The 55,242-nt window shown below is 70.2% G+C and carries 56 protein-coding genes, 4 pseudogenes and 1 riboswitch (1 of these 61 only partly in view); of the genes and pseudogenes, 39 read left to right on the forward strand and 21 right to left on the reverse strand.

The genetic code is table 11. From position 1 onward, the window contains the following. The first annotated feature begins 208 nt into the window (after positions 1-208). The 10 genes from ACH5AF_RS22910 to ACH5AF_RS22955 all read left to right on the forward strand — a co-directional run bounded on the left by ACH5AF_RS22910 (position 209) and on the right by ACH5AF_RS22955 (position 10,276). The gene (locus ACH5AF_RS22910; RefSeq protein WP_398903698.1) at positions 209-817 is read left to right on the forward strand and encodes a CDP-alcohol phosphatidyltransferase family protein; all 609 of its coding nucleotides are present in this window, start codon (positions 209-211) and stop codon (positions 815-817) included. Positions 818-929: 112 nt separating this feature from the next. Next, entirely contained in the window at positions 930-3,425 is a 2,496-nt protein-coding gene (locus ACH5AF_RS22915) for a sugar phosphate nucleotidyltransferase (RefSeq protein WP_398903700.1), read from the forward strand. A 98-nt stretch (positions 3,426-3,523) separates the two neighbouring features. Further along, a complete protein-coding gene (locus tag ACH5AF_RS22920) occupies positions 3,524-4,444 on the forward strand; it encodes a DUF881 domain-containing protein (RefSeq protein WP_398903702.1) in 921 nt (306 codons plus the stop codon). Then, on the forward strand, positions 4,441-4,773 hold the full coding sequence (locus tag ACH5AF_RS22925; protein WP_064068997.1) for a small basic family protein: 333 nt from the start codon (positions 4,441-4,443) through the stop codon (positions 4,771-4,773). The genes ACH5AF_RS22920 and ACH5AF_RS22925 overlap by 4 nt, the downstream gene beginning before the upstream one ends. Positions 4,774-4,778: 5 nt before the next feature. Then, on the forward strand, positions 4,779-5,618 hold the full coding sequence (locus ACH5AF_RS22930; RefSeq protein ID WP_398903704.1) for a DUF881 domain-containing protein: 840 nt from the start codon (positions 4,779-4,781) through the stop codon (positions 5,616-5,618). Between the two features lie 61 nt (positions 5,619-5,679). Next, positions 5,680-6,642: an FHA domain-containing protein gene (locus ACH5AF_RS22935; protein WP_398904112.1), complete on the forward strand. Its 963-nt coding sequence runs from the start codon at positions 5,680-5,682 to the stop codon at positions 6,640-6,642. A 46-nt stretch (positions 6,643-6,688) separates the two neighbouring features. Further along, complete coding sequence (locus ACH5AF_RS22940; protein WP_398903705.1) at positions 6,689-7,432, forward strand: MerR family transcriptional regulator; 744 nt, start codon at positions 6,689-6,691, stop codon at positions 7,430-7,432. 53 nt (positions 7,433-7,485) lie between these two features. Then, on the forward strand, positions 7,486-7,959 hold the full coding sequence (locus ACH5AF_RS22945) for a bifunctional nuclease family protein (RefSeq protein ID WP_215186202.1): 474 nt from the start codon (positions 7,486-7,488) through the stop codon (positions 7,957-7,959). 174 nt (positions 7,960-8,133) lie between these two features. Continuing rightward, positions 8,134-8,730, forward strand: a complete 597-nt coding sequence (locus ACH5AF_RS22950; protein ID WP_398903708.1) for a MerR family transcriptional regulator — start codon at positions 8,134-8,136, stop codon at positions 8,728-8,730. Positions 8,731-8,833: 103 nt separating this feature from the next. After that, on the forward strand, positions 8,834-10,276 hold the full coding sequence (locus ACH5AF_RS22955; protein ID WP_398903710.1) for a DNA polymerase IV: 1,443 nt from the start codon (positions 8,834-8,836) through the stop codon (positions 10,274-10,276). A 243-nt stretch (positions 10,277-10,519) separates the two neighbouring features. Here the strand turns inward: ACH5AF_RS22955 and ACH5AF_RS22960 are convergent, their stop codons facing one another. After that, a complete protein-coding gene (locus ACH5AF_RS22960) occupies positions 10,520-10,900 on the reverse strand; it encodes a PRC-barrel domain-containing protein (protein WP_398903712.1) in 381 nt (126 codons plus the stop codon). 114 nt (positions 10,901-11,014) lie between these two features. Next, a riboswitch (glycine riboswitch) is annotated at positions 11,015-11,112 on the forward strand. A gap of 182 nt (positions 11,113-11,294) precedes the next feature. Between ACH5AF_RS22960 and gcvP the strand changes: the two genes are divergently transcribed. Further along, positions 11,295-14,180 (forward strand): aminomethyl-transferring glycine dehydrogenase, encoded by a 2,886-nt coding sequence (gene gcvP, locus ACH5AF_RS22965; RefSeq protein WP_398903714.1) that lies wholly within the window; start codon positions 11,295-11,297, stop codon positions 14,178-14,180. A gap of 80 nt (positions 14,181-14,260) precedes the next feature. Here the strand turns inward: gcvP and ACH5AF_RS22970 are convergent, their stop codons facing one another. After that, the gene (locus ACH5AF_RS22970) at positions 14,261-14,467 is read right to left on the reverse strand and encodes a DUF5999 family protein (RefSeq protein WP_398903715.1); all 207 of its coding nucleotides are present in this window, start codon (positions 14,465-14,467) and stop codon (positions 14,261-14,263) included. Between the two features lie 310 nt (positions 14,468-14,777). Beyond that, entirely contained in the window at positions 14,778-15,368 is a 591-nt protein-coding gene (locus ACH5AF_RS22975; protein WP_398903717.1) for a hypothetical protein, read from the reverse strand. Positions 15,369-15,856: 488 nt separating this feature from the next. Between ACH5AF_RS22975 and ACH5AF_RS22980 the strand changes: the two genes are divergently transcribed. Continuing rightward, entirely contained in the window at positions 15,857-17,365 is a 1,509-nt protein-coding gene (locus ACH5AF_RS22980) for a glutamate-cysteine ligase family protein (protein ID WP_398903719.1), read from the forward strand. A 129-nt stretch (positions 17,366-17,494) separates the two neighbouring features. Here ACH5AF_RS22980 and ACH5AF_RS22985 read toward each other — a convergent pair whose 3' ends face one another. Next, on the reverse strand, positions 17,495-19,294 hold the full coding sequence (locus tag ACH5AF_RS22985) for a substrate-binding domain-containing protein (protein WP_398903721.1): 1,800 nt from the start codon (positions 19,292-19,294) through the stop codon (positions 17,495-17,497). A 183-nt stretch (positions 19,295-19,477) separates the two neighbouring features. On the opposite strand from ACH5AF_RS22985, the gene ACH5AF_RS22990 reads away from it, so the two are divergent. Beyond that, positions 19,478-20,275 (forward strand): CPBP family intramembrane glutamic endopeptidase, encoded by a 798-nt coding sequence (locus tag ACH5AF_RS22990; RefSeq protein WP_398903723.1) that lies wholly within the window; start codon positions 19,478-19,480, stop codon positions 20,273-20,275. A gap of 40 nt (positions 20,276-20,315) precedes the next feature. On the opposite strand, the gene ACH5AF_RS22995 is transcribed toward ACH5AF_RS22990, so the two are convergent. Next, the gene (locus ACH5AF_RS22995) at positions 20,316-21,137 is read right to left on the reverse strand and encodes a PhzF family phenazine biosynthesis protein (RefSeq protein ID WP_398903724.1); all 822 of its coding nucleotides are present in this window, start codon (positions 21,135-21,137) and stop codon (positions 20,316-20,318) included. 137 nt (positions 21,138-21,274) lie between these two features. On the opposite strand from ACH5AF_RS22995, the gene ACH5AF_RS23000 reads away from it, so the two are divergent. Beyond that, positions 21,275-21,877, forward strand: a complete 603-nt coding sequence (locus ACH5AF_RS23000) for a PadR family transcriptional regulator (protein ID WP_398904114.1) — start codon at positions 21,275-21,277, stop codon at positions 21,875-21,877. Positions 21,878-21,928: 51 nt separating this feature from the next. Here ACH5AF_RS23000 and ACH5AF_RS23005 read toward each other — a convergent pair whose 3' ends face one another. Further along, the gene (locus tag ACH5AF_RS23005) at positions 21,929-22,357 is read right to left on the reverse strand and encodes an SRPBCC family protein (RefSeq protein WP_398903726.1); all 429 of its coding nucleotides are present in this window, start codon (positions 22,355-22,357) and stop codon (positions 21,929-21,931) included. Between the two features lie 157 nt (positions 22,358-22,514). Here ACH5AF_RS23005 and ACH5AF_RS23010 point away from each other — a divergent pair, with 157 nt between their 5' ends. Both ACH5AF_RS23010 and ACH5AF_RS23015 read left to right on the forward strand, forming a co-directional pair. Next, positions 22,515-23,531: an EamA family transporter gene (locus ACH5AF_RS23010; RefSeq protein ID WP_398903728.1), complete on the forward strand. Its 1,017-nt coding sequence runs from the start codon at positions 22,515-22,517 to the stop codon at positions 23,529-23,531. A 164-nt stretch (positions 23,532-23,695) separates the two neighbouring features. After that, on the forward strand, positions 23,696-24,676 hold the full coding sequence (locus tag ACH5AF_RS23015; RefSeq protein ID WP_398903731.1) for a DMT family transporter: 981 nt from the start codon (positions 23,696-23,698) through the stop codon (positions 24,674-24,676). A 251-nt stretch (positions 24,677-24,927) separates the two neighbouring features. On the opposite strand, the gene ACH5AF_RS23020 is transcribed toward ACH5AF_RS23015, so the two are convergent. Next, positions 24,928-25,611, reverse strand: a complete 684-nt coding sequence (locus ACH5AF_RS23020) for a pyridoxamine 5'-phosphate oxidase family protein (protein WP_398903733.1) — start codon at positions 25,609-25,611, stop codon at positions 24,928-24,930. 35 nt (positions 25,612-25,646) lie between these two features. Between ACH5AF_RS23020 and ACH5AF_RS23025 the strand changes: the two genes are divergently transcribed. Next, positions 25,647-26,978 carry an aminotransferase class I/II-fold pyridoxal phosphate-dependent enzyme gene (locus tag ACH5AF_RS23025; RefSeq protein ID WP_398903736.1) on the forward strand — a complete coding sequence of 444 codons (1,332 nt, stop codon included), beginning with the start codon at positions 25,647-25,649 and terminating at the stop codon, positions 26,976-26,978. Here the strand turns inward: ACH5AF_RS23025 and ACH5AF_RS23030 are convergent. Then, the gene (locus ACH5AF_RS23030) at positions 26,969-28,063 is read right to left on the reverse strand and encodes a DMT family transporter (protein WP_398904116.1); all 1,095 of its coding nucleotides are present in this window, start codon (positions 28,061-28,063) and stop codon (positions 26,969-26,971) included. The two genes, ACH5AF_RS23025 and ACH5AF_RS23030, sit on opposite strands and share 10 nt — an antisense overlap. A 74-nt stretch (positions 28,064-28,137) precedes the next feature. Here ACH5AF_RS23030 and ACH5AF_RS23035 point away from each other — a divergent pair, with 74 nt between their 5' ends. Next, complete coding sequence (locus tag ACH5AF_RS23035) at positions 28,138-29,040, forward strand: LysR family transcriptional regulator (protein WP_398903737.1); 903 nt, start codon at positions 28,138-28,140, stop codon at positions 29,038-29,040. On the opposite strand, the gene ACH5AF_RS23040 is transcribed toward ACH5AF_RS23035, so the two are convergent. After that, positions 29,029-29,496, reverse strand: coding sequence for a pyridoxamine 5'-phosphate oxidase family protein (locus tag ACH5AF_RS23040; RefSeq protein WP_398903739.1), 468 nt, complete (start codon positions 29,494-29,496; stop codon positions 29,029-29,031). The genes ACH5AF_RS23035 and ACH5AF_RS23040 overlap by 12 nt on opposite strands. Positions 29,497-29,607: 111 nt before the next feature. On the opposite strand from ACH5AF_RS23040, the gene ACH5AF_RS23045 reads away from it, so the two are divergent. Then, the gene (locus tag ACH5AF_RS23045) at positions 29,608-30,288 is read left to right on the forward strand and encodes a cysteine hydrolase (RefSeq protein WP_398903741.1); all 681 of its coding nucleotides are present in this window, start codon (positions 29,608-29,610) and stop codon (positions 30,286-30,288) included. Positions 30,289-30,336: 48 nt separating this feature from the next. Here ACH5AF_RS23045 and ACH5AF_RS23050 read toward each other — a convergent pair whose 3' ends face one another. Both ACH5AF_RS23050 and ACH5AF_RS23055 read right to left on the reverse strand, forming a co-directional pair. Next, entirely contained in the window at positions 30,337-30,807 is a 471-nt protein-coding gene (locus ACH5AF_RS23050; RefSeq protein WP_398903743.1) for a Rieske (2Fe-2S) protein, read from the reverse strand. Positions 30,808-31,977: 1,170 nt separating this feature from the next. Then, positions 31,978-32,415: pseudogene (locus tag ACH5AF_RS23055) on the reverse strand (acetoacetate--CoA ligase); the annotation flags it as partial. A 196-nt stretch (positions 32,416-32,611) separates the two neighbouring features. On the opposite strand from ACH5AF_RS23055, the gene ACH5AF_RS23060 reads away from it, so the two are divergent. The 3 genes from ACH5AF_RS23060 to ACH5AF_RS23070 all read left to right on the forward strand — a co-directional run bounded on the left by ACH5AF_RS23060 (position 32,612) and on the right by ACH5AF_RS23070 (position 33,906). Continuing rightward, positions 32,612-33,013, forward strand: a complete 402-nt coding sequence (locus ACH5AF_RS23060) for an RNase A-like domain-containing protein (protein WP_398904117.1) — start codon at positions 32,612-32,614, stop codon at positions 33,011-33,013. A 34-nt stretch (positions 33,014-33,047) separates the two neighbouring features. Beyond that, the gene (locus ACH5AF_RS23065; RefSeq protein ID WP_398903745.1) at positions 33,048-33,608 is read left to right on the forward strand and encodes a hypothetical protein; all 561 of its coding nucleotides are present in this window, start codon (positions 33,048-33,050) and stop codon (positions 33,606-33,608) included. A 124-nt stretch (positions 33,609-33,732) separates the two neighbouring features. Beyond that, positions 33,733-33,906 carry a hypothetical protein gene (locus ACH5AF_RS23070; protein WP_398903747.1) on the forward strand — a complete coding sequence of 58 codons (174 nt, stop codon included), beginning with the start codon at positions 33,733-33,735 and terminating at the stop codon, positions 33,904-33,906. 237 nt (positions 33,907-34,143) lie between these two features. On the opposite strand, the gene ACH5AF_RS23075 is transcribed toward ACH5AF_RS23070, so the two are convergent. Beyond that, complete coding sequence (locus ACH5AF_RS23075; protein WP_398903749.1) at positions 34,144-34,311, reverse strand: hypothetical protein; 168 nt, start codon at positions 34,309-34,311, stop codon at positions 34,144-34,146. 211 nt (positions 34,312-34,522) lie between these two features. Here ACH5AF_RS23075 and ACH5AF_RS23080 point away from each other — a divergent pair, with 211 nt between their 5' ends. The 7 genes from ACH5AF_RS23080 to ACH5AF_RS23110 all read left to right on the forward strand — a co-directional run bounded on the left by ACH5AF_RS23080 (position 34,523) and on the right by ACH5AF_RS23110 (position 40,793). After that, entirely contained in the window at positions 34,523-35,374 is an 852-nt protein-coding gene (locus tag ACH5AF_RS23080; RefSeq protein WP_398903751.1) for a HipA family kinase, read from the forward strand. After that, positions 35,371-35,754: a DUF3037 domain-containing protein gene (locus ACH5AF_RS23085; RefSeq protein ID WP_398903753.1), complete on the forward strand. Its 384-nt coding sequence runs from the start codon at positions 35,371-35,373 to the stop codon at positions 35,752-35,754. The genes ACH5AF_RS23080 and ACH5AF_RS23085 overlap by 4 nt, the downstream gene beginning before the upstream one ends. 179 nt (positions 35,755-35,933) lie before the next feature. Then, on the forward strand, positions 35,934-36,695 hold the full coding sequence (gene fabG / locus ACH5AF_RS23090) for a 3-oxoacyl-ACP reductase FabG (protein ID WP_398903755.1): 762 nt from the start codon (positions 35,934-35,936) through the stop codon (positions 36,693-36,695). Positions 36,696-36,745: 50 nt separating this feature from the next. Next, positions 36,746-37,495, forward strand: a complete 750-nt coding sequence (locus ACH5AF_RS23095) for an SDR family oxidoreductase (RefSeq protein ID WP_398903756.1) — start codon at positions 36,746-36,748, stop codon at positions 37,493-37,495. A gap of 126 nt (positions 37,496-37,621) precedes the next feature. After that, complete coding sequence (locus ACH5AF_RS23100; RefSeq protein ID WP_398903758.1) at positions 37,622-39,202, forward strand: ABC transporter substrate-binding protein; 1,581 nt, start codon at positions 37,622-37,624, stop codon at positions 39,200-39,202. 85 nt (positions 39,203-39,287) lie between these two features. Further along, entirely contained in the window at positions 39,288-39,971 is a 684-nt protein-coding gene (locus tag ACH5AF_RS23105) for a uracil-DNA glycosylase (RefSeq protein WP_398903760.1), read from the forward strand. A 78-nt stretch (positions 39,972-40,049) separates the two neighbouring features. Then, the gene (locus ACH5AF_RS23110) at positions 40,050-40,793 is read left to right on the forward strand and encodes a hypothetical protein (RefSeq protein WP_398903762.1); all 744 of its coding nucleotides are present in this window, start codon (positions 40,050-40,052) and stop codon (positions 40,791-40,793) included. A 3-nt stretch (positions 40,794-40,796) separates the two neighbouring features. On the opposite strand, the gene ACH5AF_RS23115 is transcribed toward ACH5AF_RS23110, so the two are convergent. The 3 genes from ACH5AF_RS23115 to ACH5AF_RS23125 all read right to left on the reverse strand — a co-directional run bounded on the left by ACH5AF_RS23115 (position 40,797) and on the right by ACH5AF_RS23125 (position 42,568). Beyond that, on the reverse strand, positions 40,797-41,243 hold the full coding sequence (locus tag ACH5AF_RS23115) for a hypothetical protein (RefSeq protein WP_398903763.1): 447 nt from the start codon (positions 41,241-41,243) through the stop codon (positions 40,797-40,799). Between the two features lie 100 nt (positions 41,244-41,343). Further along, complete coding sequence (locus tag ACH5AF_RS23120) at positions 41,344-41,856, reverse strand: DinB family protein (protein WP_398903765.1); 513 nt, start codon at positions 41,854-41,856, stop codon at positions 41,344-41,346. Between the two features lie 40 nt (positions 41,857-41,896). Continuing rightward, positions 41,897-42,568, reverse strand: a complete 672-nt coding sequence (locus ACH5AF_RS23125; RefSeq protein ID WP_398903766.1) for a TetR/AcrR family transcriptional regulator — start codon at positions 42,566-42,568, stop codon at positions 41,897-41,899. Positions 42,569-42,649: 81 nt separating this feature from the next. Between ACH5AF_RS23125 and ACH5AF_RS23130 the strand changes: the two genes are divergently transcribed. Both ACH5AF_RS23130 and ACH5AF_RS23135 read left to right on the forward strand, forming a co-directional pair. Beyond that, positions 42,650-43,879 (forward strand): FAD-dependent monooxygenase, encoded by a 1,230-nt coding sequence (locus ACH5AF_RS23130; RefSeq protein ID WP_398903767.1) that lies wholly within the window; start codon positions 42,650-42,652, stop codon positions 43,877-43,879. A 29-nt stretch (positions 43,880-43,908) separates the two neighbouring features. Further along, the gene (locus ACH5AF_RS23135; protein WP_398903769.1) at positions 43,909-44,817 is read left to right on the forward strand and encodes a Gfo/Idh/MocA family protein; all 909 of its coding nucleotides are present in this window, start codon (positions 43,909-43,911) and stop codon (positions 44,815-44,817) included. On the opposite strand, the gene lnt is transcribed toward ACH5AF_RS23135, so the two are convergent. Then, positions 44,738-46,384: an apolipoprotein N-acyltransferase gene (gene lnt, locus ACH5AF_RS23140; RefSeq protein WP_398903772.1), complete on the reverse strand. Its 1,647-nt coding sequence runs from the start codon at positions 46,382-46,384 to the stop codon at positions 44,738-44,740. The genes ACH5AF_RS23135 and lnt overlap by 80 nt on opposite strands. An 875-nt stretch (positions 46,385-47,259) precedes the next feature. Next, positions 47,260-47,718: a nuclear transport factor 2 family protein gene (locus tag ACH5AF_RS23145; protein WP_398903773.1), complete on the reverse strand. Its 459-nt coding sequence runs from the start codon at positions 47,716-47,718 to the stop codon at positions 47,260-47,262. A gap of 83 nt (positions 47,719-47,801) precedes the next feature. On the opposite strand from ACH5AF_RS23145, the gene ACH5AF_RS23150 reads away from it, so the two are divergent. After that, positions 47,802-48,398 (forward strand): flavin reductase family protein, encoded by a 597-nt coding sequence (locus ACH5AF_RS23150; protein ID WP_398903775.1) that lies wholly within the window; start codon positions 47,802-47,804, stop codon positions 48,396-48,398. Here the strand turns inward: ACH5AF_RS23150 and ACH5AF_RS23155 are convergent. From ACH5AF_RS23155 to ACH5AF_RS23170, 4 genes and pseudogenes are all read right to left on the reverse strand, one after another. Then, complete coding sequence (locus ACH5AF_RS23155) at positions 48,395-49,558, reverse strand: methyltransferase (RefSeq protein ID WP_398903777.1); 1,164 nt, start codon at positions 49,556-49,558, stop codon at positions 48,395-48,397. The genes ACH5AF_RS23150 and ACH5AF_RS23155 overlap by 4 nt on opposite strands. 64 nt (positions 49,559-49,622) lie before the next feature. Beyond that, positions 49,623-49,838: a hypothetical protein gene (locus ACH5AF_RS23160; RefSeq protein WP_398903779.1), complete on the reverse strand. Its 216-nt coding sequence runs from the start codon at positions 49,836-49,838 to the stop codon at positions 49,623-49,625. Between the two features lie 127 nt (positions 49,839-49,965). Beyond that, entirely contained in the window at positions 49,966-50,106 is a 141-nt protein-coding gene (locus ACH5AF_RS23165; RefSeq protein WP_398903781.1) for a hypothetical protein, read from the reverse strand. Between the two features lie 86 nt (positions 50,107-50,192). Then, positions 50,193-50,324, reverse strand: a pseudogene (locus tag ACH5AF_RS23170) (undecaprenyl-diphosphatase); the annotation flags it as partial. A gap of 327 nt (positions 50,325-50,651) precedes the next feature. On the opposite strand from ACH5AF_RS23170, the pseudogene ACH5AF_RS23175 reads away from it, so the two are divergent. The 7 genes and pseudogenes from ACH5AF_RS23175 to ACH5AF_RS23205 form a co-directional block, all read left to right on the forward strand. Further along, positions 50,652-51,432: pseudogene (locus ACH5AF_RS23175) on the forward strand (ISAzo13 family transposase); the annotation flags it as partial. A gap of 69 nt (positions 51,433-51,501) precedes the next feature. Beyond that, positions 51,502-51,999, forward strand: coding sequence for an integrase (locus ACH5AF_RS23180; RefSeq protein WP_398903782.1), 498 nt, complete (start codon positions 51,502-51,504; stop codon positions 51,997-51,999). Between the two features lie 15 nt (positions 52,000-52,014). Then, complete coding sequence (locus ACH5AF_RS23185) at positions 52,015-52,935, forward strand: hypothetical protein (RefSeq protein WP_398903784.1); 921 nt, start codon at positions 52,015-52,017, stop codon at positions 52,933-52,935. Positions 52,936-52,937: 2 nt separating this feature from the next. Beyond that, the gene (locus ACH5AF_RS23190) at positions 52,938-53,288 is read left to right on the forward strand and encodes a hypothetical protein (protein WP_076094230.1); all 351 of its coding nucleotides are present in this window, start codon (positions 52,938-52,940) and stop codon (positions 53,286-53,288) included. A gap of 386 nt (positions 53,289-53,674) precedes the next feature. Beyond that, complete coding sequence (locus ACH5AF_RS23195; RefSeq protein WP_398903786.1) at positions 53,675-53,863, forward strand: helix-turn-helix domain-containing protein; 189 nt, start codon at positions 53,675-53,677, stop codon at positions 53,861-53,863. 72 nt (positions 53,864-53,935) lie between these two features. Further along, on the forward strand, positions 53,936-54,631 hold the full coding sequence (locus ACH5AF_RS23200; protein ID WP_398903788.1) for a transposase: 696 nt from the start codon (positions 53,936-53,938) through the stop codon (positions 54,629-54,631). Positions 54,632-54,899: 268 nt separating this feature from the next. Then, a pseudogene (locus ACH5AF_RS23205) lies at positions 54,900-55,242 on the forward strand (IS256 family transposase); its annotated part runs 839 nt beyond the window's last position; the annotation flags it as partial.

Here is a 55,242-nt window from a genome sequence, read left to right on the forward strand (position 1 = left end):
GCAGGGGGGACCCTGTGGGAGAGTAGGACGCCGCCGAACAATCATTGTGGGAAAGCCCCGGAACCTCGTTCCGGGGCTTTCCTGCGTTTCCGGGCCGGATGCACCGGTGGCCCGGCATCGACTTCCGGCCCACCCTGTGCTCAGTGCGGGAGCGGCTGCGGGTAAGGTCGGGGAGCATCATCGGCACGTTCCCACAGGAGGCCCCCGGGTGGAGGTCCAGGAGACCCGCGTCCAGACGGACCGGGTACTCACCATCCCCAACATCCTCAGCATGGCGCGTCTGGTGGGTGTGCCGCTCTTCCTGTGGCTGATTCTTCGACCCGAGTTCGGCGGGCCCAAGAGCGATGGCTGGGCATTGCTCGTTCTGATGCTGAGCGGGGTCAGCGACTATCTCGACGGGAAGCTCGCCCGCCGATGGAACCAGATCAGCAGCCTGGGCCGTATCCTCGACCCAGCCGCCGACCGGCTCTACATCCTCTCCACTCTGGTGGGACTGACCTGGCGCGAGATTCTGCCTCTCTGGTTGACCGCTGCACTTCTCGCTCGGGAACTGATGCTCCTCGTGATGGTGTACATCCTGCGCAGGCACGGTTATCCGCCACCTCAGGTGAACTTCCTGGGCAAGGCGGCGACCTTCAACCTCATGTATGCCTTCCCCTTGCTGCTCCTGAGTGACGGAACGGGATGGCTGGCGTCACTTGCTGCGATTTTCGGATGGGCGTTCGCCGGATGGGGTACAACTCTCTATTGGTGGGCAGGGATCCTCTATGTGGTTCAGGTCCGCCGACTCGTCAAGGCGGACGCAGCGGCCGATTGACCCCGTTGACGCGGTGACCGGCAGTGTCGCCGGCCGTGGATGCCACCCGAGGGTCTGTTCGCGCGGGTGAAGTCGGCTGGACCGTCATCTCTTCAAGGAGGACGCTTCCGACATGAAGGCCGTCGTGATGGCCGGTGGCGAAGGAACTCGACTTCGCCCCATGACCTCGAGCATGCCCAAGCCGCTCCTGCCGGTGGCCAACCGGCCGATCATGGAGCATGTGCTGCGGCTGCTCAAGCGGCACGGGCTCACCGAGACCGTCGTCACCGTGCAGTTTCTCGCCTCACTCGTCAGGAACTACTTCGGTGACGGCGAAGAGCTCGGAATGGAGCTCACCTATGCCAACGAGGAGAAGCCACTCGGCACCGCGGGGAGTGTGAAAAATGCAGAGGAGGCGTTGAAGGACGACACCTTCCTCGTCATTTCCGGTGACGCCCTCACCGACTTCGACCTCACGGACCTGATCTCCTTCCACAAGGAGAAGGGCGCCCTTGTCACCGTGTGTCTGACGCGGGTGCCGAATCCTCTGGAATTCGGAATCACGATCGTCGACGAGGAAGGGAAGGTCGAGCGCTTCCTCGAGAAACCGACCTGGGGACAGGTCTTTTCGGACACCGTCAACACAGGCATTTATGTGATGGAGCCCGAGGTCTTCGACTACGTCCAGCCCGACGTCTCCGTCGACTGGTCGGGAGATGTCTTCCCGCAGCTCATGAAGGAAGGCAAGCCGATCTACGGCTATATCGCCGAGGGCTACTGGGAAGACGTCGGCACACACGAGAGCTATGTGAAGGCGCAGGCCGACGTGCTGGAGCGGAAGGTCGACGTCGAGCTCGACGGCTTCGAGATCTCCCCCGGCGTGTGGGTCGCCGAGGGTGCCGAGGTGCATCCCGACGCGGTCCTCCGCGGGCCCCTGTACGTCGGTGACTACGCCAAGGTCGAAGCCGGCGTCGAGCTGCGCGAGCACACGGTGGTCGGCTCCAACGTCGTCGTCAAGACCGGGGCGTTCCTCCACAAGGCGGTCGTGCACGACAACGTCTACATCGGTCAGCAGGCCAACCTGCGGGGCTGCGTCATCGGCAAGAACACCGACATCATGCGCGCAGCGCGCATCGAGGACGGTGCGGTGATCGGTGACGAATGCCTGGTGGGCGAAGAATCGATTGTCCAGGGCAATGTGCGGGTCTATCCGTTCAAGACCATCGAGGCCGGCGCGTTCGTCAACACCTCGGTCATCTGGGAGTCCCGGGGTCAGGCCCATCTGTTCGGTGCCCGAGGCGTGTCCGGCATCCTGAACGTCGAGATCACGCCCGAGCTCGCGGTACGCCTGGCAGGTGCGTACGCCACGACCCTCAAGAAGGGCGCCACCGTCACCACGGCCCGTGACCACTCCCGCGGCGCCCGGGCACTGAAGCGGGCCGTCATTTCCGCGCTGCAGGCCAGCGCCATCGACGTACGGGACCTGGAGAACGTGCCGCTGCCCGTGGCGCGACAGCAGACGGCCAGAGGCAGCGCGGGCGGCATCATGATCCGTACGTCTCCCGGTGTGCCCGACTCCGTCGACATCATGTTCTTCGACGAACGGGGCGCGGACCTGTCCCAGGGCGGCCAGCGGAAGCTGGACCGTGTGTACGCGCGCCAGGAGTATCGGCGGGCGTTCCCCGGGGAGATCGGCGACCTGCACTTCCCGTCCAGTGTGTTCGACTCGTACACGGGCTCTCTGCTGCGCAATGTCGACACCTCGGGGATCGCCGAGTCCGGGCTCAAGGTGGTCATCGACGCGTCCAACGGCAGCGCCGGCCTTGTCCTGCCGAGCCTCCTCGGCCGCCTCGGTGTGGACGCGCTGACGATCAACCCCGGTCTGGACGAGTCCCGGCCGACCGAGTCCGCGGACGCGCGCAGGTCGGGGCTTGTGCGGCTCGGTGAGATCGTCGCCTCCGCGCGGGCCGCCTTCGGTGTCCGCTTCGACCCAGTCGGGGAGCGGCTGTCCCTCGTCGACGAGCGCGGGCGCATCGTCGAGGACGACCGGGCCCTGCTGGTCCTGCTGGATCTGGTGGCCGCCGAGCGGCGCAGCGGCCGTGTCGCCCTGCCCGTGACGACCACGCGGATCGCCGAGCAGGTCGCCGCGTACCACGGCACCCAGGTGGAGTGGACGACGACGTCGCCGGACGACCTGACCCGTGTGGGCAGGGAGGACACCACCATCTTCGGCGGCGACGGCCGCGGCGGCTTCATCGTGCCCGAGTTCAGCAGTGTCTTCGACGGCACCGCCGCTTTCGTTCGGCTTGTCGGCCTGGTGGCCCGTACCCAGCTCACGCTCAGCCAGATCGACGCCCGGATCCCGCGGGCGCATGTGCTCAAGCGGGATCTGGCGACGCCCTGGGCGGTCAAGGGCCTGGTGATGCGCCGGGTCGTCGAGGCCGCCGGTGATCGACATGTCGATACGACGGACGGTGTGCGCGTCGTGGAGGCCGACGGACGCTGGGTGATGGTCCTGCCCGACCCGGCCGAGGCGGTCACGCATCTGTGGGCGGAAGGCCCCGATGACGCCTCCGCGCAGGCCCTGCTCGACGAGTGGGCCTCGGTCGTGGACAGCGCCGGACGCTGAGAGGGACACCGGTGTGCCGGCCGCCGCTGCCCGGCGTCGCCCGGCACACCGGTGGGGCCATTCGGCGGTAGGGGCTGCGACATGCGACGATGTGCGGCATGTCGCAGCAGCCCCCCGTTCGGAGCACAGGATCTCCACTCGCGCGTCCCGACGCGTCGATGTCGCTGCTGACGAACGTGATGGAGCACAGCCTCGACGACGGGTACGCGGAGGCGGCCGCGCGCCGGGCCGAGGGACTGCCCCGTACGCTGCGCGCCAAGCTCGGCCTCGCCGCCGGTCTGGTGCTGGCCGCCGCCGTGGTCACGGTCGGTGCGGCGGAGGCGCGGATATCGGCACCGGTACTGGCCAAGGAGCGCGAGGACCTGATCGACCGTGTCGAGGCGCAGACCGCTGCCGTGGACGAGCTGGAGCAGAGCGTCGACACGCTCCGCGAGGACGTCCAGGAGCGTCAGCGCAGGGCTCTCAGAACGCAGGGCGGGGACCAGGGCGGGCTGGTCGGTCTGCTCGCCGGCGCCACCGAGGTGCAGGGGCCGGGCGTGAAACTCGTCGTCGACGACGCCAAAGGCACCGACCAGAGCGGTGACGGACCCCGGGAGAGCAGCGGTTTCGCGGATACGGGCCGCGTCCGCGACCGTGACATGCAGCGTGTCGTCAACGGGCTGTGGGAGTCCGGCGCCGAAGCCGTGGCCATCAACGGGCAGCGGCTGACGGCCCTGTCGGCCATCCGCGCGGCGGGCGACGCCATACTGGTCGACAACCGGCCGCTGGTGCCGCCGTACACGGTGCTCGCGGTGGGGAAGGCGAACAAGCTGAGCACCACGTTCCAGGACAGCGTCGACGGGCAGTATCTGCACGCGCTGCAGGAGAACTTCGGCATTCGCTTCAGCATTTCCGACGAGCGGACGGTGCGATTGCCCGCGGCTCCCAGCTTGATCGTACGTACAGCAGAGCCGATGACCCCCGGTGCCGAGCAGGGCAGCGGGCCGGGTACGGCTGACACAGGGAAGGGCACATCGTGATCGCCGTACTGGGCCTCGTCGTGGGAGTCGTGGTCGGACTGTTCATCCGGCCCGAGGTGCCGGCGGTGGTCGAGCCCTACCTTCCGATCGCGGTGGTCGCCGCCCTCGACGCCGTGTTCGGCGGACTGCGGGCCATGCTCGACGGGATCTTCGTCGACAAGGTCTTCGTCGTCTCCTTCCTGTCGAACGTGGTCGTGGCCGCACTGATCGTGTTCCTCGGCGACAAGCTCGGCGTCGGCGCCCAGTTGTCGACGGGCGTGGTCGTCGTCCTGGGCATCCGGATCTTCTCCAACGCCGCCGCGATCCGCCGGCATGTCTTCCGGGCGTGACGAACATGAACAGCGAAGAGAAGCCCAATGGTCGTTCGCCGGAGCAGAGGCGCGCGCCCCTGCCGCCGCTCGCCCCGCCCGCGCCGGCGCAGCAGTCCGCGCCCGAGGCGGAGGAGAGCGCGTCGCAGACCGGACGGCAGCGGTTGCGCGCGGCCGTGTGGCCGCTGCGCGTGACGCGGGCCCAACTCATCGTCGCCGTGCTCCTGTTCGTGCTCGGGCTGGGCCTGGCCATCCAGGTCCGTTCCACCAGCGAGGACAGCGCGCTGCGGGGGGCGCGCCAGGAGGACCTGGTGCGCATCCTGGACGAGCTCGACAACCGTACGCAGCGTCTGGAGGACGAGAAACAGCGTCTGGAGGACCAGCGCACCGAGCTGGAGAACAGTTCCGACCAGGCCGAGGAGGCCCGTAAGCAGACGCTCCAGAAGGAGCAGCAGCTCGGCATCCTCGCCGGTACGGTCGCCGCGCAGGGCCCGGGCATCACGCTCACCATCTCGGATCCGGCGGGCACGGTGGAGCCGGACATGCTCCTCGACGCGGTCCAGGAGCTGCGGGCGGCCGGTGCGGAGGCGATCCAGGTCAACGGCGTCCGGGTGGTGGCGGACACGTTCTTCTCCGGTGCCGCCGGTGACATGGAGGTCGACGGCAAGCGCGTCAGCGCCCCGTACACCTTCAAGGTCATCGGCAAACCGCAGGACCTGGAACCGGCGCTCAACATCCCTGGTGGCGTGGTCCAGACACTGGAGAAGGAGCAGGCCACGGCGGTCGTGGCCCGTTCGGAGAAGATCATTGTCGATGCCTTGCGACCGGCGGAGCGGCCTGACTACGCTCGGTCGTCGTCGCAGTGAATCGGGGGAGCATGGGGTCTGCCGGACCGGGGCGGGGGATTGCAGGGGGGCGACGCACCGGATTGGTGGTGCGTGGTGGAAACTGTCGAGTGGTCACGGACGTTGTGTGGATGTCCGGATCGGCAGGTGTGTTGGTTCAGGGTTCGTCCTGCCCCACGGGCGGGTCTATTTCGGTCAAGGGGAAACGCCCGTGAAGTTGTTTGGGAAGTTGTTCGGCAAGAGCGCACGCGAGGACGGCAACGCCCGCCATCGCGCGCCGCGCCACGGCCAGAGCGAGGAGCAGGGCGCCGAGCGACCGCTGTTCCGTGACGAGGTCGCCAGTGGTGACAATTCGGGCGGACAGGGCGCGTCGTCTGTTGACCCTGCCGGTGCCGGGCGCATAGGTTTCGGGGAACCATCAACCTCAAGTGCGGGTGGAGGGTTTGTCTCCGACCCGTATGCGACCAATCCCCACGCGGGACAACCGCGGCAGGAGGATCCGTCCATGGCGGGTTTGCCGGTTTGTACGAGGTGCGGCCACCGGAACACCGAGGCCGGTCGGTTCTGCTCCAACTGCGGTGCGCCGCTTCGCGGTGGCGCTCCGGCCGAGCGTGCCTCCGAGACGACCTCGACCATCTCGATCTCCGGGATCGAGGCGTACGACTCCGAGGTCACCGGTCAGACCGCGCTGCCGTCGCTGTCGCCCGAGGCCCAGGCCGCCGTCGACGCCCTGCCGCTCGGCTCCGCCCTCCTGGTGGTGCGCCGTGGCCCGAACTCGGGCAGCCGGTTCCTGCTGGACGGTGAGCTGACCACGGCGGGCCGGCACCCGCAGAGCGACATCTTCCTGGACGACGTGACGGTCTCACGCCGACATGTGGAGTTCCGCCGGGCCCTTGACGGCAGCTTCAGCGTCTCCGACGTCGGCAGCCTCAACGGCACGTACGTCAACCGCGAGCGGATCGACTCCGTGGTCCTCTCGAACGGTGACGAGGTCCAGATCGGCAAGTACCGGCTGGTGTTCTACGCGAGCCAGCGCGGCGCCTGACCCGCCCCCCAGACTCCGTCCGGGGGGACACCCACAGGGAAGGTACATGCTGCGTACACCGACGGGCGGTGCCGGACACGGCGCCGCCGACGCGGGTGACCGGCCGATGAGCATCGGCACGGTGCTCTCCCGGCTGCGTGACGAGTTCCCCGAGGTGACGATCTCCAAGATCCGTTTCCTGGAGGCCGAGGGGCTCGTCGAGCCGAGCCGGTCCCCGGCCGGGTACCGCAAGTTCAGTGCCCAGGACGTCGAGCGCCTGGCGCTCGTCCTGCGGATGCAGCGCGATCATTACCTTCCCCTCAGGGTCATCCGCGAGCAGCTGGAGGCCCTCGAGTGCGGTGAGCAGGTCCAGCTGCCCGTCCAGGGCACCCAGCGCGAGCTGTTCGACGGCGTGGACGGCGCCGAGGGTGAGCGCCGCACCGCCCGGCGTGTCGGCCGCGCCGAGCTCCTGGCCGCCGCCGAGGTGAGCGAGGAGGAGCTGGCCGAGTGGGAGTCGTACGGCCTGCTCGCGGCCGACGGGAGCGGCGGTTACGACGCCGAGTCGGTGACGGTGGCCCGGCTCGTCGCCGAGCTGGGCGGATTCGGACTCGAGCCACGTCATCTGCGGGCCATGAAGGCGTCCGCCGAGCGGGACGCCGGGCTGGTCGAGCAGGTCGTGACGCCCCTGCGTCGGCACCGTAATCCGCAGACCAGGGCCCATGCGGAGGCCACCACGAGGGAGCTGGCGGCGCTGGCCGTGAAGCTCCATGCGGCCCTGGTGCAGAGCGCCCTCGGGGTCCGGCTGCACTGATCTTGGACCAGCCCGACTACCCAAACCTCATCCGCACGTCCTAGGGTTGCTGTGTGAACGAGCTCGACGTTGTGGGTGTCCGGGTCGAAATGCCCTCGAACCAACCGATCGTGCTCCTGCGTGAAGTGGGAGGCGATCGGTACCTCCCCATCTGGATCGGACCCGGGGAGGCGACCGCGATCGCCTTCGCGCAGCAGGGCATGGCTCCCGCGAGGCCGCTGACGCACGACCTCTTCAAGGACGTCCTCGACGCGGTGGGCCAGGAACTCACCGAGGTCCGTATCACCGACCTGCGTGAGGGTGTGTTCTACGCGGAGCTGGTCTTCGCCAGCGGGGTCGAGGTGAGCGCCAGGCCGTCCGACGCCATAGCGCTGGCCCTGCGTACCGGAACGCCGATCTACGGCAGTGACGGAGTGCTCGACGACGCGGGGATCGCCATTCCGGACGAGCAGGAGGACGAGGTGGAGAAGTTCCGCGAGTTCCTCGACCAGATCTCCCCCGAGGACTTCGGTTCCAGCAACCAGTGAGGCCCTAGCGGCCGGCCGTCCGGCGTCGGCACATTCGAGTAGCCTTTCCCGGGATCGGGGCACGAGAAACCACTCTCAGGGTGATTATCACTCGGCGTGCCGAGTGTGGCGATCGTTGACGCACCCCTGGTGACTCCCTACCTTCGAGGTGGCAGGTCAAGGACGGAGGTCGGCGTGAGAAGCAGCGGCGACAGTACGGCTGGGGGCGGCCCCGGAATCAGTCCGGTGGAAGGCGGGCCGTATCCGCTGTACGACAGCGCGGCCGATCCCACCACGGACGCCATCGGATACCGGGGGCCGACCGCGTGCGCGGCAGCGGGGATCACCTATCGGCAGCTCGACTACTGGGCACGCACCGGCCTTGTGGAACCGAGTGTGCGCCCGGCGTACGGATCGGGCACCCAGCGGCTGTACAGCTTCCGGGACGTGGTCGTCCTCAAGATCGTCAAACGGTTCCTGGACACCGGCGTCGCACTTCAGAACATCCGGGCCGCCGTCCAGCATCTGCGTGCCCGGGGCTTTCGCGACCTCGAGCGGATGACGCTGATGAGCGACGGGGCGACGGTGTACGAGTGCTCCTCGCCAGACGAGGTGGTGGACCTGCTCCAGGGCGGTCAGGGGGTCTTCGGGATCGCCGTGGGCGTCGTGTGGCGTGACGTGGAGGCGGCTCTGTCGCAATTGCACGGCGAGCGCGTCGACACCGGCGAGACCCTGGTCGGCAACAACCCCGCGGACGAACTGGCCAGGCGCAGGCGCGACCGGGCCGTCTGACGCGGAGGTCCCGGTCGCCGCGCCCGGTCCGGTGTATGTGTGGCGGGCCGTTCCACACCGCTGTGCAGCGGCTTTGTCAGTGCCGTAGGGCAGCATCGGTGGTGTGAGAACCGCCCCGACGATCCTGCATCTGGACATGGATGCCTTCTTCGCCGCAGCCGAGCAGGCGGCGAAGCCTTCGTTGCGCGGCAAGGCCGTGGTGGTCGGGGGGCTCGGGCCGCGCGGAGTGGTGGCCACCGCGTCGTACGAGGCGCGGCGCTTCGGCGTCCACTCGGCGATGCCCATGGCCCAGGCCAGGCGGCTGGCGCCGAACGCCGCTTACCTGGTGCCCCGGTTCTCGCTCTACCGCACGGTCAGCGAGCAGGTCATGGAGCTGCTGGGCCGGCTGTCGCCTCTGGTGGAGCCGCTCAGCCTGGACGAGGCCTTCGTCGACCTGGAGGCGGGCGGCGCGGCCGACGACCCGCTGTCGGCACGGGCGACGGGGGAGCGGCTGCGCGCCGACATCCGGGCGGCGACCGGTCTGTCCGGGTCCGTCGGCCTCGCCGGTTCCAAGATGCTGGCGAAAATCGCCTCCGAGCAGGCCAAGCCGGACGGCCTGGTCCTGATAGAGCCGGGCACCGAGCGGGAGCTCCTCGGACCGATGTCCGTGCGGACGCTGCCCGGTGTGGGTCCGGCGACCGGCGAGCATCTCAGGCGCGCCGGGATGACCACCGTCGCCGACCTCGCGGAGGCGGGCGAGGACGAACTCGTACGGCTGCTGGGCAGGGCGCACGGAGCCGCGCTGTTCCGGATGGCGCTCGGGCACGACGACCGGCCAGTGGTGTCGGAGCGGGACGCGAAGTCGGTGTCGGTGGAGGACACCTTCGACGTTGATCTGCACGACCGGGTGCGGGTGCGGATCGAGGTGGAGCGGCTCGCGGAGCGGTGCGTGCAGCGGCTGCGGGCGAGCGGGCACTCAGGCCGCACGATCGTCCTGAAGGTCCGGCGCTACGACTTCTCGACGCTGACTCGCTCCGAGACGCTCAGGGGGCCGACCGACGACCTCGGGGTGGTGCGTGAGGCCGCCGGAAGGCTGCTGGAATCCGTGGACACGACGGGCGGCGTACGGCTCCTCGGAGTCGGCGTCACGGGGCTCACGGACTACACACAGGAGGATCTGTTCGCGCAGGCCGCTGCGGAGGAGGAGGCGGCGTCGGCCGCGGCGGCAACCGATCCGCCGGCCGGTGAACCGGACGGCGCCGAGCGCGAGCCGGTGCCGGCGGAGCCTGCTCCGGCCGAGCCCGCCGAGCGGCGCTGGTCGGCGGGGCAGGACGTCAGGCATGCCGTGTACGGGGCGGGCTGGGTGCAGGGCAGCGGTGTGGGGCGCGTGACCGTGCGCTTCGAGGAACCGGGTTCGGCGCCGGGCCGGGTGCGTACCTTCCGCGTCGGCGACGCGGACCTCGAGCCGTCGGACCCGCTGCCGCTGGTGCCGCCGGGGTCCGGTGACCCTGCGCCGGACGCCATCTCCGCCGCCGACCCGCTGGTCCGGCCCGACGGCCCTGCGTAGCCGGCTGGTGGAGGCGGTCACGGATGGGCCGGTCGGCCTCCGGAGCCGGCCGAGGAGATCGTTCCCCTGCGGGAGGGAGGGGAGCGCCGATGACAGGGGGCGGCTGAGGCGGCAGGTGCGTGCGAGGGATCGGGCCTCGGCAGCCGGGAGCGCCGGATTCTGTGCGGGGTCGGGAAGTGCCTCTGGGGCCTGGCCACAGGGATCCCGGTAGCCGGTGCCCGGAGATCTGGCGGCCTCGCCGGGTCAGTCCTCCTGGCCCGCGACCTGGCCGAAGGAGCGGTCGCCGGAGGACGGGGCCGGAGCCGGGGGTGCGGAGATGTCGAGGCCGTAGTGGTGGTAGAGCTGGAGTTCCTGCTCGGGGGAGAGATGGCGGCCGACGCCGAAGTCCGGGGCGTCCTTGATCAGGGCGCGTTCGTAGGGGACGTGGAGGGCGTTGTCGACGAGTTCACTGGGTTCCAGTGGGACGAACGCGTCCCTGCTGAACAGGCCCGTGCGGACGGCCGCCCATTCGGGCTCGCCCGTCGCGTCGTCCAGGTACACCTCGTCGACGGTCCCGATCTTGTGGCCGTCGCGGTCGAACGCCTTGCGGCCTATCAGGCTGCGCGGATCGATATCGGTCTGCACGGTCCCTCCAGCTGGTCGCGACTGCTCTACAGTCACTACAAAAGTGCACATCTCGGGTGACGGCCACTTGAGGGATCGCCGCAGGCACGCGCTGGTACCCTGGCAATCGGCTGTTGACCCCGTGCGGGAGAGTCCACCGGTGATCCCACCGGCGGCGCCGAAGGAGCAAATCCTCCCCGGAATCTCTCAGGCCCCTGTACCGCACGGACGAGGTCACTCTGGAAAGCAGGGCGGGCGTCGGACGGCATCCGCTCTCACCGACGGTGAAAGCCGGTGCGTCGTCCCGCGACGCCCCGGTGAAGCTCTCAGGTTCGAGATGACAGAGGGGGAGGCCGTCCGGGCATCCGCGCCGTGATGCCCCTCGCAGGTCGCATATGACCAGGAGGCCTCCCACATGACCGCCAACCGCATTCCGCTCTCCCAGCTGGAGCGAGGCACCCCCTTCGAGCAGCGCCACATCGGCCCCGACGCCGCTGCCCAGGCGAAGATGCTCGCGCAGGTGGGCTACGGCTCGCTCGACGAGCTGACAGCCGCCGCGGTGCCGGATGTGATCAAGAGCGCCGAGGCACTGAACCTGCCCGACGCCCGCACCGAGGCCGACGTCCTTGCCGAGCTGCGCTCGCTCGCCGACCGCAACCAGGTGCTCGCGCCCATGATCGGTCTCGGCTACTACGGCACCTTCACGCCGCCGGTCATCCTGCGCAACGTCATGGAGAACCCGGCCTGGTACACCGCGTACACGCCGTACCAGCCCGAGATCTCCCAGGGACGCCTCGAGGCCCTGCTGAACTTCCAGACCGTCGTCGCCGACCTCACGGGCCTGCCCACCTCCGGTGCCTCCCTGCTGGACGAGGGCACCGCGGCCGCCGAGGCCATGTCGCTCGCCCGCCGCGTCGGCAAGGTCAAGGACGGCGTCTTCCTGATCGACGCCGACGCGCTGCCGCAGACCGTCGCCGTGATCGAGACGCGCGCCGAGCCCACCGGCGTCGAGGTCGTCACCGCCGACCTCAGCGAGGGCATCCCGGCCCAGATCGCCGAGCGCGGTGTCTTCGGCGTGCTGCTCCAGTACCCGGGCGCCTCCGGCGCCGTACGGGACCTGAAGCCGGTCATCGAGCAGGCGCACGAGCTCGGCGCGATCGTCACCGTCGCCGCCGACCTGCTGGCGCTGACGCTGCTCACCTCGCCCGGTGAGCTGGGTGCCGACATCGCGGTGGGGACGACCCAGCGTTTCGGTGTGCCCTTGGGCTTCGGCGGCCCGCACGCCGGTTACATGGCCGTGCGCGACAAGTTCGCCCGCAGCCTGCCCGGCCGCCTCGTCGGCGTCTCCGTCGACGCGGACGGCAACAAGGCCTACCGGCTCGCGCTGCAGACCCGTGAGCAGCACATCCGCCGTGAGAAGGCCACCAGCAACATCTGCACCGCGCAGGTCCTGCTCGCCGTCATGGCGGGCATGTACGCCGTCTACCACGGCCCCGACGGCCTGCGCGCCATCGCCGAGCGCACCCACCGCTACGCGACCGTGCTCGCCGACGGGCTGCGGGCCGGCGGCGTGGAGGTCGTGCACGGCACCTTCTTCGACACGCTGACGCTCCGGGTGCCGGGCAGGGCCGCCGATGTCGTGGCCGCGGCGCGCGAGGGCGGGGTCAACCTGCACCTGGTGGACGCCGACCACGTCTCCGTCGCCTGCGACGAGACCACCGGCCGGGACCAGGTCGCGGTCGTGTGGTCGGCCTTCGGCGTCGAGGGCGACGTCGAGGCGCTGGACGCGACGAGCACCGACGCCCTGCCCACCGCGCTGCTGCGCTCCGACGAGTACCTCGCCCACCCGGTCTTCCACCAGCACCGTTCCGAGACGGCCATGCTGCGCTACCTGCGCAGGCTGGCCGACCGTGACTACGCGCTGGACCGCGGCATGATCCCGCTCGGCTCCTGCACGATGAAGCTGAACGCGACGACGGAGATGGAGCCGGTCACCTGGCCGGAGTTCGGCCAGATGCACCCCTTCGCGCCCGTCGAGCAGGCCGAGGGCTATCTGACCCTCATCCACGAGCTGGAGGAACGTCTCTCCGAGGTCACCGGCTACGACAAGGTCTCGATCCAGCCCAACGCCGGGTCGCAGGGCGAGCTGGCCGGTCTGCTGGCCGTGCGCGCCTATCACCGCGCCAACGGTGACGAGCAGCGCACCGTGTGCCTGATCCCGTCCTCCGCGCACGGCACCAACGCCGCCAGCGCAGTGATGGCCGGCATGAAGGTCGTCGTCGTGAAGACCGCCGACGACGGCGAGATCGACGTCGAGGACCTGCGCGCCAAGATCGAGCAGTACCGCGACGAGCTCGCCGTCCTGATGATCACCTACCCGTCGACGCACGGCGTCTTCGAGGAGCACGTCGCCGAGATCTGCGCCCAGGTGCACGACGCGGGCGGCCAGGTCTACGTGGACGGCGCCAACCTCAACGCGCTGGTCGGCCTTGCGAAGCCCGGCAGGTTCGGCGGCGACGTGTCGCACCTGAACCTGCACAAGACCTTCTGCATCCCGCACGGCGGCGGCGGTCCCGGCGTCGGCCCGGTCGGTGTACGCGCGCACCTCGCGCCGTACCTGCCCAACCACCCGCTGCAGCCGGCGGCGGGCCCCGAGACGGGCGTCGGCCCGATCTCGGCCGCGCCGTGGGGCTCGGCCGGCATCCTGCCGATCTCCTGGGCGTACGTCCGGCTGATGGGCGGCGAGGGACTCAAGCGGGCCACGCAGGTGGCGGTGCTCGCGGCGAACTACATCGCCAAGCGCCTGGAGCCGCACTACCCGGTGCTCTACACCGGCCCCGCCGGACTGGTGGCCCACGAGTGCATCGTCGACCTGCGGCCGCTGTCGAAGGCGACCGGCGTCAGCGTCGACGACATCGCCAAGCGTCTGATCGACTACGGCTTCCACGCGCCCACCATGTCGTTCCCGGTGGCCGGGACGCTGATGATCGAGCCGACGGAGAGCGAGGACCTGATCGAACTCGACCGTTTCTGCGACACGATGATCGCCATTCGTGCCGAGATCGAGAAAGTCGCGTCGGGCGAGTGGCCCGCGGACGACAACCCGCTGCGCAACGCCCCGCACACCGCGGGTGCGCTCGGCGGCGAGTGGAACCACGCCTACAGCCGTGACGAGGCCGTCTTCCCGGCGGGTGTGAGCGCCGCGGACAAGTACTGGCCGCCGGTCCGCCGTATCGACGGTGCCTTCGGCGACCGCAACCTCGTCTGCTCGTGCCCGCCGCTGGACGAGTACGACAACTGACCCCTGGGCTTCGGCGCGCATGGATGGGGGCCGGTACGGAGGAACTCTCCGGCCGGCCCCTGGTCGTGTTCGCGACCGCGTTACGCGGCCGTCATCACCGTGCCCTTCTCAGGGGGCCGGTGCGGGGCGATGACCTGCCCGTCGGGCAGCAGTTCGCCGGTGTCCTCGAAGAGGAGGACGCCGTTGCACAGAAGGCTCCAGCCCTGCTCCGGGTGGTGGGCCACCAGGCGTGCCGCCTCTCGGTCGGCTGAGTCGGGTGTGGGACAGGCTGGCTGGTGCTGGCACATGGATGGGTTCTTTCGCTGCGATGTGGTGAATGTCCTGCGGCTCGATGAGCTGTTCATGGCCGCCCCCGTATCTGTCGGTCCGTCTCCCAGTGTTCCCCCACGGGCGTCGATCCGCAGGGATTTCACAGCAGCTCTTCCTACTGATTCATGACGCGTCACCCGCGCGGACGGTTCAGCGCAACCGGGCTGTCCTTTCGGATGGTTCGCAGTGGCCCGGTGGGGCTAGTCCGGCTGGACCATGTGCCTGCCACCAGTACGCCCCGCGACCGGTCGGTCGCGGGGCGCAAAGGGTCGAGGATCGGTGGCGCGGTCAGGCGGCCGGGGAGTCGAAGAGTGGTTCAGGACTCAGCCGCAGGGTCAGCAGTGGCACCAGATCGGCGACCTGGTGCGGCCGGTGGGCTGCGATGCCGGGCGGAGCCGGTGCCAGCGGCACCAGGACGTCGGTCGGCTGGAGGGTGCCGGCGGAGGCGTCCGCGTCGATCTCGCGATGCAGCCAGAGGGTGAGCATGTACAGCTCCGGTACGGACAGCAGCCGCGGCTGGAAAGGCGATCCCATAGCCTCGGCCTGGCGCAGCGCACGTTCGGTGGAACCGATATAGGGGCCTTCGAAGAAGTGCGAGAAGACCCAGCCGTCTGGTGTCAGTCTGGTGTCCGCGGCGGCCACGGCACGATCGCCGCTGCGGATCAGGAACCGCCAGCCGGCGAGCCGTGTGTACGGAGCGCTGCCGCTCGGCACGACCCGGTCCAGCACATGGACCGGAAGCGGCAGTTCGGGGCTCAGGGGTCCCTGGATGGACCGCAGAGCGGGTGTCGGAGCCTCACGGACGGCCGTGGGGGAACCGAGTGCTGCGAGAACGCTGCGCAGGGCGGGCGCGGGGGCCGGGGGGACATGCAGCGGCATGATGGGTCGCCTCTCACTCAAGAGACACGTGATGCGGGGAGATGCGGACGGCACTGTCGGCGTACGGGCCGCGCGGGGCCGGAAGACCACCTGGCGCCGATCCCGGCCCATCCGCAGAGTTTATACGACCCGTGTTCAGACATTGTTTCCGCTAGCCGTCGCGCGCATTTCCCGCAAGGCGAATTCCAGACCGCTAGCAAGCGGTTTCTGACCTCTTTTCCAGGTCGTCGACGCCGCGGCCTGGGGTTTTCGCCACGGTGCGGTAGGCCGAATGCAGACGGTGCCTGACAGCCGGCCCGTCCCGGAAAGTGACCGCCGCATCACGCCGACGGAAGTGCCGGATGAATGTGCCGCCTGCGTGCTTCAGTCCAAGCCTATCGACAGCGGACCTGCCGCACGGGCGTTACAGATCAAAGAGTCTGGGCATTATCGTCCGTGACACGAGCGGCCCACGCTGCGTGGCTGCCCACTCGAGGAGGGACGCTTCGATGGGGGAGAAGATCGTGGCAGGCGCCTTCGACCTGTCCGATCGGCAACGGTACCGGCGCAAGCTGCAGCAGTGCCTCGCGGGACTGGGGCGGCTCCTGGCGGAGAAGAGGTTCGACCGGCCCAGGAATCTCATGGGGCTGGAGATAGAGCTGAATCTCGCCGATTCGGACGGGACGCCGCGCATGGTGAATGCGGAAGTGCTCTCCCGCATCTCGAGTCCGGATTTCCAGACTGAGCTCGGAATGTTCAATCTGGAAGTAAACATCGTTCCGCACCGGCTGGACGGGCACGTGTTCGATCAGCTGGCAGAAGAGTTGCGGACCGGCCTCGGATATGCTGACCGCAGGGCCGCGGACGTGGGATCCGGCCTCGTGATGATCGGAATTCTGCCGACCCTGCGACAGCAGGATCTCGTCTCCGCCAACCTTTCCGACGTCGATCGCTACACCCTGCTCAACGATCAGATCGTCGCCGCACGGGGCGAGGAATTCACGCTCGACATCGAGGGCGTCGAGAGACTGACCTGCACCTCGGCGTCGATCGCCCCCGAGGCGGCCTGCACCTCGGTGCAACTGCATCTGCAGGTGACGCCGGCCCGGTTCGCCGACGTGTGGAACGCGGCGCAGGCGGTCGCGGCCGTCCAGGTCGCCGTGGGGGCCAACTCGCCCTTCCTCTTCGGCAGGGAGCTGTGGCGCGAGTCGCGGCCGCCGCTGTTCCAGCAGGCCACCGACACGCGCCCGCCCGAGCTCCAGGCCCAGGGCGTCCGGCCGCGTACCTGGTTCGGTGAGCGCTGGGTGAACTCCGCGTACGACCTCTTCGAGGAGAACCTGCGCTACTTCCCCGCGCTGCTTCCGATATGCGACGACGAGGACCCGCTGCGGGTGCTGGACGACGGCGGCGTCCCCCGGCTCCAGGAGCTCGCCCTGCACAACGGCACCGTCTACCGCTGGAACCGGCCGGTGTACGCGGTCGTCGACGGTGTGCCGCATCTGCGCGTGGAGAACCGGGTCCTTCCCGCGGGGCCGACGGTCGCCGATGTCGTCGCCAACGCGGCCTTCTACTACGGACTCGTACGGGCGCTGGCCGAGGAAGCGCGGCCGGTGTGGTCCCGGCTGCCCTTCGCGGCGGCCCACGAGAACTTCGAGGCCGCCTGCCGTCACGGCATCGAGGCCGAACTGCTGTGGCCGCGTCCCGGCCGCGGAGGCGTCACCCGCGTGCCCGTCGTCAAACTCGTACGCGATGAACTGCTCCCGCTCGCCGCGGCGGGTCTGGACGCGTGGAACATCGAGCCGGCCGACCGCGACCTGTACCTCGGCATGATCGAGGAGCGGTGCAGGCGCAGGATGAACGGGGCCTCGTGGCAGGCGGAAACGTTCCACCATGCGCTGGAGGCCGGCCTGGAACGGCATGCGGCGCTCGCGGCGACCACCCGGCGCTACCGCGACCTGATGCGCGAAGGGCAGCCGGTGCACACCTGGCCCGTGGGGTTCCCGGGCAGCGACGCGTGAGGGCGGGCGACGGCGGTCGAGCAGCCCTTGGCCGGGGCCAGTTGACTGCCGTCGAGCGGCCCACGGCCTGGGCAAGGCCGGCGGCGGACCGCGGGGGTCGAGTGGCCCGCGCCGCGGCCGGCCCGCGCCTCAGCTCTCGGTCGTGCGGCTCTTCTGCCCCACCGTCATGATCGCCTCGAGGATCACCGACGTGATCTCCACCGGGTCGCTGACCTGGTAGCCGACTCCGCCCGTCGCCCTGGCGATCTCGTCCACTTCCTGAAGGTCCGCCTCGGGCCCTATGGCGATGGCGATCAACGGTACGGGGGTGTTGGGATTGCTCAGCTGGTTCAGCTCGGTGATCAGATTGCTGCGGCTGATGCTGAACCGGTCCTGGTTCGACCCGTCGGTGAGCACGACCAGTGCGTTGAACTTGTCCTTCACATATGTGTCCTGGGCCTTCTTGTAGACCGCGAGCGTGGTGTCGTACAGGCCCGTCGCGCCGTTGGGCACGGGAGCGAGGTCGTCGAACGCCTTGGAAAGGCGGGCCCGCTGCGTACCGGGCCTGTCCGCCGGGCCCAGTGGGTCCGTGGGCACCACCTCGCGGTAGTCGTTCGGGCCGTCGAGCCCGGTCGCGAACTCCCACAGGCCGATCTCGTCCTCGGGCGTGAACTGGTCCAGCGCCTTCTGCAGCGAGGCCCTGGTGACATCGAGCCTCGTTTGCGTGGCCCGCCCGGGCACCGGAGTCTGCATCGACCCCGAGACGTCGACGACCATGGTGAGGCGGGCGCTCCGCACGGTGATGGTCCACATCCCCAGCGTCTGCTGGATCGCGTCCCGCGGCGGCGGCTCGGCGGCCGCTCCCTCCGCCGTGAACGGCTGTGGCGCCAGGCCGCCCGCCGCACGGACCAGCGCCCCGTCCACGGGCCGGTCCGGCATGCGGAATCCCCGCCGAGTGAGGACCGCGCGTGACTGCGGCTCGGTGAGCAGCGCCATGAAGCGGGTGGCCGCGCGGCTCTCGTCGGTGGACAGGTCCGTCTCGTCGACGAGTTCGTAGGGGTAGTCCAGCATCGGGCTGCCGTCCTCGGGGTAGAACAGCCGCAGGTCGGGGATGCCGTCACCGGCCGCCGCGTTGTACGCGAACGCCGCCTGCTCACTGAGGTAGACGGCCTGGTTGCGGGCCGGATCACCGGCCGCCTCGCCCGTTTCGGCGCGCGCGAGAGTGCTCACGACCTCCGTGTCCGTGTCCGACACCCGCTGGGACAGCAGCTTGGCCGTCGCCGCGACAGCCGTGTCCGTGTCCGGGGCGCCCGTGCGCAGGGCGGAGCGGGAGACGCTGGTGAGCGCGAGCAGCCCGGTGGCACTGTGCGCCGGGTCGGCCGAGCCGAGGCGGACGCCGTCCGTCGCCGTCGCCGCGGTGGTGAGATCCGCCCACGTGTACGTGCTGCGCGGCCAGCCCAGCTCGGCGCCTGCGGACGGCACGGTGGCCAGTGCGACGGGGGTCTCGGCGACGTTGCCCGCCGGTGTCAGCGGCACGCCGTCGCCGGTGCCCCGGATGCGCTCCGCCCAGATGTCGGAGTCCGGCAGCCAGACCTCGTAGTCGGGGCTGTTCGACCCCGTCGCCAGCAGCTCCGCCACCTCGTGGTTCTCGCGGGCGACGACGCGCACGTCCATGCACTGGCCGTCGGACCTGACGCCCTCCTCGCGGGCCCGGTCGGCGACCTCCTGCACCGCGGGCGCGATGTCGGGGGAGGCGGCCAGGTCGATCCGGACGGCGGAGTCCTCGCAGGAACCGGCGAAGGAGAGAAGGCCGCTCTGCACGGCCGCCCCCGCTCCGGCCACGACGCCGAGTACGAGCGAGGTGGCGATGGCGATCGTGCGGCGGCGTACGCGGGGACGGGACCTGCCTCCCTCCGTCGCGTCGGCGTCGGGCAAGCTGTGACGTCCCATGCGGTGGTGCCCCTCCTTGTGCGGTGTGCAAGGAAAAGGGGACACGCGTCATCCCGATGACGTGTGTCCCCCGGCCTGTCGCGCACGATCTTCGTACCTGCATTCGAGACCCTAGCGGGACGAGGGTGGGGACGAGGCGGGATTGGCGAACTGGAGGCAGTTGTGCAGGCGGAGGCCGGAGGCATGGCCGATTCTCTTCCCCGGGAGGGCGTGCCGCGGAAGATCTTGCGGTCCGAGATGGTGCTCGTCCTCGCCCTGTCGCTGGGTGCGAGCGGGGTCTCGGCCCTGATCAGCTTTGTCGGTTCGCTGACGAAGCCAGGGGGGCTGAAGGACCAGGCGGCGGCGCTCAACTCGTCGTACGCGCCGGGCCGGCCGTGGCTCGATCTCACTTGGCAGCTCTTCGGGATCGCCACCGCGCTGGTGCCCGTACTGCTCGTCGCGCACTTCCTGGTCCGTGAGCGCGCCGGACTCGGGGCGATCGGCTTCGACCGGCGCAGGCCGTGGTCGGACCTGGGCAGGGGCACGCTCGTGGCCGCGGGCATCGGCAGTGCCGGGCTCGCCTTCTATCTGGTGGCGCGCGCCGCGGGGTTCAATCTCACCGTCGTGCCCGAATCGCTGCCGGACGTGTGGTGGAAGTACCCGGTGCTGATCCTCTCGGCGATCCAGAACTCCGTGCTGGAGGAGGTGATCGTCGTCGGCTACCTGCTGCGCAGGCTGGGGCAGTTGGGCTGGTCTCCGATGGCTGCGCTCGCCGCCAGCTCGGTGCTGCGCGGCTCGTACCACCTCTATCAGGGTGTCGGCGGCTTCGTCGGCAACATGGTGATGGGCGTGGTCTTCGTGCTCCTGTACCGGCGCTGGGGCCGGGTGGGGCCGCTGGTGGCGGCGCATGCGCTGCTCGACATCGTGGCGTTCGTCGGCTACGGGCTACTGGCGGGCCACGTGTGCTGGCTGCCCACGCCGGCAGGCCGCGAAAGCTGCTGACGAGGGGCGTACGGCACCGGCCGCACGCCCCGGTGCCGCGTCAGGGCATCGTCAGCAGCTGCCCGTCGATGACGGTCACCGCGCCGCCCGTGAGCAGGGTGCGCTCGCCGCGCAGTGCGGTGCGGACCAGGCCCGAACGGGCTGATGCCTGGAGCCCGGTCAGGTCGTCGCGGCCCTGGCGCGCGGACCAGAACGGCGCGAGCGCGGTGTGCGCGCTCCCCGTGACGGGGTCCTCGTCGATGCCGAGGCGCGGGAAGAAGCAACGCGACACGTAGTCGTAACCCGCCGAGGGGTCCTCGGCGGGCGCGGTCACGATGATGCCCCGCTCGGAGTGCGACACGAGGGCCGCCAGGTCCGGCGCCAGTGAGCGCACCGTGCGTTCGCCGGTCAGCTCCACCAGCAGATCGCCGACGTGCGGTCCGGTCTCGTGGGCGGACAGGACCTCGGCGCCGAGTGCCTTCGCGACGCCGTCCGGGACGGGGACGGGCGTGAGCGGCGACGTGGGGAAGTCGAGGGTGACGGTCGCGTCGTCGTTGGCCGTGGCGGTCAGGATGCCGCAGCGTGCGCTGAAGCGCACCGTGCCGCCGCAGGCACCCGTGGTGTGCAGGACGTGGGCGGTGGCGAGGGTGGCGTGCCCGCACATGTCGACCTCGGCGGCAGGGGTGAACCAGCGCAGCGCCCAGTCGGCGCCGCCGCCGGCGGGCAGGGGGTGGGCGAAGGCGGTCTCGGAGAGGTTCACCTCCTCCGCCACGTTCTGGAGCCAGGGGTCGTCGGGGAATCCGCCGGAGTCGAGCAGCAGCACTCCGGCCGGGTTTCCGGCGAAGGGACGGTCGGTGAAGGCGTCGACGATTCGAATCCGCATGCCGTGACCGTAGAGGCCGCGCAACGCCGCAGGCCAAGGCCAATCGGGGAGCACTGGACACGAAGGGCTTTCCATGCGACAGGTTCCGATATATCGTTGAGGCATCGCGACAGATCAACGATGGAAGGAGCGTAATGATGCGTTCGCATGGACACGGACAGGGTCAGGGCCATGGGCACTGCGGGCCCGGACATCAGGGTCGGGGCGAATGGGAGGGCCGGCGTGCGGCGTTCGGGCCCTGGGGGCCGCCGTTCGGTGGACCCTTCGGCGGCGGGCGGGGGCGCGGCGGCGGCCGGGGCAGGGCGCGGCGCGGCGATGTGCGCGCCTCGATCCTGGCCCTGCTGAAGAACCGTCCGATGCATGGTTACGAGATGATCCAGGAGATCGCCGAGCGCAGCGGCGGTGCCTGGAAGCCCAGCCCCGGCTCGGTCTACCCGACGCTTCAGCTGCTCGAGGACGAGGGGCTGATCGTCTCGGAGAGCGAGGGCGGCAAGAAGCTGTTCACGCTGACCGATTCGGGGCGCGCCGAGGCCGAGACGGGTCCGGAGGCGCCGTGGGAGGAGGCCGGGCGCGGCATCGACTGGGACACGGTCAATGAGATCCGTCAGGCCGGCTTCGGGCTGATGGAGGCGTTCGGCCAGGTCTGGAAGACGGGGAACGCCGAGCAGCGGCAGAAGGCCGTGGCCGTCATCAACGAGGCCCGCAAGAAGCTCTACCTCATCCTCGCCGACGAGCACTGAGCCGAACGCCGGCAGCGAGGGACCTCGCGCCGCGGGGCCCCTCGCGCGTGCTCAGGTGACCAGTCCGCCCAGCCTGCGCAGCGACTCGTTGAGGGCCGCCGTCGCCGAGTCCGTGAGCTTGCCCGCCATGAGGGAGACGGCCGCTCCGGTGAACTCGCCGTCGATGCGCACCGTGGTGGCCGGGCCGTCCGGCGCGAGCGCGTAGCGCGTGCCGACGTTAACGGACATCGGCCCCTTGCCCTTGATGGCGAGCACCCGCTCGGTCTCCAGCTCCTCGATCGTCCAGGTCACCTCGGCGGGAAAGCCCATCAGTTTCATGTTCTCGGTGAACACGGCGCCGGTCTCCAGTGGTTCGGGGCCGCCCTTGGGGAAGCTGGTGTGCGTGGTGTTCCACCGGCCGTACGAGTCGAAGTCCGTCAGCTGGGCCCAGACCTTCGCCGCCGGCGCCTCGATGCGTGCCTCCGCGCTGACCTCGGCCATGTGGCCACCCCTTCCGGTCGGGTTACGGTGCCGGGAACGTAGCCGCGGGTGCGCGAACATTCAATACTGATGACCTGTCAGATCGTGCCGGTCGCGGCGGCGTCTCGACATGCGTAACGGGGGTGACGGTCCTGACGCGCCCTGACATCATGTCGGGATGCGCACGTCTTCGGGTTCGGGAAGAAGCGCCGGCCTGGGCATCGCCCTCGGGTCGGCCTTCGCCTTCGGTGGGTCGGGAGTCGCGGCCAAGCCGCTGATCGAGGGTGGGCTCGACCCGCTCCATGTGGTGTGGCTGCGGGTGGCGGGTTCCGCCCTCGTCATGCTGCCGCTGGCCTGGCGTCATCGCGCCCTCGTGCTGCGCAGGCCCGCCCTGCTCGCGGGCTTCGGGCTGCTGGCCGTCGCGGGCGTGCAGGCCTGCTACTTCGCGGCGATCTCGCGCATCCCCGTCGGCGTCGCGCTCCTCATCGAGTACCTGGCGCCCGCTCTTGTGCTCGGCTGGGTGCGCTTCGTCCAGCGGCGCCCGGTGACCCGCGCCGCGGTCGTGGGCGTCCTCCTCGCGGCAGCCGGACTCGCCTGCGTCGTGGAGGTCTGGTCCGGGCTCGGCTTCGACGCCCTCGGACTCCTGCTCGCGCTCGGCGCCGCGTGCTGCCAGGTCGGCTACTTCGTGCTCTCCGACCAGGGCGGCGACAGCCACGACGCACCCGACCCGCTGGGCGTGATCGCCTACGGTCTCCTCGTCGGCGCGGCCGTGCTCACTGTCGTGGCCGGGCCCTGGGGCATGGACTGGTCGCTGCTCGCGGGCGCCGCGGACATGGACGGCACACAGGTGCCCGCGGCCCTGCTGCTCGGCTGGATCGTGCTGATCGCGACCGTGCTCGCGTACGTCACCGGCGTCGTCTCGGTACGCATGCTCTCCCCCCAAGTGGCCGGTGTCGTGGCCTGTCTGGAGGCGGTCGTCGCGACCGTGCTGGCCTGGGTACTGCTGGGCGAACACCTGTCGGCCCCGCAGATCGCCGGCGGCGCGGTGGTATTGATCGGGGCCTTCATCGCCCAGTCACAGGCGCCCAAGGCGCCGTCCGGGCCGGTCGCCGAGGGTGGGCCGGAGTCGGTCCGGACCGGCGCGGGGGAGAGCGCCTCCGCCGGCGAGTTGTCCGCCGGACACCCCGCCCCGTAGTGTGGCGATCATGCATTCGACTGTGCTTCCGCCGCCTGCCGCCTAGCGCGGGCGGCCGTTTTCCGACGAGGACCGGGATCGGGGTGCCCCCGAGCGGTTCGCCGCTGCCCGCGTGACGGAGCCGAGCGACCCCTCATCCCCTGTCCTCCACACGGAGAAGTCACGTGTCGAATTCCTCTGCAGCTCCTGTCGGCGTGCCCGTCGGACGGAGCCTCGTCTATCTCGTCTTCGCCGGCGTCGCCTGGGGCACGGCCGGCGCCGCGGCCTCCCTCGTATTCGGCGTGAGCGACCTCGGTCCGCTCGCGCTGTCCTTCTGGCGCTGCGCGGGCGGACTCCTGCTGCTGCTCGCCGTCCTGGCGGTACGGGCACGCCGGCGGGCATCGGCCCCCGCGCTCCGGGCCGTCCCCGAGTCCCGCGGGCGCAGGTTCCTGCGCATCGCGGGCACCGGTGCCGGGCTGACGCTCTTCCAGAGCGCCTACTTCGCCGCCGTGGGGGCGACCGGTCTCGCCGTGGGAACGGTGGTCACGCTCGGCGCGGGGCCCGTGCTCATCGCCGTCGGCGCCAGGCTCACCATGGGCGAACGCCTCGGCCGCGGCGGCACTCTCGCGGTGGCCGGAGCCCTCGCCGGGCTCGGCGTGCTGGTCCTCGGCGGCGAGGACGGCACCGTACGGCCCCTGGGGGTCGTGCTCGCCCTGCTCTCCGCGGCCGGGTACGCCGCGATCACCCTGCTCACTCGATGGCTGGGCCGGGACGGAGGCGGTGGCGACTCGCTTTCGACGACGGCGTGGGCCTTCGCCATCGGCTCGGTCGGCCTGCTGCCCATGGCGCTCGCCGAGGGACTGCTGCCGCACACCGCCGACCCGGCCAGGGTGGCGTGGCTGCTCGTCTACGTCGCGGCGGTGCCCACGGCGCTCGCTTACGCGCTGTACTTCGCGGGCGCCGCCGTGGTCCGCGCCGCCACCGTCTCCGTGATCATGCTGCTGGAGCCGGTGGGCGCGGCCGTCATCGCGGTGACGCTGCTGGACGAGCGGCTGACGCCGGCGACGGTCGTCGGCACGCTGCTCCTGCTGACCGCCGTGGCGGGGCTCGCGGTGGCGGAGGCACGGGTCGCGGCGGTACGCAGGCGGGCGATGGCCACGGCATGAACCGGGCGGCTCGGGCGGCGGGTGTTCCGGTAGGGGGCGTGGCGGGGCCGGCAGTCCAGGGTCGGCCCCGCGCCCGGCCCGTGCCTCGCCGGAGGCGGCGTGCCTCCGGCACGCGGCACGCCCCCTGCGCGCCCGATCGGTGCGGGCACCCGGCGGCGGGCGGACGGCGTCGGGTGGCCCTCCGACCGGCGGACGGCGTCGGACGGCCCCCGACGGGCATCTCCCCGACGGGCGGACGGCGTCGGGCCCGCTCAGGCGAGCGTCGCCAGGTAGGCCGGGAGAGGCGTCGACTCCGGGAGGTCGGGCGACGGGATCGGAGGGCCGTACGTGGCGGCCACCGGGATCACCCCCGTCCAGTGCGGCAGCGTCATGTCCTCGGGCTCGTCGTTCGGTCCGCCCGAGCGGCACTTCGCGGAGACCTCGGTGAGGTCGAGGCGGACGACGGCCGTCGCCGCCAGCTCCTTGGCGTTCGCCGGGCGTGAGTCCTTCGACCGGCCCGCGACCACGTGGTCGACCAGGGCATCCAGGGCCATGCGCTTCTCGTCCGGGTCGGTGACCTGGTGCGCCGTGCCGTGGATGACCACCGAACGGTAGTTGATGGAGTGGTGGAACGCGGAGCGTGCCAGCACCAGGCCGTCGACATGCGTGACCGTCAGGCACACGGCCAGGCCCGGATCGGTCTCGCCCGCCAGCCGCATCGGCCGCGAACCGGTCGAACCGTGGACGTACAGCGTCTCGCCGACGCGGGCGTAGAGCGTCGGGAGTACGACGGGCGCGCCGTCCCGTACGAAGCCGAGGTGGCAGACGTAGGCGCTGTCGAGTATCGAGTGGACCAGCTCACGGTCGTACGAGGCCCGTTCTCGGGCCCGGGTCGGAACCGTGCGGCCGGTCGGTTCGTACGCGGTGGCGGTGTCCGGCTGGGCATGGTCCGGCATTGCGTCCTCCATTGCACTAGTGCATAATCTGTTTTGTGCTAGGAGAATATCGGATCACTGGACGGCGGGCATTGGAGATTGCCGGGAGTGTCGAGCGCGCGGTGGGCGCGGGCGATCTCGAACCGGGTCAACTGCTGCCGCCGATGCGCGAGTTGGCGCAGGACCTCGGCGTCAATCCCAATACGGTGGCGGCCGCCTACCGCACCCTGCGCGAGCGCGGCGTCATCGAGACCGCCGGCCGCAGGGGAAGCCGGGTGCGCCCGCGCCCCGCGAGTACCCCCCGTAACGCCATCCGGGTGGACGCGCCGCCCGGCGTGCGCAACCTCGGTGAGGGCAATCCCGACACCGCCCTGCTGCCGCCGCTGGACGCGGCGCTCGCTGCCGCTGCCCGTCGCCACGCCGAGAAGCCCACGCTCTACGGATCAGGCCCGCTCGACCCCGGGTTCGTCCGCCTCGCCAGGGCCTCTCTCGATGCCGACGGGGTCCCTGCCGGGCCGCTCGGCGCCACCTCGGGCGCGCTGGACGGTATCGAGCGCGTCCTGTCCGCCCACCTGAAGGCCGGTGACACGGTCGCGGTCGAGGACCCCGGGTGGGGAAGCGTGCTCGACCTGGTCACGGCTCTCGGGCTCAAGGCGCTGCCCGTCGGGCTCGACGACGACGGTCCGCTCCCGGCCGATACGGAACGGGCCCTCGCGGCAGGGGCCCGCGCGATCGTCGTCACCGACCGGGCGCAGAACCCCACCGGCGCGGCCCTCTCGGCCGAGCGGGCCGGGGAACTCCGCGCCGTCCTCGGCCGGTTCCCGCAGACCCTGGTCATCGAGGACGACCACGGGTACGCGATCGTCGAGCAGCCGTTGCACCCGCTCGCCGGCGCCACCGCCAGTTGGGCCTTCGTGCGCTCGGCGGCCAAGGCGTACGGGCCGGACCTGCGGGTCGCGGTCCTCACCGGTGACCAGGTCACCGTCGACCGGGTGCAGGGCCGGTTCGGACTCGGTCCCGGCTGGGTCAGCACCCTGTTGCAGGGCGCGGTCGCCCATCTGTGGGCGTCCGACGCGATCGACCCCCTGGCGGTCGCGCGCTCGTACGGCCGGCGGCGTGAGGCGCTCATCGGGGCACTCGCTCGCCGGGGCGTCACGGCGCACGGTCGCAGCGGGATGAACGTGTGGGTGCCCGTGCCCGACGAGACCGGCGCGGTGGCGCGGCTGCTGCACGCCGGCTGGGCGGTTGCTCCAGGGGCCCGTTTCCGGTTGTCCGCGCCGCCGGGCGTGCGCATCACCGTCTCGGGGTTGACGCCCGGGGACGTCGAACCGATCGCCGCCGCGGTGGCCGCGGCGATCGGCCCCATGCCGGCCCGAAGTTACGGCTGAGCGGCCGGGGTCGGGGGAGTGGCCGGGGTCGGCTGAGCGGCCGGGGCAGGCGCTCCGGCCGCATCCGCAGTGCGTGCCGCCTTCGTACCGGCCGCGTCCCGGGGGCCCGCCGACGCCGCGACGGGGGCGGTGCGCGCGGTCTTGGCGCGGCTCTGCGTGAGGGCCGCGCCCGCCAGCACGATCAGCGCGCCGACAGGTGTGTTCCAGGCGAGCTGTTCGCCCAGCAGTGCCACGCCCGCCGCGGTGGCGATGACCGGAATGAAGTACGTGACCATCTGCGCCGTCGTCGGGCCGACCTCGTCGACCAGCCCGTACTGCATCAGCACGGCCAGTCCGGTCCCCAGCGCGCCGAGGGCGACGACCGCGAGCAGCGGCACGAGCGGGAAGGAAGTGGGCATCGCGGTGAACAGCGGGGTCACAATGGCGAGTTGGACCGTGGCGATGCCCAGCTGCGCTCCGGTGAGCGACAGGTTCGAGTGGCTCGAGCCCGCCAGCGTACGGCGCACATAGATCCAGCCGACCGGATAGCTGAGGGAGGCGAACAGTGCCATCGCCGTGCCGCGGAAGTCGAGGCCCGAGAAGCCCTGCCAGGCGCCGAGCACCGTGAGCACGCCGAGGAACCCGATCCCGAGTCCCGCGACCCGCCGACGGGTCGGCCGGTCCTCGGACAGGGCGACCAGGGACAGCGCCATGCCCCACAGCGGCGAGGTGGCGTTGCAGATGCCGGCGAGAGTCGAGGGGATCGTCAGCTCGGAGTAGGCGAAGAGTGAGAACGGCAGCGCGTTCAACAGCAGCGCCGCTACGGCGAGATGGCCCCAGGTGCGCAGTCCGCGCGGCAGCCGTTCGCGCCGGAACGCCATCGCCACGGCCAGCACGGTGGTGCCGAAGAAGAGCCGGCCCAGGGTGACCTGGAACGGCGCGTAGGCCCCGGTGCCGACCTTGATGAGGAGGAAGCTGAAGCCCCACACGGTGGAGAGCACTGCGAACCTGATGCGCCAGTCGACGGCGCCGCGGCGCGAAGCGGTGGGCGGAAGGGGCGAGCGGGCGTGGCCGGACGTGGCACGCGCCGAGGCGGCGATGGTCATGTCCTCAACGATCCCGGCTTCGACCTCGTAGGACAAGCGAGAAAATCTCGACCTGTTCGCTTAGCATTGCTTACATGTTGAACCTGGAGCGCCTGCGCACCCTCGACGCCCTCGCCCGGCACGGTTCCGTGAGTGCCGCCGCCGACGGACTGCATGTGACCACCTCGGCCGTCTCCCAGCAGATGGCGAAGCTGGAGCGGGAGGTGGGTCAGCGGCTGCTCGCCAAGAACGGGCGCGGAGTGCGCCTGACCGATGCCGGACAGCTCCTCGCCGACCACGCCGCCCGCATCCTGTCCCAGGTCGAACTCGCCCAGTCCGACATCGAGGCGCAGCGCGGTCAGGTCGTGGGGGAGGTGCGGCTCGGCGCTTTCCCCACCGCCGCCCGGGGCCTGTTCCCCGCCGCCGTGGCCGCGCTGCGCGGCGCCCACCCCGACCTGCGGGTGCGCACCCGCGAGCTGGAGCCCGAGCTGGGCCTGCGAGCCGTCATCCGCGGCGATCTCGATCTCGCCGTGGTCCTCGACTGGAGCAACAAGCGGCTGCCGGTGCCGGGCGGCCTCACCCACGCCCAGCTCCTCGACGACGTTCCCGATGTCGCCATGCCGGCCGGCCACCCCCTCGCCGGCCGGGACGAGGTGGACCTGGAGGAGTTCGCGGACGACGAGTGGGTCTCGTGGCCGGAGGGCGAGTTCTGCCACGACTGGCTGGTCTTCACTCTGCGTTCCAAGGGCTTCGAGCCCAAGATCGCGCACCTGGCGGGCGAACACCACACCCAGCTGGCGCTGATCGCCGCCGGTCTCGGCGTATGCGTCACTCCCCGGCTCGGCCGCGGACCCGTCCCCGAGGGCGTCGCGTTCGTGCCCGTACGGCAGCGGATGCGCCGCCATGTGTACGCGGCCTGGCGCACGGACGCCGACCGAAGGCCCTCCATCAGGGCGGCGGTCGACGCGCTCCGCGCAGCCGCGGGATCACAGCGCTGAGAGCTTCCTGAAGTCCCAGGAGGCGATCGCGTCGGGCGTCAGCCGCAGCCAGGCGTGCCGGCCGTCGTGCGGCATCGCGTCGAGGCCGAAGTTCTTGCGGGCGAACAGCGCTTCCGGAGCCCGCAGTTCGGGGCGGTCATCGCCGGTGCGCGGGGCCTCGCCGACGAACACGGCGGTGCCGGAGAGCTCGACGCCCCTCAGCTCTGCGTACTCCTCGCCCTCGTCGACCACGACGGCGATGCGCGGATCGCGGCGCAGTTCGGCCCAGCGGCGGCTGCGGGTCAGCGAGTACAGCCACAGCGACGTACCGTCCCAGGCGAACCACAGGGCGCTCACATGGGGGCGGCCGTCGGGTGAGACGGTGGCGACCCGGCAGGTGCGCTGTTCGGCGAGGAAGGCGTCCACCTCGGCGGGGGTCATCATGATGCGCCGGCCACGGCGCTGGGCGACGGCCATCGCCTGTCCCTCCGGTAGCTGACTGTGTGTCAGAAAGCATGGCGGCACTTCCTCCGCCGCGCAATGGCGGCTACTCTCGCGCGCCCCGGGGCAGCGAGGAGGGACCGCGTCATGGCGTCCGAACAAGAGCTTGCCGAGCAGCTGGATCCCGGCAGCACCGTGTTGCTCACCGTCGAATGCCAGGAGGGCGTCGTCGGCGCGCCGAGCGCGCTGCCGGAACTGGCCGCGCAGGCCCGCTCCTCCGGTGCGCTGCGCAATGTCGCGCGCCTGGTGGGAGCGGCGCACGAGGCGGGCGTGCAGGTGATGCACGCCGTCGCGGAGCGGCGGCCGGACGGGCGGGGCGCGAGCCGCAACGCCCGGCTGTTCCGGGCCGCCGCCCGGCTGCCCGTGCAGCAGCACTCCGGTTCGGCCGCGGTCCGCGTCGCGGCGCCGATCGAGGTGGCGGACGAGGACTTCGTCGTCCGCAGGCTGCACGGATTGTCCCCGGTAGCGGGCACCGAGGTGGACGCACTGCTGCGCAACGTCGGCTGCCGCACCCTCGTCGTGACGGGCGTCTCGGCGAACGTCGCCGTCCCGGCCGCCGTCTTCGACGCGGTCAATCTCGGCTACACCGCGGTCGTGGTGGCGGATGCCATCGCGGGGGTGCCCGCCGAGTACACCCCCGCGATGATCCGCAACACCCTGTCGCTGGTGGCCACGATCACCACCACCGACGCCCTGCTGGGTTGCTGGAAGCGGCCACGCCGGACACCGAACACATACCGGCCCGGCCCGGCCGCCTCCCCCGCGTGACCCCCACGGCGGTTCCGGCGCCTGACCCCGTGCGCCGGAACCGACGCGTCACGCGAGCTTGATGGAATCCCCTTCCACGGTGATCGACGCCGGAGGCAGCGGCGAGGTCGCGGGACCCGCCTTGACCGTGCCGTCCGACGCGTCGAAGGCGCTGTTGTGGCAGGGGCAGGTGATGACCCCGTTCGCCACGTCCTTGACCGCGCAGCCCTGGTGCGTGCACTTCGACGAGAAGGCCTTGTACTCACCCGCCCGCGGCTGCGTGATCACCACGTCCCCGACGACCTTGCCGCCGCCCTCGGGGATGTCGGTCGTCTTCGCGACCACGGAGCCGCCACCCGCGCCGCCCGTCGATCCGCCGGTCGTGCCTCCGCCCTGGTCCGCGGGCTGTTCGGACACCGACCCGCTCGAGTCGTCCGAACCGCCGCAGGCGGTCAGGGCGACGGCGAGACCGGCGCCGCCCGCCGCGGCGACGACAGTGCGCCGCGCCACGGTCCGTGCGGTCCCCTGCGATCCGGTCATGTTGGCTCCCTCTCCACGGCCGGCCCCGTGCCGGTCGGTTCGTGATGTTGTACGGGGAACGCGGCGCCCGCGTTCAACGCTTCACACATTTCTCGCGAGGCCACTTCAGCCGCCGGTTGAGCAGCCACCGGCCGCCCGACCGCCCTTGCGGCACGGTAGCGGGCGACGACGATGGTTCCGTCGCAGCGCCTCGTCACGATGGCGGCGTCCGCGAAGGTCAACGGCGTCAGATCCACGAACACGATGTCGTAGCGCTCACGCAGCCCGTGCAGGCGGGTCAGGCATGATTCCGCACCCAGCCGATCAGGGCACCCCCGCGCTCCCGCAGTCCCCTCCGCGGCCACCGCTCTTCGAACCCGAGAGCCCACCTGCCCGGTCCGAAACTGCCTCTGCGAGGGGAAGCCTGGAAGGTCCGGTGACTGGCCGGCCGAACGACTATGACTGGGCTGCCCAGTTGAGCCTGTCAGCGGGATTCCGCCAGTCACCGTGGTCCTCCGCAAAGACGGCCAGTAGGTCGTGCGTCCCGTTTCGCAGGATTTCGGAACAGACGCCAGCGGATGTGAATCTAGTCCCGGCTGAACGGCTCGAGGTCTCCTGACGGTGGATCAAATGAGTGATCTTCCGGTGGTGGCCGACTTGTTCCCTGAGCTGTCCATCGATCTCCGGCGCTCTCGCAGACAGCCAAGAGACCGAACTTGCTCCGTTCCAAGCTCCTTTGCAAGGTGCGGCATTCGTTCGACTCCCCAGCCGCTCCCCAGCGGTAGCGGCTGAGGGAGGTCGAGCCCCGGGGATATCGCGAAGTGCGGCGTGCCGAGTGATGAGGCGATCATGGTGCCGGCTGGGGGAGGTCGACACGCCCTCAACGCATCCCGCTTGCTCACGGGAGACCGCGATGTGCTGACAGGCTGCCACCGCGCAATGTGAGCAGCCTCGCGGGATCGAGCCTGGGGGTGTTTTGTGCGGGCCGGCATCCGGTGTGCCAGGGCGTTTACTAGCGGGGGCTGTGCTCTGCAGGCGCAACGTGCGCGGCGTCCGATCAGTCGTTTCGCAGCTCTGGTGGAAGCGGCTTCCGCAAGGCGGCGAACGGGCTCTGGTTGCGTTGTCGAAGGGAGTGTCAGGACATCGCTGAGGAGTCCGGACGCCCAAGTGACGCTCGATCGGCTGGCGACCTCACCTGTCCGGCGCCGAACGGGCCGCGAAGTCCGCGAACCAGGCGAGCATCTCGGAGTGGGCCACTGATCCTTCGCCGCTGACGTTGGCGACAAGGGGACCCTGCAGGATGCGCTTGACGGGTACTTCGAGCTTCTTGCCGGTGAGCGTGCGCGGGACGGCGGGGATCGGCACGATCACGTCGGGCACATGTCGCGGGGACAACCGGCGCTTGATGGCTGTGGCTATCCGCTCGCGCATGCCGTCGTCAAGTGTGATGTCGTTGGCGGTCAGGACGAACAGGGGCATGAAGTAGCCGCCGTCGGGCTGTTCCACGCCGATGACGAGGCTGTCGGCGACTTCGGGCAGCCGTTCGACGACGGCGTAGATATCGGCGGAGCCCATCCGGACGCCCATGCGGTTGAGGGTGGAGTCGGAGCGGCCGGCGACGACGACCGACAGGTCCGCGTCGACGGCAATTGACGCCCTCGACGAGGCCTACCTGAGCGCTCCCACCTTCCGTGCGGAGTCGGCCCGCGCCGAGACCTTCGGTGCACGGGCCTTGACGGACTTCAAGGGCGACCCGTTGTACACCGTCCCGGGGGACGACGAGGCGAATCACAAGTACCCTCTCGACCTCGCAAATCAAGAGGGGATGGCCGGGTCCCACGTCATCGACAAGCACGTCGGAAAGACGGACGAGCAACTGGAGCAACGGCTGAGGGATCAGCAGGTGGTCAGGCCTGCGGGTATCACCCCGAATGCCGCGTCGTCGTTCAACACGCTCTCACAGGCACAGCGATACACACAGGCTGCTCTGGATGATCCGACCAATCAGCGGAAGATTGACAACTGGCTCGCGGGAAACCCGGGCCCCACCTCGACACGCAACCTGCTGCTTGAAACCAATGATGTCGTCGGAAGGTCGTGGACCCGCGGCGATGCGGCCGCGCATGATGTCACCAACGTATGGGTGACTTTGAGGCCTCGCCCAGGAGGCCACTCACCGTTCGTTGTGCTCACTTCCATGCCCAGTGACAGCACTCAGCATCCGTAGCACAATCTGTTTTCTCTCGATCCAAGGAATCCAAGTGACTGAGGTGGACAAGGCATCGTGGGATTGTTCCTTGCGCGCCCTCTTCGGTGAAGGCATGTTCGCGTCAACCGGTCCGCGGCGGCACGAGGACTGGCGGCGTGACGCCCTCGACGTCATGCTCCTGAAGACGCGGGATCCGCGTGGCTGGCTGACACTTACCAAGGCCCCTGGTGGTAGCCCGTATACCGCTTCTGGCGCGGATCAGCCATTCTCCTCGGTTTCCCTGGCTCATTTTGATTGGATTTTCGCGGTACACGGAAAGGGGGCAGAGCAGATTCTTGTCACACTTCAGGGCGAGTGGTTCACCACGACTGACATTCCCGATTTCGAATCGAGGGAGGAAGAGCTTCTCGGCCATTCCAGAACAATCCTTGGACGGTTCGGCGAAGGAGCTCTTCACTTCACCAACATCTCGGTGGCGAGAGACGATCCGGAGGCGGACATGTTCAACCGAGACGGTGCCTACGAGTGCTTCAGTGACTACACCGTGGACTGTGGCGTGATCGCGGTCTCAGATACCGAGATCGGTGTCTTCTGGTCCTTTGTCATCGACTGAAAGAAGTTCCGTGCGTACCCGCTCCGCCACCTACCCTGACCGGCCGACCGCCCAGTGGTGCACCCAACAGTGCCCCGAGCCGGGGGCTCGAACCGGCGCCCCGGCTGGACCGCCCGGACTGGCAATGGCGCTGCTGGGGCACACCGCACACGCCTTCGCGGTGCGCCGGCCCCGGGGGCTGGTCTCCGCGGTGCGTACCGCCGTGGACCCGCCCCCGGCAGCCTCGGAACCGCTCAACCGGTTCGGCGAACTCGTCGACGCCAAGGACTCGTGGGGCCCACTCCGGTACCGGTGGTGATTCCACTCAAGGAGCCGGCTGCGGCCCGCGGAGAGAGACATCCTGCGGCGCAGCCGTTGACCGGGGCGGCCGCCGAGTTCGACCGCGCCTGTGTGGAGCCATCTCTTCAAGCCGAGGCCGGAGCGGCGATACCGATCGCTCAGCCCACTGGCCTGCTCGACAAAGGCCCGCCGCCGACAGGAGGAGCGGTCGCAGAAGACCACCGCACACGCGGCCTGACCTGCAACTTCCTCCCCGTCAGCGGCCGCTCGGCCAGACGGCGTTCATACGAAGAGTGCGCACGGCGGGCACGAGCTCGGCAGCCGGGACATCGCGGGCCGGCCCACATGCCACCGCCATCACGACCAGAGCCTCCGCGTTGAAGTCCAGCCGCTCCAACCGCACATCGATTTCCGGGAACAGCACATCTTCCAGCGAACAGACCCCCACGACCGAGAGATCCGCTGACGGAACGTTCCCGCACACGCTCGCTGACCTGGGATTCACAAGCTGCGGTCAGAGCCTCGAAACTCCCCAGATTCTCCCCACGGTTCATTCCAGGTTCTGGTGGAGGACTGGGCTTCGGCCCGCACCGTTGCTCGTGAAGACCGGACGCTGGGCCCGATAACCTGGGAAAATGCTCACAGAAGTCACCGCGACCCGCTACGTCACCCCCCTACGGGAGGGCGGATCACTGCCTGGAATCGTAGAGGCCGACGATTTCGGCACCTACGTCATGAAGTTCACGGGCGCCGGGCAGGGCCGCAAGACCCTCGTCGCCGAGGTCATCTGCGGGCAGCTCGGCCGGCGACTGGGCCTGCGCGTGCCCGACCTGGTCACCATCCAGCTCGACCCCGTCATCGGGCTCTCCGAACCCGACCAGGAGGTGCAGGAACTCCTCAAGGCCAGCGGCGGCCTGAACCTCGGCATGGACTTCCTGCCCGGCTCGCTCGGCTTCGACCCGCTCGCCTACGCGGTGGACGCGACGGAGGCCGGCAGGGTCGTCTGGTTCGACGCCCTGATCAACAACGTCGACCGCTCCTGGCGCAACACCAACATGCTGGTGTGGCACGGGGATCTGTGGCTCATCGACCACGGCGCCACGATGATCTGGCACCACAACTGGCCAGGTGCCGCGGCTTCCGCCGCCAAGCCGTACGACGCCTCCGACCACGCGCTCGCTCCCTTCGGTCCCGACATCGCCGCGGCCGCCGCCGACCTCGCGCCGCTCGTCACCGAGGAGCTGCTGACCGAGGTCGCGGCCGAGGTGCCCGACGAGTGGCTGGTCGACGAGCCCGGATTCGACTCCACCGACGCCCTGCGCCGCGCCTACGTCGAGGCGCTGCTGCCACGCGCGGCCACGATCCACGAGCGCATCGTCCTCGGCGCGCCCGCGAAGCCCAGGCGGCCCCAGCCGCCCGGCTGGCTGACCGAGCACCTGGCGCCGTGGCCGCACCCGACCAAGAAGAGCAAGGACGCCGACCGATGAGTGAGAGGGACGTATTCGAGTACGCGCTGCTGCGCGTCGTGCCGCGCGTCGAGCGCGGGGAGTGCTTCAACGCCGGCGTGGTCGTCTACTGCCGTGCGAAGACCTTCGTGGCCGCCCGCACCCATCTGGACGTGGCCAAGCTGACGGCGCTCGACCCGGACGCCGATGTCACCGGTGTGCGGGCCGCGCTCCAGGCCGTCGAGGGCGTGTGCCGGGGCGGGGAGGACGCCGGACAGGCGGCGCGTGACGACGCGGGCCGCCGCTTCCGCTGGCTCATCGCGCCCCGGTCCACGGTCGTTCAGCCCGGTCCGGTGCACACGGGTCTGACCCTCGACCCGGAGGCCGAGGTGGAACGCCTGCTCGACCTGCTGGTGCGCTGAATGCCGGCCCGGACCGGTGTGACTTGCGACGCCGGGCCCCGGTGCCGTTGACACCGGGTGCCAGGGCTTCTAGCGTCCTTCCTGCCGAGGTACTAAGCGGTCGCTCAGCCTAAGGGCAGGGAGCGGCCGACTGAGACCCGGCCCAGCATCGATGGGCTTCAAGGGCGAGGAGAACCAGAATGTCCACCACCGAGCAGCGCGTGGCTGTCGTGACCGGAGCCGCACGCGGCATTGGCGCCGCCACCGCCGTCAGGCTCGCGGCCGAGGGCCGCGCCGTGGCCGTACTCGACCTCGACGAGGCCGCCTGCAAGGACACGGTCGAGAAGATCACCGCGGCCGGCGGCAAGGCCGTCGCCGTCGGCTGCGACGTCTCCGACGCCGCCCAGGTGGAGGCCGCCGTGGCGCGCATCGCCGACGAACTCGGTGCGCCCACCATCCTGGTCAACAACGCCGGCGTGCTCCGCGACAACCTGCTGTTCAAGATGAGCGAGTCCGACTGGGACACCGTCATGAACGTGCACCTCAAGGGTGCGTTCCTGATGGCCAAGGCCTGCCAGAAGCACATGGTCGACGCCGGATTCGGCCGTATCGTCTCGCTCTCCTCGTCGTCGGCCCTCGGCAACCGCGGCCAGCTCAACTACTCGGCGGTCAAGGCCGGTCTCCAGGGCTTCACCAAGACCCTCGCCAAGGAGCTCGGCAAGTTCGGCATCACCGCCAACTCGGTCGCGCCGGGCTTCATCGTCACCGAGATGACCGCCCAGACCGCGGCCCGGGTCGGCATGGGCTTCGAGGAGTTCCAGGAGGCCGCCGCCGGCCAGATCCCCGTCCAGCGCGTCGGCCGCCCCGAGGACATCGCGAATGCGATCGCCTTCTTCACGGGCGACGACGCCGGTTTCGTCTCCGGTCAGGTCCTGTACGTGGCCGGCGGCCCGCTCAACTGAATCGGGGTACGACGGACATGGCAGCAGCACAGGAGCCAGGAGAGCGGCAGATGCCGGACAGCGGAAAGGTCGCCCTCATCACCGGCGGCAGCAGGGGCATCGGCTACGGCATCGCCGAGGCGTTCGTCGCACGCGGCGACCGGGTGTGCATCACCGGACGCGGCGAGGAGGCCCTCAAGGAGGCCGTGGAGCGGCTCGGCGCCGACCGGGTCATCGCGGTGGCGGGCAAGGCGGCCGACGAGGCCCACCAGGCGGTCGCGGTGGAGCGCACCATGGAGGCGTTCGGCCGGGTGGACTTCCTGGTGAACAACGCGGGCACCAATCCGGTCTTCGGCCCCATGGCCGACCTCGACCTGAACGTCGCGCGCAAGGTCTACGAGACCAATGTGATCTCGGCGCTCGGCTTCGCCCAGCGGACCTGGCAGGCCTGGCAGAAGGAGAACGGCGGTGCGATCGTGAACATCGCCTCAGTCGCCGGCGTCTCCGCCTCCCCGTTCATCGGGGCCTACGGCATGAGCAAGGCCGCCATGGTCAACCTGACCCTGCAGTTGGCGCACGAGTTCGCGCCCACCGTGCGGGTCAACACGATCGCCCCCGCGGTGATCAAGACCAAGTTCGCCGAGGCACTGTACGAGGGCAGGGAGGCCGAGGCGGCCGCGGCCTACCCGCTGGGACGGCTCGGTGCGCCCGAGGACATCGGCGGCGCGGCGGCGTTCCTCACCTCCGAGCAGTCGGGCTGGATCACGGGACAGACACTCGTCGTGGACGGCGGTATCTTCCTCAACGCAGGCGTGCACTGACGCCCGGCGGAGCAGCCTGAGCGGGTTTGTGCAGTAATGATCCAAATGCCCCGCCGGGGCATCGGTTTGACCCGGCGGGGTCTGCGGTATGGTCTGCCGACCCATGGCTGAACGAGGAGCGTGCACGTGTTCAACCGGACCTGTCTGCAGGCCGCTGCAGCCCTAGCGTCCATATCTCTGCTGGCGGGATGCGGCCTTTTCTCCGACGAGGACACCGGCAGTGAGCGGAAGATAGCGGTCGGTACGACGAGTGAGCCGAGCACACTCGACCCGGCGGCGGCCTGGGACGGCTCGTGGGAGCTGTACAGGAACGTCTTCCAGACCCTGGTCAGCTTCCCGACGGGTTCCACCACCCCGCAGCCGGACGCGGCCGAGGGGTGCCGGTTCACCGACGCGGCCAACAAGGTCCTCGAGTGCAAGCTCCGTGAGGGGCTGACCTTCACCAACGGGGAGGCGCTGAACGCGGCCGCGGTCAAGCACTCCATCGACCGCATCCGGACCATCGACGCGAAGGGCGGCCCCACCGGCCTCCTGGGTTCCCTCGACAGGATCGAGACGGCCGACGAGCGCACGGTGACCTTCCGGCTGAAGACGCCGGACGCCACGTTCCCGTTCATCCTCGCCACTCCGGCGATGTCGATCGTGCCGCCCTCGGAGTACCCCGCGGGCAAGCTCCGTGAGGACGGCAAGCTGACCGGATCCGGCCCGTACGCGCTGGACTCGTACGCCAAGGGGGATCATGCCGAGCTGACCCGGTTCAGCAAGTACAAGGGCTTCGCCAAGATCCAGAACGATGCCGTCACGATCCGGTACTACCAGGACTCGAACGTGATGATGCAGGCCCTGAAGGACCGGAAGATCGACGCGATCAACCGTGGTCTGACCGCGGAGGAGGTCGTCGAGCTCCAGGAGAAGAAGCCGGAGAACGACCACCTCCAGCTGGTCGAGACCGTCGGCGCCGACATCCGCTACCTGGTCTTCAATCCCAAGGACCCCTACGCCGGCAAGCTCGCGGTACGGCGGGCGATCGCCCAGGTCGTCGACCGCGGCGCCCTGGTCGAGAAGGTGTACCACGGCACGGCCGAGCCGCTGTACTCCATGGTCCCCAAGGGCATCGCCGGGCACACCACCGAGTTCTTCGACCGCTTCGGCGAGCCCAACGTGACCAAGGCCGAGGAGATCCTCCAGGATGCGGGGATCAGCGAGCCCGTGCCGCTGACCCTCTGGTACACGACGGACCGCTACGGCTCCTCGACGGCACCGGAGTTCGCCGAACTCAAGCGGCAGCTCGAGGAGACCGGCCTCTTCAAGATCACGGTTCAGGGCAAGCCGTGGAAGGAGTTCCAGACCGGCTACCAGAGCGGCGACTACCCCGTCTTCGGCCGAGGCTGGTTCCCCGACTTCCCGGACCCCGACAACTTCATCGCCCCGTTCGTCGGCCCCGACAACGTCCTCGGCACCCCGTACAACAGCCCCGAGATCACCGAGCAGCTGCTGCCCCAGTCCCGGCGCGAGAGCGACCGCGGCGCGGTCACCAAGCAGTTCGAGCGGGCCCAGGAGATCCTCGTCGAGGACGTCCGCCTGCTGCCCCTGTGGCAGGGCAAACTGTATGTGGCGGCCAGTGAGGAGATCGGCGGCGGCGAGCGCGCGCTCGACCCGCAGACGGTCATGCAGATGTGGGAGCTGTACCGCAAGACGAGCTGGTGATCGGATTGTCAGTCGCGGCAGGTAGGTTCTGGGATCTCGGCTCCGAGATCTCGGAACCACCTGTTGTCTGACGGAGGTTGTTGACGTGACCGACACCGACATGCTGCCCGGGTCCTGGCGCGGCGTCCTCGGCGAAGAGCTGCAGAAGCCCTACTTCAAGGAGCTCACCGAGTTCGTCGAGAAGGAGCGGGTGAACGGTCCGGTGTACCCGCCGAGCACCGAGGTGTTCGCCGCGCTGGAGGCCACGCCGTACGAGCGGGTCAAGGTGCTCATCCTCGGCCAGGACCCGTACCACGGAGAGGGGCAGGGCCACGGCCTGTGCTTCTCGGTCCGCCCGGGTGTGAAGACCCCGCCCTCCCTGCGGAACATCTACAAGGAGATGCAGGCCGAGCTCGGCCACCCGATCCCGGACAACGGCTACCTGATGCCGTGGGCCGAGCAGGGCGTCCTGCTGCTCAACGCGGTGCTCACCGTCCGCGCCGGCGAGCCGAACTCCCACAAGGGCAAGGGCTGGGAGAAGGTGACCGACGCCGTGATCCGCGCGGTCGCCGCGCGGCCCGACCCCGCCGTGTTCGTTCTGTGGGGGAACTACGCGCAGAAGAAGCTGCCGCTGATCGACGAGTCGCGCCACGCGGTCGTCAAGGGCGCGCACCCCTCACCGCTGTCGGCCAAGAAGTTCTTCGGATCCCGCCCCTTCACGCAGATCAACGAGGCGGTCGCGGCGCAGGGCCACGAGCCGATCGACTGGCGCATCCCCGACCTCGGCTGACCGTTCACACTACGGACTGACAGGCTCGGGCGATGTGCCCGAGCCTGTGCCGGATTGTCCTGAGTGGCGGATAGCGTCGTGACATCGGCAGCGAGCCGTTGGACGTGGGAGGCCACAGTGATCGACCAGCAGCAGACTCCCGGAGACGCCGTCATGACCCGGATCGGGCAGGCGGCCATGCTGCTCCACGGCGGCGACCGCGAGGAGGCGCGGCATCGTTTCGCCTCGATCTGGGCGGAGATCTCGGACGCCGGCGACCCGCTGCACCTGTGCACCCTCGCGCGCTATATGGCCGACGCCCAGGACGACCCGGACGACGAACTGGCCTGGGACCTGCGCGCCCTGGCGGCCGCGGAAGGGCAGAGCGAGGCGCGCGGCGCGTCGCAGAGCGGGGTGGGCGGCGGGTCAGGGGGCGAGATGCGCGGCGCGTCGCAGAGCGGGGTGGGCGGCGGGTCAGGGGGCGAGATGCGCGGCGAGTCGCAGAGCGGGGTGGACGGCGGGTCAGGGGGCGAGATGCGCGGCGAGTCGCAGAGCGGGGTGGACGGCGAGTCACGCACCGAGGCGCGAAGAGGTGAGTCACCTTGTGGGGTGGGCCGCGAGGGACGGACCGCCCGGCACGAGCAGTCGCTCGCGGTACGCGCCCTCTACCCCTCGCTGCACCTCGATCTCGCCGCCGACTACATCAAACTGCGCCGGCCGGAGGCCGCACGGGCCCACCTGGACCGGGCGCGCGCGGCGACGGATGCCCTGGCGGACGACGGGTACGGAAACGGGGTGCGGACCGCGATCGACCGTCTGGAGCGCACACTCGGCGCGGGCTGACACTCAATTCCCGTACCTCTGACGGCAGATACGTGCCTCGGGGCTGTCGGAACGCCATCCGCCGTAGTCCTGGCCGAGATCGCAGATGTCTCCCCGGTTCAGGGGGATCCTGGGCAGGGGCGGCAGCTCCGGCCGCGGTACGGCGGGAGTCTGCGGCGCACGGCTTCGTGCACGGGTCGGCGGGGCCTCCTTGTGCGGTGCGCGAGCGCCGGCCTTCTCGCGTCGGTGCGCCGGGGGAGGCGTCGCGGGCGCGGTCCGCTTCGGCAGTGCGGCCTCCAGTGCCTCGCGGGCGGGCCCCTGCACGATCTGGGGTTCCACCGCCTGGTCCGGTCGTACGGCGGAGGGGTGGGCGGGTGCGGGAGCCGGCTGCGCCTCCACGGAGACGCAGCCTGTCGCGGCCCACGCCGCCATCCCGACCAGGACCTTTGCTGTCAGTGTTGTTCGCTGCACCCACGCAACTCTGCTGGGCGTGAGGGGCGTTGCCGGGGAGTGCAGGCCGCAAATGGTCCGCACGGGTGAAGCGGCTTTCAGCCGTCCTCGGGAATGTGGCTCATTCGCCGGTCACGCCGTCGATCCGCTCGCGCAGCAGATCGGCGTGGCCGTTGTGGCGGGCGTACTCCTCGATCATGTGCGCGATGATCCAGCGCAGGTTGTAGGTGCGGTTCCCGGAGATCTTGCCCTCGCTCAGGTCGTCGAGTCCCCGCCCTGCGGCCACCGTGCGGGCGGCGGCCACCTCGGCACGCCAGTCGGCCAGCGTCCCGTCCCAGGTGGTCTCCTCGCCGACGCGGAAGTCGCCGTCCGGGTCCTCGTCGCTGTAGTAGAGGGCGTCGACGTCCTCGCCGGCCATGACCTGGCGGAACCACCAGCGTTCGACGTCGGCGAGGTGCCGTACGAGGCCCATCAGGGTCAGGGTCGACGGCTCCACGGATGCCGTGCGCAGCTGCTCGTCGCTCAGGCCGGCGCACTTGGTGACGAGCGTCGCGCGGTGGTAGTCCAACCAGCCCTCCAGCATGGCGCGTTCGGCGGCGGTGGTGGACGGTTCGGTGCGCTCAAGCGTGGTCATGGCGGCCATCCTCGTGCAGAAGGCCACCACCGGCCAGCGGTTATTGCGAGCCGGCGCCCGGGCCGAGCATGCCGCGCAGCAGCTCGTCGAAACCGGTGCGCAGCTCCTGCCGGCTGGGCACGGCCCGGTGGTAGGAGCCCGCCGCGCAGGAGAACATCAGCCCCTCGCACCAGGCGACCAGGGACAGTGAGTGCCGCTCCGGCTCGGCGGAGCCCGCGGCGGCCATCATCGCGTTCAGCGGTTCGCGGAAACGGGCGCCCGCGTTGTCGTAGAACGCGCGCAGCTCCGGCCGGCGGACCGCCTCCAGGGCCAGCTCGTAGCGCGCGACGAGCAGCTCCCGGTGCCCGGTGAGGTAGCGGTGCAGCGCGAGTGCGAGCCCGTCGAGCAGCGCCTGACGGCCTTCGCCGGGTGCGGGCATCTCCTCCAGGGCGAGGACGCCCGCCTCGCGCTCGGCCAGCCGGTGCACCGCCATCTCCAGGAGGGCCTGCCGGGTGCGGGCGAGGTTCGACGTCGAGCCCTGGGGGAGGCCGGCCGCCTCGTCGACCGCGCGATGGGTCAGGCCGCGCATGCCGCGCTCGAAGAGCAGCGACAGCGCCGCGTCGCCGATGAGCGCGGTGCGCGAGTCGGCGTCGACGGCGGGCACGCGGGGGACGGTGGCGCGTGCGCCCGCGGCGGCGGTGCGGGACGGGTGCGGGGCTCTGCGTTCGACCATGCCGCCCAACCTACCGCGTCGACTACAGCTGTAGTACGGTGTCTTTCACTACAGGTGTAGTCAACGTGTCGAGGAGCAGTCATGCCCGAAGCCCGTGCAACGTCCCGAGCCGTCGTCGTCGGCAGCGGCATCGGAGGCCTCACCGCGGCCGTCGCCCTCAGCAGGCAGGGCTGGCACGTCACCGTCCTGGAGCGGGCCGCCTCCTTGGAACCGGTCGGCGCGGGCATCGGCCTCGCCCCCAACTCCCAGCGTGCCCTCGACGTCATCGGTCTCGGCGACGAGATCCGCGAACTCTCCGCCTGGCAGGGATCCGGCGGCATGCGGAACCCGGCGGGCCGCTGGCTCGCCCGTACCGACGCGGCCGCCGCGGCCGAGCGGTTCGGCGGCCCTCTCGTGCTGCTGCACCGCGCCACGCTCGTCGACCGCATCGCACGCCGCCTCCCCGCGGACGCCGTCCGCACCGGATGCCCCGGGGAGTTGTCCGACCCGGGAGTCGCCGGCGGCCGCCGCGCCCGCGTGACGACGCCCGAGGGTGAAATCGAGGCCGACCTCGTGATCGGGGCCGACGGCATCCACTCAGGGCTGCGCGCAGGCCTCTTCCCGCGCCACCCCGGCCCCGCGTACTCGGGTTTCACCACCTGGCGCCTCGTCGTGCCCGCCCCTGACGCCCCCTTCGAGCCCCACGAGACCTGGGGCCCCGGCTCACTGTGGGGCACCCAGCCCCTCAAGGACGGCCGGATCTACGCGTACGCCGCCGCCACCGCACCCGCCGGAGCCGCCACGGGCGACCAGAAGACCGAACTGCTGCGCCGCTTCGGCCACTGGCACGACCCGATCCCCGCCGTCATCGCCTCCGTCGACCCCTCCCGGGTGCTGCGCAACGACGTCCACCACATCATCGAGCCGCTGCCCGCGTTCCACCGCGGCCGCACCGTGCTCATCGGCGACGCCGCCCATGCCATGGCCCCCACCCTCGGGCAGGGCGGCAACCAGGCCATCGAGGACGCCGTCGTCCTAGCCCACCACGCATCGCCCTCCTCGGACCTCGGCGCCGGCCTCGCCGCCTACAGCGCCGAACGGCTGCCGCGCACCACGGCCGTCGTCCGCAAGTCCGCGCGCGTCGCCCGGCTCATGTCGCTGACCAGCACCCCGGCCGTCGCGGTCCGCGACGCCCTGATGTCCACCGTCTCCCGCCTCGGTCCCGGCCTGGTCCTGCGTACCTTCGACGGCATTGCCGACTGGCGTCCGCCCCAGCACACGTATGCTGCCGGAGCACAGGACGTGCACGAAGGACGGCCGGCGGGACGCTGACGCCGGAACGGCATCGAGGGAGGCCCCCCGTGAAGGTCGGCTGCATCGGGCTCGGCGACATCGCGCAGAAGGCCTATCTGCCGGTCCTCACCACCCTGCCCGGCGTCGAACTGCACCTGCAGACCCGCACGCCCGCCACCCTGGCCCGCGTCGCCGACACCCACCAGATCCCTGCCGCGCGGCGCCACACCGACCTCGACACGCTCCTCGACCAGGGCATCGACGCCGCCTTCGTCCACGCGCCCACGCCGGCGCACGCAGAGATCGTCACTCGGCTGCTCGAAGCCGGCGTGGCGACCTATGTCGACAAGCCGCTCGCCTATGAACTCGCCGACTCCCAGCGGCTGGTCGCCCTGGCCGAGGAGCGCGGCACCAGCCTCGCCGTCGGTTTCAACCGCAGGTTCGCGCCCGGGTACGCCCAGTGCCTGGAGCACCCCCGCGAGCTGATCCTGATGCAGAAGAACCGCGTCGGGCTCCCCGAGGACCCGCGCACCCTGGTCCTCGACGACTTCATCCATGTCGTCGACACCCTGCGGTTCCTGGCACCCGGGCCCGTCGAACACACCGATGTGCGGGCCCGGATCGTCGACGGACTGATGCACCACGTTGTCCTCCAGCTGTCCGGCGCCGGGTTCACCGCGATCGGCACCATGAACCGGATGAGCGGCTCCACCGAGGAGATCCTCGAGGTGTCGGGCCAGGACTCCAAGCGCGAGGTCCGCAACCTCGCGGAGATCGTGGACCACAAGGGGCAGCCGAGCGTCAGGCGGCGCGGCGACTGGGTTCCGGTGGCCCGCCAGCGAGGCATCGAGCAGGCCGTGCACGTCTTCCTCGACGCCGTACGCGCCGGGAAAGTGCTCAGCGCACAGGACGCGTTGCGGACCCATGAGCTGTGCGAACGGGTCGTGCTGCGGGCTCTCGAACAGGCCGCCGGATAAACCGCAGACCCTCGGCCGCCGCCAGCGCGGCCAGCACGCCCAGCGCCCCGTACACCGCCCAGTCGCCGAACCTCGCGTACAGCGATGTACCGTCCGCTCGCGGCACGTCGTACACGGCGGCGCCGCCGGCATCCGTGGACAGCGGGTGGCCGATCGGCCGGCCGTACGCGTCGAACACGACGCTCACGCCCGTGAGCGTCGCGTGCGCCATCGGCCGGCCCGTCTCGGCCGCCCGCAACGCCGCCAGCGACGCGTGCTGTTCGGGCGCCCAGCTGTCCTGGAACGACGACGTGGCGGACTGCGCGATCAGCAGCTGGGCGCCGTCGCGCACCAGATGCCTGCTCATGTCGGGGAACGCCGACTCGAAGCAGACCAGCGGGCCGATGCGCAGGCCGTCCCCGCCGCCCTTGTCCTCGGTCAGGGTCATCACGACCGGCTCGGTGCCGCGGAGCCTGTCCTCGCTCGCGGCCCTGCCGACCGAGGTCACCCAGCCGAGCACCGAGCGGGCCGGGATGTACTCGCCGAACGGCACCAGACGCATCTTGTCGTAGCGGTCGCCGGTCGGCCCGCCCGGCCCCACGAGCACCGAACTCTTGTAGATGCCGGAGCGGCCCGCCGCCTCGTTACGCGCATCCACGTTCACCAGCAGGGGCGCACCGACGTCACGGGACAGGGCGGCGAGGCGATCCGCCAGATCGGGCCGCGCACGCAGATCGGCGCCCACGCTGCTCTCGCCCCAGATCACCAGGTCCAACGCCTTCTCCCGGCGCGCCAGATCGCGCGTCAGCTCCTCGCCCCGGTCGAACCGGCGTTCCACGCTCTCGGCACCGCTCACGACGCCGGGCTGGACCACGCCGATCCGCATCCGTGCCGACTCCCGGGGCTCCGGCGCCCACGCCCAGGCCGAGACGAGCGCCGTCGCGCACACGGCGACGCCCGCGGCGGCGGGCATCCGGGCCCTCTCGACGGCGATCAGCAGAACGAGGGAGGTATTGACCGCGAGCACCAGCAGACTGACCAGCCACACCCCGCCCACCGAGGCGAGCCGTAGCGCGGCAGGCACCTGCCACTGGCCGGCCCCGAGCAGCCCCCAGGGCCCGCCGAGGCCCTCCCAGGATCGGACGAGCTCGATCATGAGCCAGCCCGAGGGGATCACGGCGAGAGAGGCGACGGCCCGCGCCGTGGAGGGTCTGCCGCCGATCATGAACCGCACGAGCCAGGCCCAGGGACCCCACAGCAGACCGAGCAGGGCGGCGAGGACCAGCAGGAAGACATGCAGGCTGGGCAGCAGCCAGTGATGCACGGCGATCATGAACCCGATGCCGCCGAGCCACCCCTCCACGAAGGCGCGGCGACCGGTCGGCGCGCTGCGCACGAGGAGCAGCCACGGAACGAGGGCGACGTAGGCGATCCACCACAGCGAGGGCTCGGGAAACGCGAGCGCGGGCAGCGCTCCGGCGCCGACGGCGGCGGCACCCCGGCGACGGGACACACGCACGTCCCCCGACCCGCGCCCCCCGCGCCGGCTGCCGCGCAGCCGTACCCGCCAACCGCCCGGAATCCGCATGCGCGCCTCCTCCACGACCAGTGTGAGCCAAGGAGCCCAGGCGTGACAGAGCACCGCGTGCGGCTGGTGTGCGGTCCGTGCCTGCGGGGGCCTCCGGATCCGGCGGCTCGCACCTTCGGACGGCCTGACGCGCCACCCGCGAGCCGCCCGGGACGGCTCTGCCCCGGGACGGCTCTGCCCCGGGACGGCTCTGCCCCGGGACGGCTCTGCCCCGGGACGGCTCTGCACCGGCCGTGGACCAGGGGCCCCAGCCGGGTGGCCGGGGCTCCGCAGCGGGTGGCACCCGTGGCCCCTCCCAGGTTGGGCCGCCGCACCAGGTTGCCGGTCGTCAGGGATCGCTTCACCGGCGGGAGGCGGTGCGGTGGCCCGGACGGCGTTGCCGCAGAGAGCGGCCGGCCTACGGCCGGACGAGGCTGCCGTGGTCGCCTGCCTGCCGCCTGCCGCCTGCCGCCTGCCGCCCAGCAGCGTGCGCGCGCGGCGCCGGCCTGAAGCGTGATCCGGTCCGGCGAGCGGGGCCTTGCGCCGGAGACGCTGTGCGGACGGTAAGGGGCCCGTGCGCTGGGCGGCTCGGCCGGGGGCGCAGTGTTGCGGCTTGTCGGCCCGGTCCGGCTGCGGGGCGTCGCCGTGCGACGGGGGCGGCGGCATGGCGTGGTGCCGTCTCCAACCGTGAGTTGTCGCGGGGGGAAGGTTCGGCCGGTCGGGCGGCAGTGTCGCGACCCGCAGCGGGCGCCAGGCGTGCGGCCGTCTTCGACCGTCAGGCGTCGCGCTGGGCGCCCCGGTCGGGGCGCAGTGTTGCGGCTTGTCGGCCCGGTCCGGCTGCGGGGCGTCGCCGTGCTCCGGCGGTGGCGGCATGGCGTGGGCCGCCCCCCAAACCGTCAGGCGTCGCCACACGGCTTCCCCGGGCGGCGCCATTTCTCCTGGGTTGCCACGCTGTGGAGGCGCCAGACCGCCTCCCGGCGCGTCAGCGTGAAGACGTAACGGCCGCCCGAGACGAAGTCAGGCCCCGATGCCGACAGCATCGGGTTGATGTAGTCCGCCCGCACCTCGGCGCTGTCACCGGGATAGCCGCCCAGGTCCTGGAGGCTGACGCGGCGGTTGACGATCAGGTGCTGGCGGACCGGGAACAGGCGCATCGTCTCGGCCAGCCAGTCGGCGACCTCGTCCGCCGGTCCCTCGATGCCTCCGGACCCGCGGTAGTCGGCCCGCCCGCCCTCGGTGAACAGGGCCCGGTATGCGGTCCAGTCGCCGTCGTCCACGGCCACGGCGTAACCGGTGACCAGTTCGTCGATGGCGAGGCGGTCCATCACGGTCGCGAGATCCACGCGCTGCGTCATCGGGTCAGTGTCGGGCAGAGCGGGGTTCGGCGCCAGAGCCGTGCACGTCACTCCTGGAGAGCGAGGGGCGAGATACTGCGGTCATGCGCATCGATCTCGACCCGGCCCACAGCGAGCCCTCCGTCTTCTACAGGCTGCTGACCGCCACCGTCGTGCCCCGGCCGATCGCCTGGGTCTCCACCACGTCCGCCGACGGCACCGACAATCTGGCACCGCACTCGTTCTTCACCATTTCGTGTGTCGAGCCACCGGTCGTCCAGTTCACGTCTGTGGGACGCAAGGACTCGCTGCGCAACATCGAGGACACCGGCGCCTTCGTGGTCAACCTCGCTCCGGAGCCGCTGTTCGAGGAGATCAATGCCACGGCGACAGATTTCCCGCGCGGTATCAGCGAGTTCGATGCCGTCGGCATCGCCAGGGAGCCCAGTCTGCGGGTCGAGCCGCCCCGCGTGGCCGCGTCCCCGGTGGCGCTCGAGTGCCGGCTGCACAGCACGCTGCGGCTCGGTGACTCGACCGTTGTCTTCGGCCAGGTGGTGCACGCCGCCGTGAGTGAGGACGTCATGACCGACGGCCACCCCGAGGTGGCGAAGCTGGCGCCGCTGTCCCGGCTCGGCAGGGACGAGTGGGGCACGATCGGCGGCATACGCGCGATCTCACGCATCCCGTACGAGCCCTGCTAACGGCTCCTGACCGCGCGCATGACGACGAACTTCGGGTCGCCGGCCACGACGTCGCAGTTTCCGAACAGCCGCCGCAGCCGTACGTGGTAGCCCAGGTGGCGGTTCCCCACGACCCACAGCTCGCCGCCGGGCCGCAGCACGCGCCGGGCGTCGGCGAACATCCGGCGGGCGGTGGTGTCGGTCGTCGCGCGGTGCGAGTGGAAGGGCGGGTTGTTCAGCACGAGGTCCGCCGAGCCGTCGGCCAGCGCCGACAGTCCGTCGCCCACGACGAACTCCGCCTTCCCCGCGGGGACGTTGTCGCGGAACGTTGCCTCCGCGCTGGCGACCGCCGAGAACGACTCGTCCGTGAACGTGACCCGCACGTCCGGGTCGGCGAGCGCCGCCGCCGTGCCGACCACACCGTTGCCGCAGCCCAGATCCACGACGTGCTCGGCGGCGCGCCCGGTCGGCAGGTGGCGCAGGAAGAAGCGGGTGCCGATGTCCAGACGTTCGGCGCAGAAGATGCCCGCGTGGTTGGTCACCGTGCGGCCCGCGAGAGCGGCCCCCGTGTCGGGCGGCAGCTCGTAGCGCAGCGGCCACGGACTGGGCACGCGCGGCAGTCCCACGTCGGGCGTGCAGAAGATCAGCCGGGCCTTCTTGGCCGCGAGGGAGGTCCGGGTCGGCCCGAGGATTCGCTCGAACAGCTTCAGCGTCGAGGTGTGGATCTCGCTGACCATGCCGGCGCCGACGACGACTGTGTCCGCGTGGACGGCGGGCGCCAGCCGGTGCAGCTGGTCCTCCAGGAGCGCGAGGCTCTTGGGCACGCGCACCAGGAGGACGTCGACCCTCTCCGGCGGGGTGTCCCTCACCGACAGCAGCCGTACGGCCCCGGCGTCGATGCCGCTTCGCGCGAGGTTGGCCCGGGTCGCCTGCTGTCCGAGATACGAGTCGGTGATCTGGACCACGGGGTGGTGCCCCGCGAGCGAGGTGACGAGGGCGCCCCATCGGTCGCCGACGACGGCCACGGAGCCGGTCAGCGCTACGGGGGCGGCGCCGTCGATGCCGTGCAGATGCCGCAGCAGGTACTCGTCGGCGGCATCCCAGGCGCGGAGCGTGTCGCGCGGGTCCTCGGGGAAGCGGGCGAGCTCGAACGCGCCCCATGACGTGGTCAAACGGTTCATCGTGCCATCAGGCTAGCCGAGCGGGCGGTACTGCCCGGTCACAGCGGGCGGGACCGCCCGGGAGTCAGGCCGCGTAGCCCTGGTGGGCGGCGCCTCCGCGCCACTCCACCAGATGCGGGTCGTCGAGGATCATGTCCGCATCGTCGAGTCCCGCTCGCCGCAGGAACTCCACGAGATCCTTGTCACTGCGCGCGAGTCCCACGATCTCGCCGCACACGGTGACCCGCCGCCCGCCGCCGGGCGACGGCGGGTGCACGACGATGGGTGCCTGCCAGGCCATGACTCCAGGGTGCCGCGCTCGGGCCGCGTGTGCAGCCCGGAAAGCGCGAGCCCCGCAAGCACGAGCCCGAAAGCGCCGCCCCGCAAGTGAGCCCCGAACGGGGCCGGGCAGTACGTGCCTCTCGGCGTCAGGCCGCCGGGCGAACGTCCTCGCGTGCCGCAGCCGCCCACTCCACGACGAGCGCCTCGTACTCCGGCCGCCGGTGGTCGGGGAGCTCCCCGTCGGCCCACAGCTCACGGATCCGGGCGTTCAGTTCAGTGGCGGACATGGCGGTTTCACACTCGCTGCGAATGGGGGACATGGCATCAGATTACGGCCTCGCAACGGTGACCGTCCCTCATCGCACAGTGACCGTCAGCCCGCCGACTCACCCGCCTGCGGGCTCAGCACATCCGTTCCGACCAGGATGAACAGCAGGATTCCGAGCAGGATCCGGTAGATCACGAACGGCATGAAGCTCTTCGTAGTGATGAATTTCATGAACCAGTTCAAGTGTCGAGGTCCTGAGCGGCTTGACCTGCTGTTTCCATCACTCTTCAAGATTGAATGGGAGATGGCACTTTCCAGTGCCCTCCCTCGCTGGCCACGAAGCGCAGCCACCTGGTTTGCAGCGAATCGGCAATCTCCTGCTCCATGCGTCACCTGCGCGAACGCGGTCTGACCGGGGTCCGGCTCGTCATCGGGCGACCACCACCTGGGCCTTCAAGGCCATCCGCAAGGTCATGCTCGGGGCCGCCTACGACCACTGAAGGGTTCACTGGAGCCGTCGAGAAACAAGGTGTCGCGTCCACCTACCGGTGTCGTTGATCTGGTATGGCGCTTTCGGGAGGGGTGCACGGCCAACTCGCCGTGCGATTCGAGGTGTTGCTGCCACATCTGAATGGCTGCAGCGACGGTTGATGTGTGCGACGGAAGCCCGGCTGCTCGGGTATGGCGGCATCCGTGCCGTCGCCCGTGCCGCCAACGTGAGCGAGACGACGGTCCGCCGGGGCGTCTTCGAGCTGGAAGCCGGTGAACAGCCGCTTCCCGGAGGACGGGTACGCAGGCCAGGTGGGGACGCAAGCGTGCCGAGGAGGTCGACTCCGGAGTGCTGCCCGCGCTGATGGCGCTGGTCGATCCGGAGGAGCGAGGCGATCCGGTGTCGCCACTTCGCTGGACGACGAAGTCGCTGCGGAGCCTGGCAAAGGAACTGACCCGCCAGGGGCACTCCGTCTCAGCGATGACGGTGGGCCGGTTGCTGAAGGAGAGCGGGTGCAGCCTGCAGGCCCAGGCCAAGACGCTGGAGGGGAAGCAGCATCCAGACCGGGACGTCCAGTTCCGCTACATCAACGAGCAGGTCAATCTGCACCAGGGTGGCGGCGAGCCGGTGATCAGCGTGGACACGAAGAAGAAGGAGATGCTCGGCCAGCTGCCGAACGTGGGCCGCCAGTGGCGACCGAAGGGCGACCCGGTCCAGGTGGAGGACCACAGCTTCTTCACCGGCCCGAAGGGTGACACCGCGATCCCCTACGGCATCTACGATCTGACCGCCGACACCGGCTGGGTCAACGTCGGCGTCGACCACGACACCTCCACCTTCGCGGTCGCCTCCATCCTGTGCCGCTCGAAAAGTCATCGCCGCAGGTGAGCCGGGTGCGGTCAGTCCGCTGGGATCATGTCCTGCGTGATCGTGTCCTTGCTGTACAAGGTGACTCGGAAGCTGCTCGCTGTTCCATCGGTGCTCCTGCGTCGCGGGACGGCGAAGGAGGCGGAACTGCTGGTGCTGCGGCACGAGAAAGCGGTCCTGCGTCGCCAGTTGCCTGGACCGGTCCGCTATGAGCCTGCCGACCGGTTCTGGTTCGCCGCCCTGTCCGGGCTGATACCCCAGCGCCACTGGCTCAAGATCTTCCCTGTCACCCCTGGCACCCTGCTTGCCTGGCACCGCAGGTTCATCGCCGTGAAATGGGATTACACCGCGCGCCGGGGCACCGGCCGTCCACCCACCCCGGCAGCGATCAAGAAGCTCGTCGTGCGGCTGGCGAGCGAGAATCCGACGTGGGGGCACCAGAGGATCCAAGGGGAACTGGCCCGACTCGGGCATCGGATCGCCGCCTCGACGGTGTGGGCGATCCTCCACGCGGCCGGCATCGACCCTGCTCCACGTCGCTCAGGCCCCACCTGACGCGAGTTCCTGACCGTGCAAGCCGAGGGCATCATCGCGGCAGACTTCTTTCACATCGACACCGCCCTCGGCAGGCGGTTGTACGCGCTGGTGTTCCTCGAGCACGGCACCCGGCGGCTGCACATCACCGGGGTCACCGTCCGCCCGACCCGGGACTGGGCGGTGCAGCAGGCGCGGAATCTCACCGCCGACCTGGGCATACGCATTAATTCCCTGCGCTTCTTGCTGCGCGACCGCGATGGCAAGTACCGCGAGGCGTTCGACACCGTCTTTGAGGCCGAGGAGATGGAGATCCTCAAAAGTGCGCCACAGGCTCCCCGTATGAACGCGCACTGCGAACGCATCATCGGCAGCATCCGACGCGAAGCCCTCGACCACGTCCTCATCGGACCGCATCCGGAGGTCGAGTCTGGCGCACGCACTCCGCGGCCTCCACTGGACTTCCGAATACGTTCCGAATACTATGGATTCATGACCACCGCAGCAGATCTCCCCGCGGCGACTCGGCGCTCCTCGGACCTGAGCAAGCGCTCCGCCGAGGTCTTCGCCGAGGCCGAGGACCACCCCGTGACGGTGACACGGCGCGACGGCGAGGCTCTGGTCCTGATGTCGCAGCGCGAGGCCGAGGGCCGTGCCCGCTTGCTGAACTTTGCCGCGCAGCTCATCACCGTCACCCTCGACGACCGCGGCTCGCTCGCCGAGCGGATGTCCAAGGCCTTTCCTTGGATGCTCGCGCTGTCGCCGGCCGACCGGGAGTCCTGCGCGCAGGACCTCGTCGATGCGGCGCGCGCGTCGTTCTCCACCGACCAGCCGCACCTCGCGATCGCAGAGCTGACCTCCTGGAAGGAGACGGCCACCGCCGTCGCGGCCGGGCTCAGCAGCGGCAGCGCCGGTCTGGAGTGGCTCGACGACGATGAGACCGTGGAGCGTCCGTAACCGTGGCAGCCGCCAGGAAGGGCGAGCTGGTTCCTCGCCCTCCGAAGAAGATCGAGTACGAGATCCGCTTCGCCACAGCCGACGCGCAGAAGGGATGGCGCGACCTCGTCGCGACGATCCGCAACCCCATGACGGAGACCTGGGACTTCCTCACGCGGACGCCACTGTCCACGACGCCGACGAACTATCGGCTCAAGGGTGAGCTCGGCGTCATCGAGCGTGGTGGCGCGACCCATGAGCGGTGGCAGCACAAACCGACTGCGAAGGGCACCGCGCGCATCTGGTTCTACGTCCACGAGCGCACGGTTTTCCTGGAGCAGGTGCACACGAGCCACCCGAACGAGACGAAGTAGGCGGGCTTCGCAGCGCCGCACATCGTCGATGAGCGCGCATCCGATGGGGATGATCGCCGTGTGGCTGCCGCGACCGGCGAGGTGCTTCACCAACTGCGAGTTATTGCCTATTTGTATCCCTCGGCACGCCTCTGACCAGGCGTTTTGTGTGGTTGGTCGAGAGTGAGGCCAAACGGCGGCGGTGAACAGGGTTAAGAACGGCAATCGAAGCATGTCTCAGTACGTGCTACGCCAACTTGTCGGTTCTTGAGCTGATCGGCTCGGATGCCAGAGAATCTGGTCGCTGACTCGCTGCTACCGGCGGTCACACTAGAGTCTCGCACAAGCGCCCCGTCAGGTTCCTTGGGTTCTAATGAACGTCGCAACACCCGATCTTCGGGAACGCGATGAACTTGAGGAAGACGGCGCCGGGCCGCCCCCTGGTCGAGGAGCGACGGAAGTTCCTTGAACTCGTTGGCCAGGGGGTGAGCATCAGAGAAGCTAGTCGGATCATCGGCATCAATCGCCGGACCGGACAAGAGTGGATGAATGGCCGCAAACCCCGCATCAAGACCACTGTGCGGACCGGGAAGTGAACACGACCCGAGATTCATCCCATCGCGGGCGAGAAGCGGGCCTTCGTCCCTCACCCCCTGGCAGAAGACAAGGTGGCGAGAGGGGCGGGGCAGCCCATTTCCTGTCGCTACCTGTCCGAGGCGGAGCGCATCCGTATCGCTGACCTGCGGCGGGAGAAGAGGAGCATTCGGTCGATCGCGGCCGAGCTGGGCCGTAGCCCGTCGACCATCAGTCGCGAGATCCGCCGCAACTGCAACTCAAGCGTTCGGCCGAGCCACCCGAGCTACTACCGCCCTTTTGCTGCTCACAAGCGCGCCGAGACACGGCGGGCTCGCCCCAAGCCTCGGAGGATCGAGACGTGCCCTGAGCTGCGGGACTTAATCCAGGCGCGCTTGGGTGAGAAGTGGAGCCCTGAGCAGATCGCGAACATCCTGCGCCGGCAGTTCTCGGACCGCCCGGAGATGCATGTGACGCACGAGACGATCTATCGCGGCCTGTATGCCCAGGCGCGGGGTGGGCTGTGGCGCGAGATCAGTCGGCGCCTTCGTACCGGCCGCTGCATGTCGAATCCGGGCCGAATTCGGTCCGAGTATTGTCGTCCCTGTCTCACCGTCCATGCAGCAGATCCGGGCATTCCGGGCGTTACGGGTGGTCCAACGCCGGTCTGTAGTGGACATTCAAGCGGCGGACGAATTCACAAGTACATGTACGAGGGGTCTTCTTGTCGACCCGCTCTCTGGCTGAACTCGATCAACGATGGTGCGCCCCGCAGCAGACCCTGGAAGTGATCACTGGCGAGAGCGTCTCGCTGACCGCTCCTGCCAAGAACCACTGGTTTCTGGCAAAAGCGGTGGTGTGCGGCATGGCGTTCGGCTCCCGTCGTTGGGTCGTGGCGATATCGTCGGAACGAGTTGTGCGGGGGGTTGCGTCCTGAGAAGTGGTGTACGGGTTCCCACCTGATCCGGGCGTTTGCCTCGGCGTCGGAGTGAGTGTCCGGATACAAGAACGGCCACCGGCTGATCTTCGAGTTGTCGAAGCTCGAAGGAGATCAGCACGATGACCGCACCTGACAGTCTGCCGCTGCACGCCCTCGCCGAGGACAACCTGGCCGCGGCGAGTCCCGACCTGCTGCGCGCGATGGTCAAAACGTTCGCCGACGCACTCATGTCCGCCGAGGCCGACGCCCTCTGCAACGCCGAATACGGGCAGGTCAGCGACGAACGCGTCAACCACCGCAACGGATATCGCCCGCGCGAGTGGGACACCCGGGCCGGCACCGTCGAACTGGCCATCCCCAAGCTGCGCCAGGGCAGTTACTTCCCGCACTGGCTCCTGGAACGACGGCGCCGGGCCGAGCAGGCCCTGATCTCGGTGGTCGCCACCGCCTACCTGCTCGGCG

Origin of the sequence: Streptomyces sp. NPDC018833, assembly GCF_044390825.1 — a bacterium.
Taxonomy (GTDB): Bacteria; Actinomycetota; Actinomycetes; order Streptomycetales; family Streptomycetaceae; genus Streptomyces.

Bases quoted from the DNA above. Each gene is read 5' to 3' on its own strand.
- ACH5AF_RS22915 (WP_398903700.1), top strand. From the start codon at position 930: ATGAAGGCCGTCGTGATGGCCGGTGGCGAAGGAACTCGACTTCGCCCC.
- ACH5AF_RS22920 (WP_398903702.1), top strand. From the start codon at position 3,524: ATGTCGCAGCAGCCCCCCGTTCGGAGCACAGGATCTCCACTCGCGCGT.
- ACH5AF_RS22930 (WP_398903704.1), top strand. From the start codon at position 4,779: ATGAACAGCGAAGAGAAGCCCAATGGTCGTTCGCCGGAGCAGAGGCGC.
- ACH5AF_RS22940 (WP_398903705.1), top strand. From the start codon at position 6,689: ATGCTGCGTACACCGACGGGCGGTGCCGGACACGGCGCCGCCGACGCG.
- gcvP (WP_398903714.1), top strand. From the start codon at position 11,295: ATGACCGCCAACCGCATTCCGCTCTCCCAGCTGGAGCGAGGCACCCCC.
- ACH5AF_RS22970 (WP_398903715.1), bottom strand. From the start codon at position 14,467: ATGTGCCAGCACCAGCCAGCCTGTCCCACACCCGACTCAGCCGACCGA.
- ACH5AF_RS22975 (WP_398903717.1), bottom strand. From the start codon at position 15,368: ATGCCGCTGCATGTCCCCCCGGCCCCCGCGCCCGCCCTGCGCAGCGTT.
- ACH5AF_RS22980 (WP_398903719.1), top strand. From the start codon at position 15,857: ATGGGGGAGAAGATCGTGGCAGGCGCCTTCGACCTGTCCGATCGGCAA.
- ACH5AF_RS22985 (WP_398903721.1), bottom strand. From the start codon at position 19,294: ATGGGACGTCACAGCTTGCCCGACGCCGACGCGACGGAGGGAGGCAGG.
- ACH5AF_RS22990 (WP_398903723.1), top strand. From the start codon at position 19,478: ATGGCCGATTCTCTTCCCCGGGAGGGCGTGCCGCGGAAGATCTTGCGG.
- ACH5AF_RS22995 (WP_398903724.1), bottom strand. From the start codon at position 21,137: ATGCGGATTCGAATCGTCGACGCCTTCACCGACCGTCCCTTCGCCGGA.
- ACH5AF_RS23000 (WP_398904114.1), top strand. From the start codon at position 21,275: ATGCGTTCGCATGGACACGGACAGGGTCAGGGCCATGGGCACTGCGGG.
- ACH5AF_RS23005 (WP_398903726.1), bottom strand. From the start codon at position 22,357: ATGGCCGAGGTCAGCGCGGAGGCACGCATCGAGGCGCCGGCGGCGAAG.
- ACH5AF_RS23010 (WP_398903728.1), top strand. From the start codon at position 22,515: ATGCGCACGTCTTCGGGTTCGGGAAGAAGCGCCGGCCTGGGCATCGCC.
- ACH5AF_RS23020 (WP_398903733.1), bottom strand. From the start codon at position 25,611: ATGCCGGACCATGCCCAGCCGGACACCGCCACCGCGTACGAACCGACC.
- ACH5AF_RS23030 (WP_398904116.1), bottom strand. From the start codon at position 28,063: ATGACCATCGCCGCCTCGGCGCGTGCCACGTCCGGCCACGCCCGCTCG.
- ACH5AF_RS23035 (WP_398903737.1), top strand. From the start codon at position 28,138: ATGTTGAACCTGGAGCGCCTGCGCACCCTCGACGCCCTCGCCCGGCAC.
- ACH5AF_RS23040 (WP_398903739.1), bottom strand. From the start codon at position 29,496: ATGGCCGTCGCCCAGCGCCGTGGCCGGCGCATCATGATGACCCCCGCC.
- ACH5AF_RS23045 (WP_398903741.1), top strand. From the start codon at position 29,608: ATGGCGTCCGAACAAGAGCTTGCCGAGCAGCTGGATCCCGGCAGCACC.
- ACH5AF_RS23050 (WP_398903743.1), bottom strand. From the start codon at position 30,807: ATGACCGGATCGCAGGGGACCGCACGGACCGTGGCGCGGCGCACTGTC.
- ACH5AF_RS23060 (WP_398904117.1), top strand. From the start codon at position 32,612: ATGGCCGGGTCCCACGTCATCGACAAGCACGTCGGAAAGACGGACGAG.
- ACH5AF_RS23070 (WP_398903747.1), top strand. From the start codon at position 33,733: ATGGCGCTGCTGGGGCACACCGCACACGCCTTCGCGGTGCGCCGGCCC.
- ACH5AF_RS23080 (WP_398903751.1), top strand. From the start codon at position 34,523: ATGCTCACAGAAGTCACCGCGACCCGCTACGTCACCCCCCTACGGGAG.
- ACH5AF_RS23085 (WP_398903753.1), top strand. From the start codon at position 35,371: ATGAGTGAGAGGGACGTATTCGAGTACGCGCTGCTGCGCGTCGTGCCG.
- fabG (WP_398903755.1), top strand. From the start codon at position 35,934: ATGTCCACCACCGAGCAGCGCGTGGCTGTCGTGACCGGAGCCGCACGC.
- ACH5AF_RS23095 (WP_398903756.1), top strand. From the start codon at position 36,746: ATGCCGGACAGCGGAAAGGTCGCCCTCATCACCGGCGGCAGCAGGGGC.
- ACH5AF_RS23120 (WP_398903765.1), bottom strand. From the start codon at position 41,856: ATGACCACGCTTGAGCGCACCGAACCGTCCACCACCGCCGCCGAACGC.
- ACH5AF_RS23125 (WP_398903766.1), bottom strand. From the start codon at position 42,568: ATGGTCGAACGCAGAGCCCCGCACCCGTCCCGCACCGCCGCCGCGGGC.
- ACH5AF_RS23130 (WP_398903767.1), top strand. From the start codon at position 42,650: ATGCCCGAAGCCCGTGCAACGTCCCGAGCCGTCGTCGTCGGCAGCGGC.
- lnt (WP_398903772.1), bottom strand. From the start codon at position 46,384: ATGCGGATTCCGGGCGGTTGGCGGGTACGGCTGCGCGGCAGCCGGCGC.
- ACH5AF_RS23145 (WP_398903773.1), bottom strand. From the start codon at position 47,718: ATGACGCAGCGCGTGGATCTCGCGACCGTGATGGACCGCCTCGCCATC.
- ACH5AF_RS23150 (WP_398903775.1), top strand. From the start codon at position 47,802: ATGCGCATCGATCTCGACCCGGCCCACAGCGAGCCCTCCGTCTTCTAC.
- ACH5AF_RS23155 (WP_398903777.1), bottom strand. From the start codon at position 49,558: ATGAACCGTTTGACCACGTCATGGGGCGCGTTCGAGCTCGCCCGCTTC.
- ACH5AF_RS23160 (WP_398903779.1), bottom strand. From the start codon at position 49,838: ATGGCCTGGCAGGCACCCATCGTCGTGCACCCGCCGTCGCCCGGCGGC.
- ACH5AF_RS23165 (WP_398903781.1), bottom strand. From the start codon at position 50,106: ATGTCCGCCACTGAACTGAACGCCCGGATCCGTGAGCTGTGGGCCGAC.
- ACH5AF_RS23195 (WP_398903786.1), top strand. From the start codon at position 53,675: ATGAACTTGAGGAAGACGGCGCCGGGCCGCCCCCTGGTCGAGGAGCGA.